The following is a 57,671-nucleotide window of genomic DNA, read 5'->3' as shown; positions in this document are numbered from 1 at the left end:
GATCAAGTACTGCCCGGCGGGGGGTTGTTCGGGGGTGACAGAGGGGATCGTTGGGTTGTCGGGCTGGTTCAGAGACGTGGATAACCGGTGGATGCCCCAGTGCATCGGGTGCCAGGTGCCGCGCACAGACGGCCGGGGCCCAATTCCCCGTATGGGGCGAGCGCCCGCGCGTCAAACCAGCAGATATATGCGTACGTGCGCCCCCGGGTGGGCGGAGTGGAACGGAAGCCGGCGCCGCTCGTGGTCTGCGGCTGTATCATTTCGGATGCATGTTCGATATGACGAAACCTGGACGTTACGTTGACCGGTTTCCTGCGCCTTTAGGGTGGTGCATGTGGCGCAATGGTTCGAGTCGTTTCAGAGTCCGGCCGCGGTGGAGGCGAACGGACACGGCGGTGTGCCTGCGCGGGGCGTGGGTGCGCCGTCCCCACTGGGTGCGCTGCGCTCGGCGGCGGCCCGGATCGGTACGACGCTGGACGAGGGCACCACGTACGCGGAACTGACCCGGGAGGTCGCCGGGCAGGTGGGGGTCGCGGCGGCGGTCCTGCCTGTGCGGGGCGGGGCAGGCTCGGAGTACGAGGCCGTCTGCGGGAATCCGGCGGTGCTGCCCGGCGTCGAGTGGGCGGCGGCCGTGGCGCGGGATACGGCGGGACTGGGGGAGAACGGGGTCGTGCAAGCGGCGACCGGCGCTTCCGGGCCCGCGCTGTGCGTGCCGCTCGCCGTCAATGAGCACTGCTACGGCGTGTTGGTGTGCGCCCGCGAGGGGGCGCCGTTCACGCACGCCGAGGAGGAGCTGGTGGCGTTCCTTGCCGAGCGGGCTTCCTCGAACATCCGACACGCTCGGGAGTACGACGCGCTGAGCGGCATCGTCGGCAGGCTGCAACGGGCCCTGCTCGCCGAACCCGGCCGGCCGCACCCGAACCTGGATGTCGCCATCCGCTATCTGCCCGTCGGGCAGCGGGCCCTGGTCGGCGGTGACTGGTGCGAGACCGTCCGGCTGCACTTCGGCCGTACGCTCCTCGTCGTCGGCGATGTCATGGGCCACGGCCTGGAGGCCGCCGTCGATATGGCGGCCTACCGCTCCACCCTGCGGTACATCGCCTCTGCGGACCTGCCTCCGCATCGCGTGCTGCGCCAGCTCGACGACATCGCCTCCCGGGAGCCGGACCGCCGCCCGGCCACCTGCCTCATCGCGCGCGTGGATCCGGTCCGGGGGCTGGTGACCGTGGCCAGTGCCGGCCATCTGCCACCGGCCGTAATCGACGGGAGCGGCCGGGTTGCCCTGCTTCCGGTGCCGGTCGGCCCACCCCTGGGCACCGGCCTCGGCGGCTACCAGCCGGCGACCTACCGACTGGATCCCGCCCAGGCGCTGATGCTGTTCACGGACGGGCTCGTGGAGCGCCGCGGCGAGGACATCGACGAGTCCCTGGACCGGCTGGCAGGTCTGAACTTCTCGGCCGCCGCAGGTGTCGAGGACGTCCTCGACACGGTGCTCGCCCGCCTCGACGCCCGGAATGCCGAGGACGATGTCGCGGTACTGGCCGCTCGCCTCCAGGACCGCTCCGCGCTCGCACCCGACATGCAGCGCTGAGCCGCGCGAGAAGGCAGACCGTGCGACACCTGCGGCGTCGCCCCCTCGCTCAGTGGCCGTAGGGCGGCTCGAAACAGCCGGTCTCCGGGTACGGGCCGTTGGTCTCCACCTCGTAGTTGGACTTCTGCACGAAGGCGGTGACGCAGGCGTCGGCGTGAACGCGCAGGCCGACGAGGGCACCCTCGGGGGTGACGTAGCCGCCGTTTTCGTAGCGCGAGAACATTTCCCGGACGGTGAGCGTTCCGCCGAGCCGCTTGCCGTCCTGCGTCACGCGTTCCTCCTCATAGCCGAGCCGGAGCAGCGCCGCTCGCACCGTCGTGGGGTCCCACTTCCCCTGCTCCCACAGCCGCTTGAGCACCGCCCTGATGCGCTCGGCCTCCCGCCCGGCGTCCTTCGCGTGGGCGGCGGACATGTCGCCCGAGCGGCGGTAGGCGTTGTTCTCGTTGTGGTGCGGGGCGCCGTCGCCGGCCCCCGGCTCCACGTACGGGGAGGCTCCGGCGGCATGGGACGAGGCGCTGGGCGTGCCTCCGGCCGTTGAGTCCGCGGCGCGCAGCTCACCGCAGGCGGTGAGGGTCAGCGCGGCTGCCAGGACGAGGCCGGCACCGGCAAGAGGCGTACGACGGGCGGACGTTGAGGTGGGCATGGGGCGATTCTGCCCTCGGCGATGGTGAACGAGCGCGCGGACACCGGCACTTCTATGGGTCACCTCCGGTCCGCCGGCCGCTCGGCCCGTTCGTCGCTCCGGGGCGGGCGGCTCACGGCAAGGCCCAGAGCCATCGCCGTGTACGCGCACACCACAGTGAGACCGGCCCACCACGGAAGCGGGAAGTATCCGGCAGAGGGCGCGTGGTGGGCGACGACCTGCGGATACTCGAAGCGATGACCTAGGCAGGCGAGTTGATCAGCGCGGAGCCCGACGGGTTGCGTTCCAGGGCCGGTTGGCGCGGTCGGGCTGGACCGGCAATTCCGGCAGTGGGGCAGGGGCGAGTAGCCCGGCCTCGGTCCCGGGCCTCGGGGCAGGCGGAGCTGACGGCCCGCCACTCCAGCCCAGGGGCCCCGTTGTCGACGGGTGGGCCGAATGGGCCCTATGACCCCGGATGGCAGCTCCGATGAGCGCGTTGGGAGATATCGGATTAGCCTCCGAATTGAGCGCTAAGTGGATCTTTTGATGGCGCGCTCTACCGGATCCAAGGAGGAAAAATGCGCAAGCTTCAGAAGGCCGCTGTCGCGGCCGCCATTATTGGTAGCTTCAGCTTCATAGCCACCGGCACCGCCACCGCCCAGAGCGCGTACGGCATGCATGGCGGCGGAGGTTGCAAGTCCCACGACTTGAATGTCGACGTCCTCGGCCAGGTCGGGCTGCTCAACGGCCTGCTGGGCAATGCCATCAACGGCGAGGGCAACGCGGGCGGGCAACACAACCACGTCGGCTCCAGCTGCGGCCACGGCGGCTGAGCAGCAGCGAATCCGTCACGTAGCTCACCGAAATGGATCTCGGCGCCGGGCCACAACAGGCCCGGCGCCGGGCCTTGTTTCCGATGTACTCAGCTGTACTCAGCCCCGGCTTCCGTTCGGCTCGCGGGTGAAGTCGTTCCACGTGTTCGTGCGGGCCACGTCAGCCCGGGGCGGGCAGCGGTCTCGTTGTCCCCCTTGCTCCGTCGACTACCGTCGTAGTCGCCTCGACGAGGCCCCGGTCGGCCGACCGCCCCCCGCCCGAGCATCGACAGGAGCTTCCTGTGACGTACGACGTAGCCGCTCTTCGTACGCAGTTCCCGGCCCTGAGCGCCGGGTTCGCGTATTTCGACGGGCCAGGCGGCACACAGACCCCGCGCCCTGTCATCCAGGCCATAGCCGATGCGCTGGGGCAGCCGCTGTCGAACCGGGGCGGTGCCACGCCGGGGGAGCGCAATGCCGAGACCATCGTCTCCGAGAGCCGCCTGGCCATGGCGGACCTCCTGGGCGCGGAACCGTCCGGGACAGTCTTCGGCCGCAGCGCCACACAGCTCACCTACGATTTCTCCCGCACCCTCGCCAAGACGTGGTCGCCCGGCGACGAGGTGATCGTCACCCGCCTGGACCACGACTCCAACATCCGCCCGTGGATCCAGGCCGCCGAGCAGGTGGGCGCCACTGTTCGGTGGGCCGACTTCGATCCCGCGACCGGCGAGCTGACCGTCGACGACATCCGCGCCGTGCTCTCCGAGCGGACCCGGCTCGTCGCTGTCACCGCCGCTTCCAACCTGATCGGCACACGACCCGCGATCGCCGCGATCTCCCGTACGGTGCACGAGGCCGGGGCGCTCCTCTACGTCGACGGCGTGCACCACACCGCCCACTCCCTGGTCGACGTCGGGCAGCTCGGCGCGGACTTCTACGTCTGCTCCCCGTACAAGTTCCTCGGCCCGCACCACGGCGTCCTCGCCGCCCGGCCGGAGCTGCTGGAGAGCCTGGACCCGGACAAGCTGCTGCCCTCCACGGACGTGGTCCCGGAACGCTTCGAACTCGGCACGCTGCCCTACGAGTTCCTCGCGGGCACACGCGCCGCGGTCGACTTCCTCGCCGGCCTCGACGCCGGCGCCGCGGGTACCCGCCGCCAGCGGCTGGCCGCAGCGTCGGCGGCGCTGGAAGAGCACGAGGACAACCTGCGGGCGCGGATCGACAAGGGACTGTCCGCCCTGGAGCAGGTCACGGTGCACTCCCGGGCCGCCGACCGCACCCCCACCCTGCTGATGACCTTCGAGGGGCACAGCACGACGGACGCGTACCGCTTTCTGGCCGAACGCGGTGTCCAGGCGCCCTCCGGATCCTTCTACGCCCTCGAAGCGTCCCGTCGGCTCGGCCTCGGAGACACCGGCGGCCTCCGCGTCGGCCTGGCGCCCTACAACAACACGGACGACGTCGACCGGCTCCTGGAGGGCCTGTCGGACTTCCTCCGGTTCCAGGGTGGGGCGCGGTAACGACGATCACCGAGTTCGCCCTCGGCAGGGCATGTCGTACCTCGCGTCATCGCCGCCCACCGAACTCCCACGAGGTAACGGTTACCACCGGTCCGGCCACCGGGGAAGTCCCACATGGTGCGCCACGGAGCCGGGTCGGTCACGGTGGTAACAGAAGAACTCCATGGCCATCGACCCTGTCCCACACGCAGAAGGATCTCAACAGGCTTTACGCCCGCGATGCCCGACCGAGTGGCCGTGCCGGGCTCTTCCGTCCAAGCGCCGTCGACTTTTGTCCATGGAAGGATCCGCCCGCCAGGGGTGAGGGTCGACCCATGAGTGAATTCCGGGTCGGGGACGAGGACTTCAGGGTGCCCGAACCGCGACGGACGCCGAGTGGGCTTGTCGCGCTGGCCCTCGGCGGTTTCGGCATAGGTCTGACCGAGTTCCTCATCGCCGGGCTGCTGCCGCAGGTGGCGTCGAGTTTCGCGGTGTCCGAGGCGGCGGCGGGCCGGCTGATCTCCGGGTACGCGCTGAGTGTCGCGATCGGCGCGATCGTGCTGACCGCGGCGACGGCGCGGCTGCCCCGCAAGTTGGTCCTGGTCGGTCTGGTGGCGCTGTTCGTGATCGGCAACCTGTTGTCCGCTCTCGCCCCGAGCTATCCGGTGATGCTGCTCGGACGGATCGTCGCGGCGTTGTGCCACGGCTCGTTCTTCGGGATCGGCTCGCTGGTCGCCCGCAGTCTGGTCGCGCCTGAGAAGAAGTCCCGCGCGGTGGCGGTCATGTTCGCCGGGCTGACGCTCGCGAACGTGCTGGGCGTGCCGTTCGGCGCGCTGGTCGGTGAGCGCTGGGGCTGGAGAGCGGCCTTCTGGGCGGTCACCGGAATCGGCGTGCTCGCGCTGGCGGGAATCGTCGCCCTCGTCCCCGGCCGGCCGGGCGAGACACAGCCGGGGACGACAGGCCGCCCGACCCCGGTATCGTCCGGCGACTTGCGGACCCAGTTCCGTGCGTTCCGCTCCTGGCAGGTCTGGCTGACCCTGGCGGCCACCGCACTCAGCTATGGCGGCATGTTCGGCGCGTTCACCTACATCGCCTACACGTTCACCGAGGTCGGCGGCTTCTCCCCGGCGGATGTCTCCTGGTTGCTGATGGTGTACGGCGTCGGCCTGGTCGTCGGGAACCTGATCGGCGGGCGCGCGGCCGACCGTGACCGTGACCGGGCCCTGGTACTCGCCCTGCTCGCACTCACCATCACCCTGGCCGTGTTCGGTCTGCTGGCCACCAGCGCCGTCGCGTCGGTGATTCTGGTGTTTCTGATGGGGCTGTCCGGGTTCGCCGGCGTGCCCGGCATGATCACGCGCGTCACCGACTACGCCCACGGGGCGGCACTGGCCGCGAGCGCCAACGTCTCCGCATCCAACGTCGGCAACGCCCTTGGCGCATGGCTCGGGGGACTGGCCATCACCGCGGGCTTCGGCTACACCGCGCCGCTCTACGTCGGCGCCGGTATCGTCCTGGTCTCCGTCATCGTCATGGCCGTTGCTGCACACCAGGCGTCCACTCACGTGCCGAACCAGGACTCCGTCACGCCTGACCGGAGGAACGGGCCCCGGGAACCACTCCGGCCCTAGACTCGGGCCATGGACAGGACCGACCGCGCCAGCCGGGTGATCGCGGCACCGCAGGCGACTGTCTACGGTGCCCTCCTCGACCGGGAGTCCCTTGAGGCCTGGTTGCCTCCGGACGGTATGCGCGGGCGGGTGGAGCGGTGGGACCCCCGGCCCGGTGGTGGGTTCCGGATGGTCCTCACCTACCTCGACGCCACCGACAGCCCGGGCAAGACATCGGATGCGACGGATGTCGTCGACATCGGGTTCGCCGAGCTGGTGCCACCGGAGCGGGTGGTGCAGCGGGCGGTGTTCGAGTCCAACGATCCGTCCTACGCGGGCACCATGACGATGACCTGGCACTGCGCCGCCGTCGATGACGGGACCGAGGTGACCGTGACCGCCACGGGCGTACCACCCGGCATCGACCAAGCGGTACACGAGGTCGGGATCGCCTCCTCGCTGGCCAACCTGGCGTCGTACGTCGAAGGGGAAGCGGCCGGCTGACTGTTACCGGTCCTCGCCGTCGTCACGTGGGCTGCGAGACGTGCTGTGATCCGGTACGAACACTCGGGTGACCAGCTCCCTGCGGCTGCGTACGCCGGTCTTGGCGAAGATCGACTTCAGGTGCCCCTGGACGGTGTGCGGTGAGATGAACAAGCGCGTCGCGATCTCGCCCGTCCCGCAGCCCTGGAGGACCAGGTCGACCAGCTCGCGCTCCCTGGCGGTGAGGCCGTAGGCCGCGGACAGCAGCGGTGCGACGGACGGGGCGGTGGCGGACTGAAGGATGACGGCGATCCTGCCCGGGGCACCGCCCGACACTGGTGAGGCGTGCACCTCGACCCAGACACCGGACTCACCGCGGACCCGCACGCTCGCGTCGCCCGCTCCACCGCGGGCATGCTCGGCGACCGTGAGGAGCGCGTACGGAAGCGGGTCCTCGATCGGCGTGCCACGAAATCCGAGTTCGCCGAGCCAGTGGCTGGCCGGGCCGGTCGCCGACTCGACCTGCCGGTTCTCGTCGAACAGCAGCAGCCCGGGCCAGAGCCCCACGGCACTGCTCCTGCTCCTGGCCCGTACCACCGCGCCCCGGAAGCCACCGCCCAACAGCGAGGCGAGATCGTGGGCGAAAGCCTGCTCGTCCTCGGTGAAATCGGCCGGGGCCTCGCGGAAGAACGCGAAGTTGCCCCAGCAGGCGCCGTCCACGACACAGGACGTGCGCAGTTCGCCGATGACGTTGTTCGGGCGCAGCAGTTCGCGATAGCGCACGCTCTGCTCGGGACGGCCGCCGGTGGCTGCACTGAGGACACCGCTGTGGTGACCGGAACGCGCGAGCGCGACGAACGAGTTGAAGTCGTCGGGCAGGTAGGCGAGCGCGGCGACCTCGGCGTCCGGAGCGTTCGGCATGTCCTCCAGAAAGAAGCCCGTCTCGATGAGTGTCGCCGGATCCATGGTGTGCCAGCAGGCCGCGTCGTGCGGCAGCGCCTTGGCGAGCAGCGCGGACGCCTCGTCCAGGAACGTCGCCAGGTCGACTTGTGCGGCGGTGAGCCGTGCCACCCGCTCGTAGGCGCGTGCCCGGGTGCTGTGGTTCACATCGTCCATCGTGGCACGAACAGGTCTCGGGCAGAACACCAGAAAAGTGGTATAGGCATCGGTTCCATGGGTCCTTAACGTCGTGAGCAGGCAGTTCAGGGGGAAATGAAAGAAGGAGACGCGATGACCGCGATCAACGAAGTGCCGACGCGGGCCCACCATGTCCGATCCGGAGAGGGCCGGTCCCTGTGGGTGGTGGGCGACACGTACACCATCAAGGCGACCGGCGACTCGACGAACGGCGCGTTCGCGCTGATCGAGGCCTGGGTCCCGCCCGGTGGCGGGCCGCCTCCGCATGTGCACGGGCGCGAGGACGAGGCCTTCTACCTGCTCGACGGCGAGCTCGAAGTGCTGACCGGACAGTCGACGACCGCCGCCCGCGCGGGGGACTTCGTCTATCTGCCACGGGGGATCGTGCACGGATTCACCAACCCGGGCGTGACTCCGGCGCGCATGCTCATACTGACCGCGCCCGCCGGGTTCGAGCGATTCTTCGCCGAGGCGGGCGTACCGGCCAGGCCCGGCGAGCAGGCACCCCCGCTCGACCCCGCCGACTTCGCCCGCGTCGCCGAGCTCTCACGGGCCTACGGCGCGCACATCGGGGGCCCCGCAGACGGTCCTCCGTCCGGACAGGAGGCGACATGACCAGCACAGATGTCACACCCACCATCACGGCAGACGCCCTCTTCGCGAAGATCGACGGGCGGGAACTGCGCGCGGTCGCCGATCTCTTCGCCGAGGACGCCACCATGGTCTTCGGCAACGGTGAACCGCTCTCCGGCCGCCAGGCCATCCTGGCCGCCAACGCCGCGTTCATGGACACCATCGCCGGCCTGCGCCACCGCATTCTCGACACCTGGGCCGTCGACGCCACGACCATCGCCCTCACCGACGTGACCTACACCCGGCTCGACGCGGGGGAAGTGACCCTGCCCGCGGTGACCATCTGGCGAGTCGGCGACGACGGACTGATCGCGGACCTCCGAGTCGTGCTCGACCTGGCTCGGGTCTACGCGCCCCCTCAATGACGACGAGATCCTCCGGGAGGGCGCGCGCATAAGGGCATGAGGCGCTGGAGTTCGGTCAGAGGAGAGGGACCGCAACACAGGTGAACGTCGTCTCCGGGAGCTGCGGGCTCGTGAAGCGGGCGTTGACGAGGTACAGGCGGTTGCCGTAGCTGGCGGCCGTGGTGGGAACGTCGAGGCGGGCGTCGGTGATCGTGCGGCTCAGGGTGGCGGTGCCGATGTGGGAGTCGAGGTCGAGAACGCTGACCTGGTTGAGCCGGTTCTGGACGACGTACAGGGTGTGGCCGACAAGCAGGAGGCCGTCGCCGTAGGTGAGCGCGGTCGTACCGCTCAGCGTGATCTCGGTGGCCTCACCGGTCTTCAGCGGTACGCGGTAGAGCTTGCCGCCGTTGACGACGATCAGCCCCGTGCCGTCGGGGGTGGGGACGAGGCCGTTGGCGCTGATTCCCGCAGCCGACTGCACCCACTCGCCGCTGATCGGCAGCTCACGGACGTCTCCCGCTCCGCCCCGCGGCACACCGTAGAGGACGGCGCCGTAGGAGTCGGTGAACCAGGCGCGGTCGCCGAGCAGGGCGACGTCGTTGATGAAGTGGCCGGTCGGGTCGGTGAGTTGGTAAGTGGTCACGAGGTCGCCGGTGCGGGAGTCGACGATCCGTGCGGCACCACCGGTGGATCCGGACGAGAGGTACAGCAGACCGTCGTGGTCCACCTTGAGCCCGTTGGTGATTGTGCCGGTCTCACCTGCATGGACGATCGTGCCCTCGCCGGTGCGCAGGTCGGCTCGGTACACGGCACCGTTGGCGCGGGAGCCGAAGTACGCGTAGGGCTTGGCGCCGATGGTGACTCCCTCGGGGAGGAAGCCGTTCGGGAGCGGGAACTCGGTCGGCCACGTGGAAGCCGGCGCGGCGGACGCGGCGTTCGCAGATCCGGCTCCGGCCGCGGTCGCGAGCGTGGCGAGGGCGGCTCCGCCGAGGACGGCGCGACGCGTGGGGCGGGGGTGGTTACGGGGCATGGTTCAGCGCCTCCGAGGACGGTGGGACCCTGGAGTGCACAGCGAACCAGCCGACTCTGAGAGTCAGATGAGGCAGGTCACTCCTCTTCCCGTTCCGGCAGTGGCGAGTAGCGGGTGGGCCCCGGCGTTCGGCCCTCCGGTGGGTAGTCGCAGTCGAGGCTGGAGATCTCGTAGTCGTCGCCCTCGTTCTGCTCCTGGTCGACGACCACCGCCGCGGTGCACACGCGGCCGTGCTCGTCGGTGAACGTGACGATCTCGCTGTGCGTGGCGGTGCCCGCCTCCTGGGGGTGGAGGCGGGCACCTGTCGGGGCGTGGAATCGCGTGGTCAGACTCCCGTCGAGTCCTTCATGTACGGCGACTCCGCCGTGGGCCCCGGTGCAGCCGCGGGCGGTGGCATGGGGCCGCCTTCGCTGAGGCCGAACCGGCCGTGGAGCTTGCGGAGGAAGCCGGGCGCGTACCAGGCCGAGCGGCCGAGCAGGCGCATGGCGGCGGGGACGAGGACGCCGCGCACGGCGACGGCGTCGATGAGGATGGCCAGTCCGCTGCCGAGGCCGAACATCTGCATGAAGCTGATCTTGGAGGTGCCGAAGGCGAAGAAGCTCACGGCGAGCAGACAGGCCGCCGCGGTCACGATGCGTCCCGTATGCCCGAGACCGTCGGCGACGGCGGACTCGTTGTCGTGGCCCGCGTCGTGGAGTTCCTTGATCCGGCTGGTGACGAACACCTCGTAGTCCATCGAGAGGCCGAAGGCGATGCAGAACATCAGCACGGTCATCGACACCTCCATCGGCTGCGCGGTGAAGCCGAACAGGGAGGAGAGGTTGCCGTCCTGGAACATCCAGGTCATGACGCCGAGGGTCGCTCCCAGGCTGATCACGTTGAGGAGCAGCGCCCGCAGCGGTTGCACGACGCTGCCGGTGAACAGGAAGAGCAGGACGAAGGTGGTGAGGGCGACCAGGGCAACGGCGATCGGGAGCCGACTGCTGATGGAGTCCTTGGAGTCGACCAGCTCGGCGTCGACTCCGCCCACCAGGGGCTGTGATCCGGCGGGCGGGGTGACCGCCCGCACCTCGTCGACCAGGCTCTGCGCCGCGTCCGACCGCGGTGCCAGGTCGCTCACCACACTGACCTGCTGTGCGTCGGGCCGGCCGAGGGCGGCGTTGCCCGCACCGGCCGCCGTCGACCCTCCGTCGGCGTAGGTTCCTCCGCTGGTCTCGACGCGGACGACGCCTTCGAGCCCGGACAGTTCGACGGCGTACGTGCTCAACGGGGCCTCGGCGACAGGCTGGTCGATGACGACATGGAGGGCCGCTTCGTCGTTGCCGTTGAAGTTCTCCCGCAGTGCCGTGGAGACCTGGCGGCTCTCCGCGCCCTCGGGCAGGACCCGTTCGTCCGGCGTGCCGAAGGTGATGCCCAGCAGGGGGCTCGCCGCCACCAGCAGGACCGCGAGCACGGGCAGCGCGGTGAGCGCGGGCCGCCGCATGACGGTGCGGGCCAGCCGCCCCCACAGGGAGGCCCGAGCACCGACGTGTCCCCGCTTCACCCACGGAATCCGCCCGCTGTTGACCCGGTGCCCCAGGACGACGAACAGGGCCGGCATCACGAACAGGGTGCTGACGGCTGCGATGGCGACGACACCGACGCCGGCATAGCCGAACGAGCTGAGGAAGTACTGCGGGAACACCAGGAGCGCCGCGAGCGCGGCGGCCACCGTCGCTGCGGAGAACGCGACGGTGCGGCCCGCGGTGTTCACCGTCTGCCTCACGGCGTCGTCCACGCTCAACCCCGCCGCGAGCTGCTCCCGGAAGCGGCTGATCATCAGCAGGGCGTAGTCGATGCCGAGGCCGAGACCCAGAGCCGTGGTGAGGTTGGTCGCGGAGATTGATACGTCGGTGACGTCGGCGAGGAGGGAGAGCTGGGCGAACGAGCCCAGGATGGCGATGATCGCGATGGCCAGCGGCAGCAGGGCCGCGACCACACTGCCGAAGACGAACAGGAGCAGCACGAGTGTCAGCGGTATGGCGATGGTCTCGGCCAGGACGAGGTCTTCGGTCACCTGCGTCGACATGTCGCTGCCCACGGCGGCGCCGCCTCCGGCTCGGACCGTGAGTGCGTTCTCGTACGTCCCGCTGTACGAGGCGATGACGTCCTGTGCGTTCTTCTGAAGTTCTGTCTCGTCGCCCTGCACATGGGCGAGGACGATGGCCTCGCGCCCGTCCCGGGAGCGGAGGTCGGCGCTGCCCGTGTCCCAGTACGAGACGACGTTCGCGAGGTTCTTCTCTCCCTTGAGGTCGACCACCAGATCCTGGCCGCTCTGCCGTGCGGCCGGGGTGTCGACCCGGCCGTCAGGGGCACGGACCAGCAGAACCAGGTTCGTCTCTCCGCCGAACTTCTCGTCGATGACCTTCCTGGCGCGGGTGGACTGGGAGGCCGGGTCGTCGAAGCCGCCCCCCAGCAGCTTGCCGAACGCGCCGGCGCCCAGGGCGCCCATGAGGGCCACCGCCACGACGGCGACGACGAGTACCAGCCGTGACCGGCGAATCGTCAGTTCGGCTATGCGTTCAAACACGCACGATCTCCTTTACGTCCTTGCGGTGCAGGTGAAGGTGAAGACGACGTGAAGCAGACCGGTTTGCGTCGCGGCACCGACGTTAGGGGAGACGGCACGGGCTTTGGCAGTGCCAGATTTACCTGACAGTGTTCAAATTACTGATACATCGCCGGAGTTGGCGTCGTACGGTCGCCCCATGCCCGTAGACGAACGCGCAACGGCCCCGCCCTCCCTGCGTCAGCGACGCCGGGCCGCCGCCACCCGGGAGATCGTGGACGCCGCCGAGCTCCACATCACTGAACATGGCCCCGCGGCCCTGTCCCTGCGAGCGGTCGCCCGCAGCCTCGGAATGACCGTGCAGGCGCTCTACCACTACTTTCCGAGCCGGGACGCACTCGTCACGGAACTCATCGTCGAGGCGTACGACGACCTGGCCGCAGCCGTGCAGACGGCCCTCGACACCGTGGCGGACGACACGGATCTGCCGCGCCTGGTGGTCGCGGCCGAGGGTTACCGCCGGTGGGCCGTCGCCCATCCCGAACGGTTCCAGCTTCTCTACGGAACACCGCTGCGGGACTACGCGGCACCCGTCGAGGGCCCGACCACCCAGGCGATGCGCCGGATGAGCGCGATCTTCCAGCACGAGCTCTTCGGCGGGTTCACCGCGGAGCAACTCGCCGCGGCCGACACCCCCGCGCTCTCGTCCCCGCTCCGGGCACATCTGGCACACCTGTCACCGGACGATCCGGGAGCTCTGCCGCCTCCCGCGACCGCTCTCCTGCTGAGCGCGTGGGGACACATGCACGGCCTCGTCGTCCTGGAGGTGTTCGGGCACACTTCCTTCATCGGCGACCATCAGGCCGAGATCTTCCGCATGGGCATGCGGACCATGCTCACCGACATCCACAGCAGGATCCCCGCACACGTGAGCCGTTAGCGGTCTGCCGACCGCCAACGGCACAGCGCGGACCGGGAGGTGGCGTTCGCGTCAGTCGCTCACCTGCACCACCGCCGTCGACCCGGCCCGCACCGTCGGCGTCGCGTACGTGTACGTCACGCCGCCGACCGTCTTGGTGCGCACGTGCTGCGGGACACCGTTGACGGTGATCTTCTTGTGGACCCCGGGGAAGCGGGCCTCCCAGCGGTAGGTGCCCTTGCGGGCGTTGTTCGTCAGCGTGATCTTCGTCGCGCCGTCGTGCCGTACGGTGACCGTGCTCGTGCCGATGGGTACGTCCGCTGCCTGGAGCCACTTCATGCCGGACGGCAGCCGGGACTGCGTGGTCACCTTGTGGTTCGCCGCGTCCGGTGCGATGCCCATCAGGCCCTCGACGGTCTGGCTGACCAGGGTGAACGACACCTCGGGGTAGTCACCGTTGGGGCCCTGGCTGGAGTTGATGTGCTGGAGCTCCCGCTGCTCGTAGATCTTCTTCATCCACGTCCAGGCGGTGTCGTTGCGGTTGTTCTTGAAGAACATGTCGGGCAGGTACGTCGTCGACTCGATGTTGGGCGACCCCTCAGGACCCAGCTCCTGCACCTGGATGTAGTCGAGATAGGCGTCGTTGCGCGGGCCGGGATCGAGAATCTGCTTCATCGGTACGAAGACGCTGTTCTCCTTGCCCCAGCCGGTGACCGGGGTGCCGGACGTGGTGTACGCGCGGACCATGTCGGCGCCGCTTCCGGTGCCGCTCCACTCGTCGTTGTAGTACGCCTTGAGATCGGCGGCACGCTTGTCGTACGTCCTGGCCAACGCGGTGTCGCCCTTGCCGCGTGCGAGTGTGGCCAGCGCCAGATACGCCTGGTACTGCGCGGCGATGCCGTCCCCGGCCTCGGCGAGGCCGTCGCCGTCCTGCTCGTTGTAGCTGGCGGCGCCGGCGAAGATGCCGTTGCCCGTGCCCTCGGCGACCTCGACCTTGCCGTTGGGCTTGGCGGAGTTGTGCAGGTCGATGAACTCCTCGGTGGCGTGCCGGTAGAAGTCCCACAGCACCGGGTCGTCCACGTATCTGCGGTCGCCGGTCCACAGGTACGCCTGGGCTGCCTTCTCGACGAGTTCGAAGACGGCCGGCACTTCGCGGACGAAGTTGTCCGGGCTCTTGTAGTCGATGCTCAGGTAGGTCTTGGCGTCGAAGTTGAGGGCCCACACCGGGAAGTACTTGTGCTCGGCGGTGGCCGACGACGCGTACGAGCGGAGCATCGTCCTGTTCTCGGTGTCGAGGCCGAGGAGGTGGGCGCCGGCGAGCTGGTGGGTCATGTCGCGGGAGTAGTAGGCGCTGCGGTTGGCGTATCCGGCCCAGTAGGAGGGCCCGTACGAGGCGGTGCCGGTGCCGCCGGTCTGGTACTCGTCGACGTTGATCGGACCGACTGTGCCGGGCAGCTGCACCCAGCTGTTGGCCTTCTTCTTGGCCCAGCGGAACATCTCCACGACCTCGGGGTCGGACGAGGTGACCGTCGGGTCGGCGGGTGCGGCGGGGGAGATCATCAGGTCGTCGACGTTGACCCAGCGGCTGCCGGAGCCGATCACGATCTGTAGCCGGTCTCCGGCCTTCAGCTCGACGCGGCTGACGGTGTAACGGGCGTACGCGTCGCGCTGCGGCAGGACGATCGTGTCGACGGTCTCGCCGTTGCGCCGGACCGTGTACGTGCCGCCGGTGCCGGAGCTCCCGATCCACGCGGAGAAGTCGTAACTGCCGTGCCGGGGCGCTACGAGGGTCAGCTCGGCGCTCTTGCCGGCTCCGGCGTCGAGGTAGAGGAAGCGGGCACCGCCGTGGGAGTTGCCGGTGCCGACCCCGGTGCCGGGACCGAAGGTCCAGCCCGTGCCGCCGTTCTCGAAGCCCGGGTCGGGGATGGTGAGTTGGGGACGGGCGGCGCCGTCTGCCGCCGCCGTAGCCGACAGTGCGGGGGCCATCGGCACGATCACGGCAACAGCGGCGAGCAGCATGAGCCTTGAGCGCTTCATCGTGTCTCCCGGGTCTTCGGTCACGGCGAGCGGACGGGCGGCCGAGTGGTGGCGGCAAGCTAACAGGGGCCGAAGAGACGGTTCAATGGTCATGCACAAGAAACATGGAAGACACGCAGACTCACTGCTATTTTGCTTGGACGATTGAGCTGAAAGTTTTCGTCCAAACATTGCAAGTCAGGGCGGAGGGAACCGTATGAAGGTCGGCATCACCGAGGTCGCGGTCCGGGCGCAGGTGAGTGAGGCCACGGTCAGTCGCGTCATCAACCGGCGTCAGGGTGTGTCGCGCAGGACCCGCGAGGCGGTCGAGGAGGCGATGGCCGACCTGGGGTACGAGCGGCAGACGCGGGGCCAACTCGTCGCGGTCATCACGGAGTTGGTGTCCAACCCGTTCTTCGCCGACGTCTGCGAACGGATCGAGTCCACGCTCGCCCCGCACGGCCTGAAGACGGTCCTGTGCCCCTGCTTCCCCGGCGGAGTGCAGGAGCTGGACTTCGTGACCTCCCTCGCCGACCGGGGCATCGCCGCCGTCGTCTTCCTCTCCGCCAGCAACACGATCGAGGGCGCGGACCCGGCGGCGTACGAGCTTCTGCGCTCCCGCAGGATCCCGTTCGTCGGGGTCAACGGCGAGTTCGAGGGCGGGGGAGAGGCGCCGGTGTTCTCCACCGACGACCTGCTGGCCGCCGAACTCGCCGTCGACCATCTCCACCGGCTGGGTCACCGCCGCATCGGTATGGCTTCGGGCCCGGTCGGCAACCGCCCGGCCGACCGCCGCGTGAGCGGTTTCATCTCCTCGCTCGCTCGGCGCGGGGTGGCGGATCCGGAGCAGTGGGTGGTCCGGCAGTCCTACACCGTCGAGGGCGGCCAGTCCGCCGCGATCTCGCTCCTCGGCCGCGGTGCCACAGCCGTCGTCGCCGCCAGCGACTACATGGCACTTGGCGCGATCCGCGGCGCACGCCGTCAGGGGTACGACGTCCCGGGCGATGTGTCGGTCGTCGGCTACGACGGCGCCATGATCATGGACTTCGTCGACCCCCCGCTCACCACGGTCCGCCAGCCGGCCGACCGCCTGGCCTCGGAGGTGGCCCGCAGCATCCTCGCGCTGGTCGGTAACCGTGACGTCCCCGTCGGCGAGCTCCTCTTCGACCCCGAACTGGTGATCCGCGCGAGTACGGCGGCGCCGAGGGCAGAGTGAGACTCGTCCACACCATTGACCTAGACATCGGATCTATAGACACTCTGCTCGGGGATCTGGTCGGGAAGCCGGGGGCAACTCCCTCTATTCATTGGGTGTTTCGTGATTCTTGGACGCTCCGGAGGGGCGATGTCAAAGTCTCGGTTCGTGTTTCTCGGGTTGGCACTCGCGTTGTTCGGAGGTGCCGCCGGTCCCGTCGCCGCAGTACCAAGTGCGAGACCGGTCGTGGTCGATGTGGACGACTACGGAGCCGACCCCACAGGCCGGACGGACTCGGCGCCCGCTGTCGCCGCGGCACTGCGGCACGCCAAGAGCGTCGATCGGCCGGTCCGGGTCGTCTTCTCGAAGGGCACCTACCAGCTCTACCCCGAACGGGCCGAGACGCGTGAGCTCTACGTGTCCAACACCGTTGGCGCCGACCAGCGTTACCGGGACAAGAAGATCGGGCTGCTCGTCGAGGACATGCACGACGTCACCATCGACGGCGGCGGAGCCAAGCTCGTCTACCACGGCCTCCAGACGGCGTTCGCGTCGATCCGCTCGACCAATGTGACCTTCACGAACTTCTCCTTCGACTACGCGGCCCCCGAGGTCATCGACGCGACCGTCGCCGCCACCGGCGTCGCCGACGGACACGCCTACCGCGTCCTGAAGATCCCCGCCGGCAGCCCGTACCGAGTGAACGGCACGCACATCACCTGGCTCGGCGAGACCAGTCCGGCCACCGGCCAGCCGTATTGGGAGGGCGTCGACGGCCTCCAGTACACGCAGATCCACGACCCCAAGGCGCAACGGACCCGGCGCGGAGACAACCCTCTGTTCAACGACGTCTCCGCGGTCACGGACCTCGGCGGCCGCCGGATCCGGATCGACTACACCACCGCGGCACCGCCGGCCGACGCCGGACTTGTCTATCAGATGCGCCTCATCGAGCGCACGGAGCCGGGCGCCTTCATCTGGGAGTCCAAGAACGTCACGATGCGCTCGATGAACGCCTACTACCTCCAATCCTTCGGTGTGGTGGGGCAGTTCAGCGAGAACATCTCCATCGACAAGGTGAACTTCGCACCCGATCCGAAGTCCGGCCGGTCGACATCCTCATTCGCGGACTTCGTGCAGATGTCCGGCGTCAAGGGGAAAGTCTCGATCACCAGGAACGTCTTCGACGGCCCGCACGACGACCCGATCAACATCCACGGCACCTACCTGGAGGTCGTCGGGAAACCCGGGCCGTCCACCCTCACCCTCGCCTACAAGCACCCGCAGACCGCCGGATTCCCGCAGTTCGCCCCGGGTGACGAGGTCGAGTTCGCCACCAAGCGCACGATGACCCCGCTGGCCGACGCGCACGCCGTGGTCACCGCGGTCGACGGGCCGAGCGGCATGGATCACGACAAGCCGCTGACCACGATGACCGTCACCTTCGACCGGCCGGTCCCCGCCGGGGTCGAGATCGGCGGCACGGTCGTCGAGAACGTCACGGCCACCCCGTCGGTCGTCATCTCCGGCAACGTTTTCCGCAACGTGCCGACCCGCGGCATTCTGGTCACGACCCGCAAACCCGTCCTCATCACCGGCAACCGGTTCGACGCGATGTCCATGGCCAGCATCTACGTCTCCGCCGACGCCTATCAGTGGTACGAGTCCGGGCCGGTCTCCCACCTCACGATCCGTGGGAACTCGTTCACCCGGCCCAGCGGTCCCGTCATCTTCGTGGAGCCGACCAACCAGGTCATCGACCCCGCGAACCCGGTGCATCACAACATCTCGGTCGAGCACAACTCGTTCGACATCGGTGACGTCACCGTCGTCAACGCCAAGAGCGTCGGCGGGTTCGCCTTCACCGGCAACACCGTCCGGCGGCTGGACGGATCGGACCACCCGCCGTACACCTCCCCACTGTTCGTCTTCCACGGCAGTTCGGACATCCGGATCGCGCGCAACCACTACGACAAGGGCCTGAACACCTCCGTGGTCTCGGACTGAGCCCGTTGCACAAGGCCGCCACCCCAGTCGTCCGGTCGGGTGGCGGCAAGAGACCTGTCGCGTTCGACAGGCCGAAACCATCACTTCTCCGCAGCGGCACGGCTCGCCCACAGCCTTGCCTCACTGATCGCCGTTCGCCGCCCAGCGGCGAAGAGGAGAAGTCACGCGATGTTCCACCTGAACCGGCGCGTTCTCAGCGCTCTTGCGGTGTCCGCCGCCTCCGTTCTCGCTCTGTCCGGCTGCGGCGAGAGTGCCGGCAATTCCTCCACGTCATCGGCGCAGGGCGGCAGCACGGACAGCCTCGTCATGGCTGCCGTGCCCGCCGAGAACTCGACCGACCTCAAAGCGTCCTACCAGTCCGTTATCAAGCTGCTGGAGAAGGAGACCGGCAAGCAGATCACGTTCCAGACCGCCACCAACTACGCGGCCGTTGTCGAAGGACAGCGTTCGGGCAAGGTCCAGATCGCCGCGTACGGGCCGTTCTCCTATGTCCAGGCGAAGAGCTCCGGAGTCACGACCACTCCGATCGCCGCCGGCATCGAGACGAAGGGCGCGAAGCCCGGCTACCAGTCCTACGGCATCGTCAAGTCGGGTTCGCCCGTCAAGGACCTGAAGGGCTTCAAGGGCAAGAAGGTCTGCTTCGTGGACCCGAACTCCACCTCCGGCTACCTCTATCCGCGCGCCGGGCTGCTCGAGGCCGGAATCAACCCGGACAAGGACATCACCGCGGTGATGGCGGGCGGCCACGACGCCTCGGTGCTCGCGGTCAAGAGCGGCCAGTGCGACGTCGGTTTCGCCTACGACACCATGGTCGACAAGCAGCTGATCGAGAAGGGCGAGATCGAGAAGGGCGAGATCACCACGGTGTGGAAGTCCGCGGTCATTCCCGGCTCCCCGGTGGCGATCAGCGACGATCTCGACGCGGACCTGAAGAAGAAGATCACCGACGCGTTCCAGAACAAGGCCAACGTCGACTACCTCAAGGCCCACGGCTACTGCACCGGCAGCAAGTGCGAGGTGGACGACGCCGGTGACTGGGGATTCGCGCCGGTGACCGACTCGCTCTACGACGGTGTCCGCAAGGTCTGCGACATCACCAAGGACAAGCAGTGCGTCGAGTCCTGACGTCAGGCGAGCGATCCCCGGAGGCCGGCCGTGTCCCCGAACCCGTGCTGCGATTCGAAGGGGTGAGCAAGCGGTTCGACTCCGATGTGGTCGCCCTCGACAATGTCTCGCTGAGCGTGCGGGCGGGGGAGATGGTCGTTCTGCTCGGGCTGTCCGGGTCCGGCAAGTCGACGCTTCTGCGTCATGTCGACGGGCTCCAGCGGGCCACCGCCGGAACGGTCACCGTGCTCGGCACCGAGGTGGGCCGGGCCGGTGGCGCCGAACTGCGCAGGCTTCGCCGCCGGATCGGATTCGTCTTCCAGCAGTTCCATCTCGTCGGCAGCCTCACCGTCCTCGAAAACGTCTGCACCGGAGCGCTGGGCCGGCTGCGCGGACCCCGGCTCGGCCTGATCAGCTACCCGAAGCCGGTGCGGCGTGAGGCGCTGCGCCACCTTGAGCGGGTCGGTCTGCTCAGCCAGGCCTTCCAGCGGGCCGACACGCTCTCCGGCGGCCAGCAGCAGCGCGTCGCCGTCGCCCGGGCGCTGATGCAGCGCCCCGAGATCCTGCTCGCCGACGAACCGGTCGCCTCACTCGACCCCGAGTCCTCCGCTCAAGTCATGCGGCTCATCAAAGAGATCGGCGAGGAGGAGCGGCTCACCGTCGTGTGCAGCCTTCACCAGGTCGACCTGGCCCTGTCATGGGGGCACCGGGTGATCGGTCTGCGTGCCGGACGCGTGCTGATGGACAGCCCGGTGGCCGGTCTGACACGCGATGAGGCCATGTCCGTGTACGAGCGTCTGGGCGCCGCGGCTCCAGCCGTACTCGCGGCCGGGGCGGGCTGACGCCATGACCGTACAGACCACGCAAGCACCGAAGACACCGCCGCCGACGCAGCCGGTATCGCTGTCCTCCGCGTCGCGGACCCTGGCCCGGCCCCGCGCGGGCGGGGTCGCCGCACTGCTCGTGATGGCCGCGCTGCTCGGCTTCGCCTGCTGGACCTTCGTCGATCTGCGCATCAACGTGGCCACCTCGACGGACAGCGCCTCGAACGCGGTCGACTTCAGCCGGCGGATGTTCCCGCTCGACTTCCCGCCCCTCGGCGAACTGCTGAAGCTGTGCGGGCAGACGATGGCCATCGTGGTGTGCGCGACCGCGCTGTCGGTTGTGCTCAGCCTCCCGGTGGCGGTGCTGGCGGCCGGCAACACCACCCCGCACCCGACGGCACGATTCGCGGCGCGTGGCGTCATCGTGCTGGCGCGGGCCGTGCCGGACGTGGTGCTGGCGATCGTGTTCTTCCGCATCTTCGGCCTGGGCGCGCTCACCGGCATTCTGGCCATGGGCCTGCACTCGGTCGGCATGGTCGGCAAGATGTACGCCGACGCCGTCGAGCAGATCGACGAGGGGCCGCGGACCGCCGTGCGCGCCACCGGCGCCTCGCGCATCCAGCAGCTGATCTCGGGTGTGCTGCCGCAGGTCCTGCCCGCCCTGGTGGCCAACGCCCTCCATCGGCTCGACATCAACCTCCGCGTCTCCGTGGTGCTGGGATTCGTCGGCGTCAACGGGCTCGGTTTCGCGATCGCGGAGTCCCTCGGCTCCCTGAACTACCAGCGGGGCATGGCACTCGCGCTGGTGGTGCTCGTGCTGTGCGTGCTCGTGGAACTGCTCTCCGGTGCGATCCGGCGGGCGCTGCTGCGGAACACCGACGCGGGAAACCGGCGGGCCGCGCCGGGCTGGGTTCCGGCACCGCGCCTCCGAGCGGAGGGTGTGACGCGTCCGCCGGCGAAAACGGCGGCCCCCGACCCGGCGCGCATCAACCCACCCTGGACCCCCCGCCGCGCCAGGCGTGCCGGGTACGCGGTGACGAGCCTTCTGGCGCTGGCCGCCTGCATCTGGGGTGCTGACCTCTCGGCCGGACAGTTCCTCGGCGCGCTGGGCAACATCGTTCACACGCTCGGTCTGTTCTGGCCGCCCGAGACCGGCGGCATCCTGCCGACCCTGTTGACCGATCTCTTCGTGACCGTGAAGATCGCCTTCGCGGCGACGCTGATCGGCGCGGTGCTCGCCCTGCCCATCGGCGCGCTGGCGGCACGCAACGTGTCGCCCTCGCCCGCTACGGCCACGGCGTTCCGGACATTCGTGGTCCTGGTGCGCGGCATCCCCGAACTCGTCCTCGCCATCGTCTTCGTGGTGATTACCGGCCTCGGCGCGGTCGCGGGCGCTCTGGCGCTCGGTGTCGGCGCCGTCGGACTGCTCGGCAAGCTCGTAGCCGATTCGCTGGAGGAAGTGGATCCCGGCGTCGAGGCGGCCGTACGCGCCACCGGAGCGGCGCGGTGGCAGGTCTTCTGGTCCGCGACGCTGCCGCAGGCCCGGCCGGCCCTGGTCGGTCACGTCCTCTACCAGCTCGACACCAACATCCGCTCGGCGACGCTCCTCGGCATCGTCGGCGCCGGGGGCATCGGATTCGATCTGCTCAATGCCTCCAGAGTCCTCGAGTTCGGTGTCGTCACCACCGTGCTGCTGCTCGTGTTCGGCACCGTGCTCCTCGTGGAGCTGCTGGCGGTCTGGCTGCGCCGGATCGTGCGCTGAAGGCAAAGGGAGCGGAAAAAGCGCCATACAACTGTCGGGACTGTTCACTTCCCGGGTCGGGATCGTTGGCTGGCAACAAGTTGTCCGGACGAGTCCGTAGACCACGGTTGATGGTGTGAGTGCGACCAGGTATCTGGAGATCGCGGACCAGTTGGCTGCCGAACTCGACGGCTGTACCCGCGGTACGCGGGTGGCCAGCGAGGCGGACATCGCGCGCCGCTTCGGCGTCGGCAGGGCAGCCGCCCGCGCAGCGGTACAGGAATTGGAACGCAGGTTCGTGGTGCGCCGGACCCAGGGTTCGGGCACCTTCGTCAACCGCCGGATCGACTACGTCATCTCGCGCAGTGCACCGCCGTCGTGGTCGACCACGATCGCGGCGGCGGGCGCCACGCCACGCGCGCTGGTCAAGTCGGTGCGCAGGACGGGCCTGCCCGCTGATCTCGTGGACCGGTTCGAGCGCCCCTCGGGGTCGCCCGTGCACGAGGTGGTGCGGGAGTTCTACATCGACGACCTCCTCGCGTCGTGGGTGCACGAGTGGATTCCCGTGGACGAGGTGCCCGACCTTGATCTGGCCCTCCACGCCGTCGAGTCGGTCGACATGGTGCTGCGTCAGATGGGGCGGGTACGGCCCGTGCGGGCGTGGTGCCGGGTGAGCATCGACGTTCCTCCGGCCGAGGTGCTGGGGGCGCTGCGGATGGAGAGCAGTCAGCCCGCCTGGCTGGTGGAGAGCGTCAGCCGGGACGAAGTGACCGGCACCGTCCTGATGTGCAGCCGCACCTGGACCCGGGCCGACGCGGTGCGCGTGGTGGTCGAACTCGACGAACAGCCCGTCGCACCGGAGAGAAAGGGGAGAAAAGGTGACGCAAGTGTTGAGTAGGGAGCATCGGTGCGCCCTGCTGGCCGAGGCGGAGCGGGAGGAACTCATCGCGCTGGCCGACGACTGTCTCGCGGACGGCACGCGGATACGTGTCCTGGTGGCACCCGAGGTCGGCTGTGTGACCGCGCAGATCCGCGAGCCCGTCCTGGCCCAGCGGTTCCTCCTCGGCGATGTGCTGGCCTGTCGGGCCGAGGTGGAACTCGCCGGCCACCGCGGCTGGGCCATGCGGCTCGGCGACGATCGCGCCGCAGTGCTGGCCGCCGCCGTGCTCGACGCCGAGGTGCAGTCCGGCAGGCCGCGCGCGGCCGAGATCGACCAGCTGTGCGAGCGCGTGGCGGTCCGCCGGGAACAGCGCGAAGTCCAGGAGTGGGCGGAACTCGCCCCGACCGTCGTCGAGTTCGAGGAGCTGACGTGACCGAGGCGGACACCGTGACCGTGGCAGAACGGTCGCCCGGCCCCCCGGAGACCGCGCAACTGGTGACCGCCGCGAAGCCGACGCCGGCGCAGGCTCAGGGCGTGTTCCGTGCCGTACTCGACGCGCTCGCCCGGCCGGGCTTCGTCACCCGCTATCCCGCGGACGTGCCGGGCACGGTTCCCACCGCCCTGCTGCCGGTCCTCGCGCTCGCCGACCTCGGCACCGGGTTCTGCGTTCTGGAGGACGGTGTGCAGCGCTGGTCGGACGTGGTGAGCGTGGCCACGAACGCTCCCGCGGTCCCCCTGGAGGCCGCCCGACTGGCCGCGGCCGTCCGCCCCGTGACACCGGACGAGATCCGGCGACTGCACCGGGGCAGTGCCGAGGCACCGGAGGACGGCGCGCTGCTGTGCCTCCCGGTGTCCGACCTGCACGGCGGGGCCCGGAACTGGCGGCTGTCGGGTCCCGGCATACCCGGCGAGCTCGTGGTCGCGCCGCACGGACTGCCGGCCGGGATCGTCGAGGCACGGGCCGAAGCGGTCGCGGGATTCCCGGCAGGTGTCGACCTGCTGTTGGCCACGCCGGACGGGCGCGTACTCGGCCTGCCGCGCAGCACGACCCTCGTAGAGGAGGACTACTGATGGGGTACTCGGGAGCACGCGGAGGTCTTGAGGCGATTCTCGCCGCGGAGGACCTGGTCCGCCGCAAGCGTGACCACGCGCCCTCACCATGGGCGTCGACAGAGCAGATCACCAGCCGGTTCCGGCTCGCCGTCGACCGCGTGATGGGTGAGGCCGGGCTCTACGACGAAGCGACCGCCGCCGCCGCGTTCCGCCAGGCCGAAGGGGACACGCTGGAAGCCTCGCACCTGCTGCGGGCCAAGCGGTCCACCCTTCCCCGGCTGGCGATCAGCGAACCCGTCGACCCGGACGAGATGGCGATCCTGCGCCGCATCGTGCCGGCGTTCCGCCAACCGGACGGCCCGCAACTGCTCGGCCGTACCTCCGACTACACCGGGCGTCTCCTGGAGCAGCCGACCGGGCCCCCCGGGCAACTGCCGGAGCGGGAGAGCCGGGACGGCGAGCGGCGCACCGACGAGCAGCGCCGACCGCGCCGGTTCCTCGACCTGCTCAGGAAGCTGGACCTGGTCGAGGAGCAGCCGGCCCACGACGACCCGGAGCCGCACGACATCACCAGGAAGCCCGCCCGGCCCCCCGCCGAGCGCTCCGCCGTGCTGGCGGCCATGGCCCGGTCCGAGACGGGAGCCCTGGTGGCGCTCTGGTACCGGTCGATCCTCGGCCCCGACGGAGACGTCCACGAGATCACCCTCGGTGAGCTTCGGCACGGACGGCTGCCCCTGCGCGTGCGCCATCCGCACACCGGAAACCCGGTCGCCGTCGGCGAATTCCGGGTCACCGAGGCCGAGGCCATCGAGGATCTGGACGGTGCCGACGAGGACCGTACGCGCTTCGACGTCGGCTACGGGCTGTGCTTCGGGCACAACGAGCGCAAGGCGATCGCCATGGCCAACCTGGACATCGCCAACCGCCGGTTCGGCCGCAGCGGGCCGCTGGAGCAACTGCTCCTGATGACCATCGACGGCCTCGACTCCGGTGGCTTCCTGGAGCATCTGAAGCTCCCTCACTACGTCACGTTCCGCTCGATGGTCGAGCGCAAGCAAGCCATGCGGGCCGCCGCCGAGGCGGGCGAGGACCCGCCCGCGCGGATCGCCGAGCCTGCCGGAAAGGACTGCCGATGACGACCACGGCACACACCTCCGCGATCGGCATGCTGGTCGGCGAGGCCGACGCGGGCAGCCCGCCCGCCGGACTCCTCGACGAGAGCGCGAAGCGTGAGATCCGCCGAGCCTCGCTGACCGCGGTCTGCGTCCCCGGCTATCAAGTCCCCTTCGGTTCCCGGGAGATGCCCGTGGCCCGCGGCTGGGGTTCGGGCGGTCTCCAGGTCACACTGGCGGTGATCGGCGCCGACGACACCGTGAAGGTGATCGACCAGGGCGACGACGCCGGAGTGAACGCCACCAACCTGCGCCGGCTGATCGCGCAGACCACGCGCTGCGGCGAGTCGGCCGACACCAGGGAGGCCACCGTGGTGCAGACCCGCCATCGCGTCCCCGAAGAGGCGCTGGGCGCTCAACACGTGCTGGTCTACCAGGTCCCCGTGCCCGAACCGCTGCGCGGAGTGCAGAAATCGGTCGCCGAGTGCGCCCGCATGCACGCCGAGGGCGACTACTCCGCGATGTGGGTCAGTCTCTACGAGGACATCGTCCGCAACGGCATGATCACCGCGAGTACCGGATACCCGGTGCTGGTCGGCGGCCGCTACGTCATGGCGACCAGCCCGATCCCACGCTGGGACGTCCCCCGGCTGCACCGGTCCCAGCACCTCAACCTCTTCGGCGCGGGCCGCGAGAAACGCATCTACGCGGTGCCTCCGCACACCGACGTCCGGCCGCTCACCTTCGACGACGTCCCCTTCGAGGTCGAGCACACACCCGGCGCGATCTGCAAGTTCTGCGGCAGCGACGACGTCTACCTCGTGGACGCCGGCACCGAGGGCAACCTCGCCTGTAGCGACACCGAGTGGTGTGCGCGAGTGCAGGAGCAGGACGCCGACACGGCCGCGCACCGTCGCCGGGCGCCGATGGATCTGCTGCCCGCCCCTCAGGCCCGGGCGCGCCGCTCCACCCCGCCGCCGGAAGCGCGTACGGACGAACGAGCCGAATCCCCGCGCCGGACCTCAACCGCGGGCCCCGAATGGGCCCTGCGGGTCGAAGGCATCGGCAAGGTCCACGGCTCCGGTGGCGCGGCAGCGGTGCCCGGGACGGGACCGGAGCACGGCACCGCCATCAGCCCGGCCACCGGTGCGGTGGTGGCGGCCTGGGACGTCTCCTTCGACGTGGCCCCGGGCGAAGCCCTCGGCGTGATCGGCGAATCCGGCTCCGGCAAGTCGACCGTGCTGCGCTGCGCGGTCGGTGACGAGCCGGCCACGGCAGGCCGGGTTCACCTGGCCACGGTCGACGACGGTATGTCCGACGTACTCGAACTGCCCGCCGCCGTACGACGACGGCTGCGGATCGGCACGATGGCCGTCGTCCACCAGGACCCGGCCGCCGGACTCGACCTGCGCGTCTCCGCAGGCGGCAACATCGCCGAACGCCTCACCGCGGCGGGCCGGCGCGGCTACCACGACATCCGGCGCCGGGCCGCCGAACTCCTCGACCGGGTCGAAGTGCCGCTGGCCCGGATGGACGACCCGGTGCACACCTTCTCGGGAGGGATGCGGCAACGGGTCCAGATCGCCAAGGCGCTCGCCACGGAACCGCCCGTGCTGCTGCTCGACGAACCGACCACGGGCCTCGACGCCTCGGTCGCCGCCGGAGTACTCGACCTGCTGCGCAGCCTGCTCGCCGAGCGCGACGTCGCCGCGGTGGTGGTCAGCCACGACTTCTCCGTCATCGAGGCGCTGACCGACCGCACGCTCGTCATGCAGCTGGGCCGGGTGGTCGAACAGGGCCTGACCGACCAGCTCTTCCACGATCCGCACCATCCCTACACGCAGCGGCTGGTCGCCGCGGCACGGAGGTGAGCCCGGTGGACAACGCCGTTCTGTCGGTGCGCGCACTGCGCAAGTCCTTCACCCTGCACAGCATCGACGGCCGGACCGTACCGTCGCTGCACGGCGTCGATCTCGACGTACACGAGGGGGAGCACGTCGCTCTCGCCGGCCCCAGCGGGGCGGGCAAGTCCTCGCTGCTGCGCTGTGTGTACCGCACATATCTCCCGGACTCCGGTTCGGTGCTGCTGCACACAGCGGCCGGTCCGGTCGAGCTGACCGAACTGCCCGACCGCGAGATGGCGCGGCTGCGCGGCCGGGAGTTCGGCTACGTCTCGCAGTTCCTCGCCGCCCCTCCGCGTACCGGGCCGCTGGAAGTGGTCGCCGCGATCGCCCGGCGGCGCGGACTCGATCGTGCCGAGTCGCGGGATGCCGCGGCCGCCGCACTGCGGCGACTGAACCTGGACGAGGCCCTGTGGGACGTCGACTGCGGTGTCCTCTCCGGCGGTGAGCGCCAGCGGGTGAACCTCGCCGCCGGTACCGTCGAGCCACCCCGGCTGCTGCTGCTCGACGAGCCGGTCTCGGCGCTGGACCCCGCCAACCGAGAGGCCGCACTGGAACTCATCGATTCACTGGCGGGACAGGGCGTCGCGGTCCTGGCCGTCTTCCACGACATGGACGCCATCCGGCGGCTCGCCTCCCGCGTGGTGTTCGTCAGGGATGGCCTGATCGCACGGCAGGGCACGCCTGCCGAGACACTGGAGGAAGCCGCATGAGTATGGGCCTTGCCCAACCCCTCGCACAGGGCTGGACCCTGGGCGCTCCGCCCGCCGACTACGTGCTCGGGCATGTACGTGCCGTGCTCGCGGACCGGGTGCTGGACAACGCGTTGGTGGCGGTCAGGGACGGCAGGATCGCCGCCGTCGAGCCGCATCCGGCCGGCGTGGAAGCCGACGTGGACGGCCAGGGCCTGCTCTGCCTGCCCGGCTTGGTGGATGTACACAGCGACGGACTGGAGAAGGAACGGCTGCCCCGACCGGGAGCCGAACTACCCCTGGAATTCGCCCTGTTGTCGTTCGAGGGCAAGCTGCGCGCGGCCGGCGTCACCACGGCGTTCCACGGCGCGGCGTACGAGCAGAGTCACGGCCGTGGGCTGTTGCGCAGCGTGGAGACCACGGAGCAGATCTGCCGCGTGGTCGAGGGCCGTACGGACGGCATGGTGGACCACCGGATCCTGCACCGGCTCGACGTGCGCTGCCCGGAAGGCCTGGCAGCGCTGCGCCGAAGGCTCGACTCGGTCGACGGCGTCGCCCTCGTCTCGCACGAGGACCACACGCCGGGGCAGGGGCAGTACGCCGACCGCCGCTACTACGAGAAGTACCTCATGGGCACGCGCGGCATGTCGGAGGACGAGGCCCGCGACCATGTCGACCGGCTGATCGAGGACCGGGACGGCCGGCTGGACATCCGGGAGGAGGCGCTCGACTGGCTCGGTGAGCGGGCCACGGCGGGCCGGATCCGGCTGCTCGGCCACGACCCCAGCTCCGCCGAGGAAGTGGCGGCACTGCAAGAGCGCGGCGGTGACGTGGCCGAGTTCCCCACCACCCTCGCCGCGGCCGAGGCCGCCCGCGAGCGGGACATGCCCACGGTGATGGGCGCCCCCAACGTCCTGCGCGGACACTCGCACAACGGCAACGCCTCGGGCCGGGAGCTGGTGTCCCGCGGCCTGGTCGGCGCCCTCGCCTCGGACTACCTGCCGTCGGGCCTGCTGGCGGCGGCGCTGCTGCTCGCCGCGGAAGGCCTGACCACGCTGCCCGCCGCCGTCGGGCTGGTGACCTCCGGGGCCGCCGAGGTGGCCGGATTGCCGGACCGGGGCCGGCTCGCGCCGGGGCAGCGGGCCGACCTGGTGCTGGCCGCGCCGGGCCGTCCCTGGCCGGTCGTCGCCGCTGTGCTCCGGGCCCGTACGACCGATTCCGCCTACGTGTCGCAGGAGACGCGATGAGCACCAAGATCATGTGGCCCGTCCCCGCACCGCAGCTGCCCGCCGGCGTCCATCCCGCGCTGGCCGATGCGACACAGGCGGCCGTGGCTGCCTTCCGGACCGCCCGCGAACGGTACGACCGCGCCCAACTGGCCGAGAAGGTCCAGCTGGGTGCGGACGGAACGCCGACGATGCGACTCGACATCCTGGTGGACACCGCCATCGCCGAGGTCGTCGACGCGCACCGGATCAACCTGCTCAGCGAGGAGCTCGGCAGCATCGACAACGGCTCGGCGGTGACGCTGGTCACCGACCCGGTGGACGGTACGGCGAACGCCGCGGCCGGGGTCCCGCTGTCGGCCTTCGCCGGAGTCGTCGCCGTCGACGGCGCGCCGGTCGAGGCGCTCACCTGCTGGCTGGACACCGGCCGCTGCTGGCACACGGTGGCAGGGCAGCCCTCGGCGTACCGCACCAACGGACGCACGCAGCTCGACGGCGCGGCGGTGAGCCTGCTGCGCCCGCAGAAGCACATCGCCGACGCCTGGTGGCGGGTTGCCGAGCGGGCGGCCCGGATCCGGATCCTGTCGACCAGCTGCCTCGAAGCGGCCCTGGTCGCTGAAGGGTCGACCGACGCGTTCGCCGACGCCGGCTCCGACACCCACAGGATCGTCGACCTCGCCGCCGCCATGGTGACCGTACCCGCGGCCGGCGGAGCGGTGATCGACGTCCACGGACGACCGCTGGAGATCGACACCGACCTCACTCGTCGCTGGTCGGGGGTGGTGGCGGCAACACCCCAACTGGCGGAGGAACTGGCGGACACCATCCGCGGGCAGGGATCCACCACGGAGGAATCATGAGCAGGCTCACCAGCGCACGACTGGCCGAACTCATCGACGGCCTCGCCGGACTTCCCTACGGGGGAGAGGCGGTCGACCAGCGCACCCATGCACTACAGACCGCCCGGTTCGCCGTGGACGCCGGCGCGGACGACGAGCTGGTGGTCGCCGCCGCGCTGCACGACATCGGCAGGGCAGGGCCTGTACGCGCCGAACACCCGGGCCTGCCGCACGAGTTGGCGGGCGCCGCCTTCGCCCGACAGCACCTGAGCGAACGCGCGGCGTGGATCATCGGGCAGCACGTGCCGGCCAAGCGCTACCTCGTGACCATCGATCCCGCCTACCACGCCCTGCTCAGCCCGGCATCGGTCGCCTCGCTCAAGCGTCAGGGCGGCCCCATGGACGAGCAGGAGGTCGCCGACTTCCGAGCACACCCCATGGCCGCCGACGCCGTAGCGCTGCGCCGCTGGGACGACGCCGCCAAGGACCCCAACGGGCCGGTGCTGAGCATGGCCCAGCTGCTGGCGGCCCACGAGCGGTGCGGCGCTGCTCGCTCCACCGCTGTCAGGACACGGTGACAGATGGGGAACAGCTGTGCCACATGATCGTCAACCGGGCCCAGGGCCAGGCAAGTTGCTGCATAGCATCGTGCAAACGCATGGCTGGCGGTTGATGGCAGGGGGGACTTGTGGTCGGGCATGACGTCGGTATTCGGGATGGGCATGTGTGCCTCGATGCCTTTCTGGTCCGTGCGGCCCCGTGCATTCCGACGCTAGATCGCTCCGCGGCTCGGCAAGCGTGCCGATTACACCGATCCAGTGATCGATTTACAGAGTGATGAACCGGATTTTCCCTTGTACATACCGGCCATTACCTCGCCGTGGCGGTCCTTCCTGGCGGCCGACGACCTCGGCCGAATGGATGCAATGCGGCTTATTCATTAGTTCGGTTACCGTCGGAGTCATGACGACCGAGGGTGTGACCAGAGGCGCGACGCTGTTGGGGGAGCCGCTGCCGGTCGAGCTGATGAACACCGTCACCATGGACCGCGGGCGCACCTACGACGCTCTCGACAGCGATGCCGGTGCCACCGCCTGGCTGCGCGCGGTCGCCGACCGATTCCGCACCGAGGCCGGGATCGACGCCGGTGAATTGGACGAGGACGCGGTGCGCCCGGTCGCCGCAACACTGCGCGCGTTGCGCGACGCGCTGCGCAGACTGGCATCGGAGGCGACCCGGGATCCGCGCCCGCCGGCCACCGCCGCGGAGTTCGCGCGACCGGAGGCGATCAGCACGCTGAACGCGCTCGCGCAGGCCTGGACCGAGCTCGTCTGGCCCGCCGACGGGCCACCGTCACGTGTCTACCGGGGCTCCGGAACGGCCCCGGACCTCGCGGTACGGCTCATCGCGCACCAGGCCGTCGACCTCTTCGCCGGACCCGACCTGGAGCGCCTGCACCCCTGCCCGGCACCGAACTGCCCGCTCTTCTTCGTCAAGAATCACGCGCGCCGCGAATGGTGCTCCCCGGTGTGCGGCAACCGTGCGCGTGTAGCCCGGCACTACCACCGCCACCACGCGGCCCTCCTCCCCGGTCTTCGTGGTCGTCAACTCCCCGCGGATGCTGGGCTTCCGGCCGACGGCGCGAGAATGTCCCCGGTACTGGACCGCAGGGGGGAACCGCGATGAGTGACGTGGCGCAGCCGGTGGACCGTACGGTCACGTTGCGGCGTGTGAGCGTCAGGCAGTCGTCGCGGCTCGGTCGGACTCGCTGCGAAGAACGCAGAATTCGTTGCCTTCGGGGTCGGCAAGGACCGCCCAGCCCGAGCCGTCGGGATTTCGGTGATCGGTGACGAAGGTGGCACCGAGGCCCAGGAGCCGTTCCACCTCCTGCTCACGCGAGGTCTCTGGGCGCAAGCAGAGGTGGATCCGATTCTTGATCGTCTTGGTCTCGGGTACCTGGTTGAAGTACAGCACCGGGCCCTCCGCCAGCATTACCTGAGTCTCCAGGGCACCTGGCTCGTCCTCCGGATGCAGCGGACGACCGGTGACCCTGCTCCAGAACAGAGCCAGCTCGTAGGCATCCGCACAGTCGATCGCCACGTTCTGCAATACCGAAACCATGCGCCCGAGTCTTCCCCACTTCCACCCCCGGCGGCGACGTGGCTCAGGAGACGCGGGCCACTCCCGAGTAGATGCCGCTGGCTTCCGGTTCCGAGGTCGGCGTCGGCTGGACCCACTCCGTTGCCGTCACCAGACCGGGCGGAACGAGATCCAGGCCCTCGAAGAAGCGCTCCACTTCCGGTCGGGTACGGAAGCCGAGCTGGATGCCGCCCTTGGCGTACTCGGCGGTGACCTGTGCGGCGAGTTCCGGAAACAGGTCGGACGCGGCGTGTGACAGCACCAGATAGCTGCCCGTCGGAAGCGTGTCGACCAGGGCACGGACTATGCCGTGGGCGTCCTGCTCATCGGTGATGAAGTGCATCAGCGCGATGAGCGACAGTGCGATCGGGCGGTCGAAGTCCAGGACGTGTCGGGCGTGCTGGACGATGTCCTCGGGCCGGCGCACATCGGCCTGGATGTAGTCGGTGGCTCCCTCGGGGCGGCTGACCAGCAGTGCCTCGGCGTGGCGCAGCACGATCGGGTCGTTGTCGGTGTAGACGACGCTCGCCGACGGCACGATGTTCTGGACGATCTGGTGGAGATTGGGCGCGGTGGGAATGCCCGTGCCGATGTCCAGGAACTGATCGATGCCCTGCCCGGCGAGCCAGGCTGCCGCCCGGTGCATGAACTGACGGTTCTGCCGAGCGGCGTCCCTGGCCTCGGGCGGCAGTTTCTCCCCGACTGCCTCGTCGACCGGGTAGTTGTCCTTGCCGCCGAGCAGCCAGTCGTACACCCGCGCAGGGTGCGCCCTGCTGGTGTCGATCGGCAGAGACGGCTGTGGGTTGGTCGTCATGGCAGCTCCATCGCGCCCGTGAACGGTACAGACCGAGAACGCGATGATCGTACTCGGGTGTGTCATGTGCCTTGTACCAGGGGCGACTTGAAGAGCCCGGCGCCGTCCCTATCCTGCCGCGATGCGAAGCCTGATCGTGCGCGCTTCAGGTCGGAGTGCGTACTCGGGCCACACATCCGGTCCGCAGGCTCGCGAGCCGAGTCCGTGCTGGGCCGCGTCGATGATCAAGTGACTCGTCGTCGAATCGGGAAGCTCAAAGGGGTGTTCGGCTTGCGCGATCTGCTGGGGGGTGTGGCGGCTGAGGGTGAAGCCGGGGCGCCGCCCGTGTGTGTCGGGGATGGCCACGATCCGCAGCACCTCGGTGTCGCCACTCGCCAGCGTCAGCCGGCGTAGTCGGGAGCGGTGCCCGGTCTCCTGGGGGCGCGCGTAGTTGACCGAGAGATCGCGGACGGTGGAGGAGAAACGGAGGGTGCGTGCCGCTCGGAGGCTGTCGGGGTAGGACTCGAGCGGGCCCAGGCCGAACCAGTCGGCACCGTCGACGGGAGCCTCGCCGTCGGGCAGCTCGAAGCGAATCCCGATCCGTGGCCACACCGTCCGCCAGCCGAGTGAAGGCTCGATCTCCACGCGCAGTTCCAGTTCGCCGTCCTCGAGCGACCAGATGGACTCCACCGTCACCGACAGGGCGGAGTCCGCGGCGGAGACCTTGTCGACGGTGCGCAGGGCGCCCGCGGCGTGCTCCACTGTGATGCGCCGCGTGGTCAGCCGGTGGAGGCCGTCGCGACGCCACAAGTCGGCGTTGGACACTCCGGCGATGCTGGCGTCGCTGTCCTCGACTCCGTCGGACGGGCTCTCGTCGTTGTCGGTCGGCGCGCGGAACAGTTCCAGCCGTGGGCCGGTCACCGCGCGGCCGTTGAGGCGGACGAGGGAGCCGTCGATGAAGTCGGCGATTCCGAGCGTCAGCGTTCCGTCGTCCGGCCGCCAGTCGGTCCGTGACCGGACAGCAGGGACAGGGCGACGTGTCGAGCAGTCCAGCTGGGCTGTCGCGATCACATGCCCCTCACCTGCCCAAGCGGTTCCCGTCGCCAGCACCGCCTCGACCGTGAGCCATGTTTCGGCGTCCGGGGACACCGTGACCTGTGGCAGCGTCACCCGCCCCGACTCGCCCGCCGTGGCGACGGGGACCTCCAACTCCCCGGAGTCCACGGGCGTTCCGTCGTGCTCGACGCGCCAGCGGAAGCGCAGGTCCGATGTGTCGGCCGAGTGCCGCAGGTTCGTGAACTCGACCTTGTCGCCGTCGAAGGTGAAGCGGACCGGCTGCACCACCGCCTTGTACTCGTGGAGGCTGGGCGTCGGGACGTCGTCGCTCAACAGCATGCCGTCCATCACGAAGTTGCCGTCGTGCACGACCTCTCCGAAGTCGCCGCCATAGGCGTAGTACGGCGTCCCGTCCGGGGCCGTGGCCAGGATGCCGTGGTCGCGCCACTCCCAGACGAACCCGCCGTGCAGCCGCGGGTACTCATGCACCAGTGCCTCGTACTGGTCGAACGCTCCCGGACCGTTTCCCATCGCGTGGGCGTATTCGCAGAGCAGGAACGGCTTGGTGCGCTGCCGGGCGCTCTGTGCCGGAGTGCAGTTCAGCAGCGTGGTGCGGATGGCGTCGGAACCGATCCGCTCGGTCTCCGCCACCGACGCGTACATGCGTGAGTAGATGTCGGTGTACTCGCCGGTGTAGTCACCTTCGTAGTGCACGGGGCGTCCGGCGTCGCGCGCGTGCACCCACGCCGACATGGCGGCGAGGTTGCTGCCGGTGCCCGCCTCGTTGCCGAGCGACCAGATCACGATGCTGGGATGGTTCTTGTCGCGCTCGACGGTGCGCTGGATGCGGTCCAGATACGCCTCGCGCCATGCCGGGTCGTCGCTCGGATTGCCGACCCAGTCCACCTTGTTGAAGCCGTGCGTCTCCAGATCGCATTCGAGGACGACCCAGAAGCCGAGTTCGTCGGCGAGGTCGAGCAGCCGTGGATGCGGCGGATAGTGGCTGGTGCGGATGGCGTTGACGTTGAACCGCTTCATGCGGGCCAGGTCTGCACGGGCGTGTTCCTCGTCGAAGACACGGCCGCGCTCCGGGTGGGCCTCGTGGCGGTTCACCCCGTGGAACACGACACGGCGCCCGTTGACCAGGAACCGGCCACCGCGGATCTCGACCGTACGGAAGCCCACCCGCAGGGCGACGCTCTCCGCGGCCGAGGACACGGTGGCGTCGTACAGACGGGGCTGTTCGGCCGACCAGGGCTCCACGCCTACGACGTCGAGGGGGGCCACGTCGGTCGATGCGGCCCAGACCTGCTCGATGCCGAGTTCGGGGATGCGCAGCGTGACCGGGAACGCCGCCGCGTCGGCGGTGACCTCCAGGTCGATGCGCCCGTGCCCGTTGTCGAAACCGGTCCGCAGCCAGACGTCGTCAAGGCCCCCGGCAGGCCGGGCGAACAGGGTGACATCGCGGAAGATGCCCGGCAGCCACCACTGGTCCTGGTCCTCGACGTAACTGGCCGCCGACCACTGGTGCACCCGCACGGCGATGACGTTGTCGCCCGGCCGCACCGCGGACGTCACGTCGAATTCGTGGGCCAGCCGGCTGCCACTGGCGCTGCCGATCTCGGCTCCGTTCACCCACACCTTGAAGAGCGACTCGACCCCGTCGAACCGCAGCACCACACGGTCGGCGTCCGACCAGCCGGAGGGGAGGTCGAAGTGACGGCGATAGTCGCCGGTGGGGTTCTCGTCCGGGACATGGGGCGGGTCGATCGGGAACGGGAACTGGATGTTCGTATAGATCGGCCTGCCGTGGGCTCCGTCGCCCTCGAGCACCCAGTGCGAGGGCACCGGGATGCTGTCCCAACCCTGGTCGTCGAAGCCTTCGGTCGCGAAGTCCTCGGCCACCGATGCCGTGGGGGACAGACGAAAGCGCCAGGGCCCGTTGAGCGAAAGGGAGGGGGCGTCGGAGTGCAGCCACGAGCGGGCCGGGCGCAGAGCGCCACGTCCAGGTGCGGTGTCCTCGACATACGCGGAAAGCTTGGAGGGCAAGAGGTCACAACTCTTTCTTGGTAGCAGGTGGGGCATCCGAGCGCCTGTTGCGGCCGGTCAGCGGACCACGACGGTGCGGATCTCCCAGGGGCCGAGGGCGAGTTCGAGCCCGTCGTCCACCGGCGCCTCGGACAGGTGCCGGCCGAGCAGGTCGACCGTGGTGGCCTCGGTGAAGTCGCCGGTCACGCGGACGGTCGACGGCGTGTCGCTCATCGCGGCCAACCGGACCTCGGTGCCTTCACCGCGAGCGTTGTCGTAGACACGGCGGATGCTTGAGACGAGGACGTCTTTGCCGTCGACCCGCATACGACTCGAAGCTGGGGGCAGGTGGCTTGCGGCGGGCGCGGTCCCGCGGGTGACGAGCACGTCGTTGCGGAACTCCTCGGCGAGAGCGACCGCGTTCGCCCCCTGCCAGCCGGCCGCCGAGGGCAGCACGGCGAACCGGTTCTCGATGCGCATGCCGAGATCCTGCGCGCCCGGTGCGGGGATTTCGCTCGCCGCGGGCTCGTCACGGAGAGGATGGATGTTGACGCTGATCGAGCCGATGGCGCGCAGCAGGGTGATGGCGAGCGCGGAGCCGTCGTCGACGAGCTCGTACTCGCTGGAGTGGTCGAGCAGCACGGTGGCCGGGCCGGCCGACACGAAGGAACTCGCGGGGAAAGTGGGGAGCGGGTACTCGCCCCAGCCGCCCTCGGCGGTCAGTCCACGCTCGGTGACGGCGAACTGCCCGGCCGACGCGGATGTGTCCACGGGCTCGGGCAGCGGCACATGGAACCGCAGCCGGTGGTCGGCGCACTGGTTGAGGAACGCGGTGGAGACACGGACGAAGGGCTCGCCCGCGCGCACCTCCACGAGCATCTCCACCGGCGTCGGGACGGTGTCGCCGCTGCGCCGGTCCCGGTCGGAGGAGAGCGCCGCGGGCCACTCGTAGACGCGTGTGACGCGCAATCTGGCACGCAGCGGACCGTTCTCGACGAGTTCTACGGTGACCTGTGTCGGCCGCGACACCAGCACATCCCCACCCGGGGGAGCGTAGTTGTAGCTGTCGCCGCGGTCACCTCCGTCGACGAGGCGGCCGACTCCGCGCAGGACGGTGCCGTCCGCCCCGGTCACGTTCAGGGTGCCGTCATCGGCGACCACGACCTCGATCAGCCCGTTCGAGAGAGCGTCGGCCGTCGGCGTCACCGCTGCCCGCGCGGGTGCGGACGTCGCTGGGGCGGTCGGCTCGTCGCTCGTCGCGACCCGGAAACCGGCCAGCCCTGCGGCGGGGACGTGCACGGGCACCAGCGCGGTGGCCCGGGCTTCCGCCAGCGTTCGTACCTGCCACTCGCCCGGATAATCGGCAGCCGCGGCGGCGACCTCGCTGCGCAGCATCAGCAGGTCGAACGCTCCGCCGGCCGGTACCTCGGCGAGGTGGAACACGAGCGAGTTCGGGGTGAGTTCGTAGTGGTCGATCAGCAGGCCGAACAGCTCGCGGCGGTGGATACGGCGCAGCACTCGTTCGAGCTGCGAGGCGTCCATGCGCTCGTCGCTGAGGACGGTCGGGGCCTCGGAGACCAACTGCACGGGATGCGCGGATCCGTCGGAGGCGGTCGCCATCAGCGCGGTGCCCTGCGGTGGCGCCACGACATCCACTTCGACCAGCGCCGTGCGCGCCGACGGCAGCGGGTTGGCGACCAGGTAGCCGTCGCTCGGCACCAGGGCGGCGGGCTCGGCCAGAGCCGTGTCCCGGACGGCACGGGCCGTCTGCGCGGCTTCGGCGAGCCGTGCCGCGACCTGGTCGCAGGTCTCGTCGGTGCCGGAGCCGACCACCGAATCATGGGCCGTCGACTCGATGATCTTGTGCCAGGCGAGGGCGAGGAACGCCGAGTCGTCGCGCCGGGACCACAGGGCGTTCATGCGCTCGGCGTGGTCGATGGTGCGCTCGGCGGCGGCCATCCGCTGCTTGAGTCCGAGCCGTACGGACAGCACGCCCGGGAGGATGTTGCCGCGCACATGGCTGCGCAGTTCACCGGTGACGACGGCGCCCACCTCGTCACGCACGTGCTTGCGGATGTACTCGTCGAGCGTCGCGACGGTGATGGCACGCTCGTCGCCGGCCGCGCGGCGCAGCCAGGACGTCAGCTCCGGGTCGGGCGCGTTGTGGTCGGTGCCCGCCATGGCCAGCACCGGATCGCCACCCCACCGCTCGGCCGTCATCCGGGCGTACTCGCCGAGCGCCCGGCCGATCCGGTCGGGCACCAGCAGGACGTCGAGGCCGTTGTCGTAGCCGTCGAAGAGGAACTCGGTACGCACTTCGGAGCCGTCGGGAGCGCGCCAGCGGAAGGCGTGACCGTCGACGGAACCGGGCACCCCGCGCCACAGCGCCGCATGCTCGATCCCCGCACGCGCCAGGATCTGCGGCATCTGCGCGATGTGCCCGAACATGTCCGGCAGATAGCCGACGGGCATCGCGCCGCCGAGGCTCTCCGCGGCCGTCCACCCCATCTGGAGATTGCGCACGATGGTCTCACCGGAGCAGAGGAACTCGTCGAGCAGGATCAGCCACGGCCCGATGGCGAGCCGGCCCTCGCCGACCAGAGCGGCCAGACGATCGCGGTTCTCCGGCCGCATCTCCAGGTAGTCCTCGACCGCGGCCATCTGCCCGTCGACGGTGAACCGGAAGTCCGGGTGCGTCTCGGCGGTCTCCAGCACGGTGTCGAGGGCGGAGACGAGCCGGTGCCGGAAGACCTGGAAGGGCTCGTACCACTCCCGGTCCCAGTGGAAGTGGGGCACGAAGACGGCGGAGTTCTGCATGGGGGGAAGGACCTTCTGTGCAGGGGGTGGGCGTTACTTGAGGGAGCCTGCGGCGAGCCCGGTGCGCCAGAACCGCTGGAGGAGGATGAAGACGATGATCACGGGCACGATCGACACCAGCGAGCCGGCGATCACGGACTCCTGGAGGAGCGGGGAGCGGGCGGTCTGCCCGTTCCAGGTGAAGAGGCCGAGCGTGATCGGGAAGAGGGACTCCTTCTGGAGCATCACCATCGGGAGGAAGAAGTTGTTCCAGATGCCGACGAACTGGAACAGGAAGATGGTCACCAGCGCCGGCGACATCAGCTTGAACGACACCGAGAAGAACGTGCGGAACTCGCCGGCACCGTCGAGGCGCGCGGACTCGATGAGTTCCTGGGGCACGGCGGCGTTCGCGAAGATCCTCGCGAGGTAGACGCCGAACGGGCTGACGATGCTGGGCAGGAAGACCGCGAAGTAGGTGTTGACCAGTCCGACTTCGGAGAACAGCAGGAACAGCGGCAGCGCCAGCGCGGTGCTGGGGACCAGCACACCGCCGAGAATGACCGAGAACAGGAACTCCCGGCCGCGGAAGCGGAACTTGGCGAGCGCGTAGCCGCACAACGCCGAGATCAGGGTGCCGACAGCCGCGCCCAGCACCGCGTAGACGACCGTGTTCAGGATCCATCGGGCGAAGATGCCGTTGTTGAAGGTGAACAGGGTGTGCAGGTTGTCGAACAGCTGGAAGTTCGAGAACGTCAGGCCGTTGGTGGAGGCGAGATCGCCCTGCGGCTTCGTCGCCGCGACGATCAGGAAGTACAGCGGCAGCAGGAAGTAGATCGCCAGCACGAGCATCAGGGCCATGACGGCCGTACGGCTCACGCGGCCTTCCTGGACAGGGGGTCGCTTGTTCACAGTCCCGCCCTCTTGGAGGTCAGTCGCATGAACCCGAAGCTCAAGACGAAGGTGATGACGGCGATGACCACCGAAATGGCCGCGGCCTGCTGGTAGTTGTTCCCGACGGCCACGGTGTACGCCAGCATGTTCGGGGTGAACGTGCTGGAGATGTTCGAGGAGATCTGGCGCAGCACCGCCGGCTCGGAGTACAGCTGAAGCGTGCCGATGATGGAGAACACCGTGGTCATGACGATGGACGGGGCGATGATCGGGACCTTGATGCGCCAGGCGATGGTCCAGTTGCCGGCCCCGTCGATCCTCGCGGCCTCGTAGAGCTCCTGCGGGATGGACTGAAGCGCCGAGAACATGATCAGCATGTTGTAACCGGTCCACAGCCAGGTCGAGACGTTCGCCGCCGACCAGAGCACGGCACCCGGGCCCAGGAAGTCGGGGTGCAGACCGATGCCGTTCAACAGGTCTACGACCGGGCTGAGTTGCGGCGAGTAGAGATACGACCACATGATCGCGGCGATGACGCCGGGCACCGCGTACGGCATGAACGCCGTGATGCGGAAGAACCCCTTGAGCTTCAGCAGGGGAGCGTCCAGCAGCAGTGCCATGACCAGCGCGACGAACAGCATGACGGGCACCTGGACGATGCCGAACAGGCCGATACGGCCGATGCTGGACCAGAACTCGTTGTTCTGAAACACCTCCACGTACTGCTCGAAACCGCCGAAGGTCGTGTACGAGGTGCCGTACTGCCCGCCGGAGCGGCGCACCACGCGGAAGCTCTGCCAGAGCGCGTAGCCGATGGGTACCAGGTAGAACAGCACGAACGGCAGGAAGAAGGGCGTCAGGAACGCGACGATGGTGCCGGCCCGAGGGCCGCCGACGTCCAGACGCGGACGGCGGCGACCCCGGGGCGGTGGTGACACCGCGTCGGTCGGACGGGTGGCGATGTCGGTCATGCTGCGGTCACTTGCCCGCTGTGGCCGGGATCGCCAGGTCCTGCATCGACTTCAGCGCGGAGGACTGGGCAGCCGCGAGCGCGTCGGTCAGCTTGCCGTCACCGCCCGCCGCCTTGGCCATCGCGTCCTGGAGCGCCAGGTTCACCGTCTTCTGGGTGGGACCCCAGGCGAAGTCGGTGTCGATCTTCTTGGACGACTCGGCGAAGACGTCGAAGATCTTCTCGTTGTTGTAGTACGGCACACCCTTGGACAGCGCAGGAAGCTTCAGCCCGTCGTTGGACGCCGGGTACAGGCCGCCCAGCTCGTTCGACATCGCGAGCGCCTCGGGGTCGGTGTTCAGCCACGTGTTGAACTCGGCCGCCTCGTACAGGTGCTTGCCGCCCTTCATGAACGCGACGGTCGAGCCGCCCCAGTCACCGGAGTTGCCGTTCGCACCCCAGGTCGGCATCGGGACGATCGACCACTTGCCGGCCTGGTCGGGCAGGTTGTCCCGGATGCCGCTGTAGCCCCAGGCGGCCCCGACCTGGGTGGCCATCTGGTCGTTCTGGTAGGCGGCGAACATCTGCGTCGATCCGTTGGCGAGGTCGGTGCGCACGAGCTTGTCGTCGATCAGCTTCTGCCAGTAGTCGGCGACCTGCTTGCTCTGGTCCGACTCCACGGTGACGTGCCACTTGTCGTCGGAGTAGCTGTACATCTGCGCGTTGTTCTGCCAGAGGAGCCCGTTGAACCACTCGGCGTTGTTCGGGTCGAAGAACGTGATGGTGAGTTTCGGGTTCGCCTTGTGCAGCTTCTCGGCGGCGGTCGCGTACTCGTCCCAGGTCGTCGGAATCGGGACGTCGTACTTCTTGAAGATGTCGGTGCGGACGTACAGGGCCATCGGACCCGTGTCCTGGGGAAGGGCGAACACCCCGGTGCCGCCGAAGCTGGCCTGCGACCAGGTCCACGGAACGAACTTCGACTCGGCGTCGGCGGCCGTCTTGCAGGCCGTGGCGTCCACGAAGGCGTCCTGGGAGCGCAGGGTGGGCAGCTGGTCGTAGCCGACCTGGGCGAGGTCCGGCGCCTTATCGGCCTTCAGGGCGTTGCCGATCGCGCCGTACTGGTCGTTGGAGATGTTCTTCGTCTCGACCTGGATGTCGGGATGTTCCTTGTTCCACAGGTCGACGACCTTGTCCATGCCGTTGACGGTGTTCCAGTACTGGAGGGTGACCTTGCCCTTCGAGGGCTCGCAGGAGGCGGCGGACGCGTTGTCGGACGACGAGTCGGACGACGAGCACCCGGCGAGGACGACCACGCCGGCGGCCGCGGCTGCGATGACGAGACGAGTACGTGTGATTGTGCTGCTCATGTCTTCCGTTCCAGATAACGACTAGCGACGGTGCTAGGCGGGTCGACGTTGACACCTGGAGGCGGATGCCTTCTGGTTGGAATGAGGGGCCGTGAGCGGTAACGTGAGCGCTCACGGGAGCGGTAACGGGAATTGATTGGGAGTGTGGGCTTCCATACGCCGGAGTGTCAAGGCTCCGTCGCCCCCCGGCATACTCGGTGTCCCTGCGGCGCACGCGCGTCGGCAATTTCGCGGAGGTGAGTGATGGCGTCGTCGGGGACCGGACCCCGCAGGGTGACGATCGACGATGTGGCCCGGAGCGCCGGAGTGTCCCGGCAGACCGTGTCGCGGGCCCTCAACGACAAGGGCGAGATCGGTGTCACCACCAAGCAGCGCGTGCTGGACGCCGCCCTTGCGTTGGGATACCGGCCGAGCCGGTTCGCCCGGGGACTGGTCCGACAGGACACGATCAGCGTCGGACTGGTGATCCCCGATCTGCTCAACCCGTTCTTCACCGAGGTCGCGGCCGCCGCGCTGGACGCGGCGCGGGGGCACGGCTGGCACGTGGTCGTGTACGACACCGGAGACCGCATCGAGGAAGAGCGGGGCACGCTTGAGGTGATCGCCTCGCAGGTGGATGCCGTGGTGGGTTACCTGAGTCAGTCCGAGGACGAGATCGACAAGCTGACCCGGGGGCTCCCCGTGGTGCTCATCGACCGGGGCGACCGCACCGAGCGGTTCAGCTCGATCCGCATCGACGGCAAGGACGGCGTCCATGCCGCGATCAGGCATCTGGCCGAGGCGGGGCACCGGCGCATCGGCATGCTCGATCACGCGGAACGGTCCCAGCCGAGCATCCGGCACGACTGGTTCGACGCCGCGATGTCGGCCTGTGGACTGGACGCCGGCTCCGTGAGCCGCGCGGACCAGAGCGTCCCGGGCGGGGAGAGCGCACTCCAGGAGCTCCTCGCCCGCCACCCCGACGTGACCGCAGTGTTCACGTTCAACGACATCATCGCCATAGGAGCACTGCGCGCCGCGCGCCGGCTCGGGCTTCGGATCCCCGCAGACCTTGCCGTGATCGGCTTCGACGGCCTCCAGCTCGGCGAACTCGTCGAACCGCCGCTGTCCACCGTGGCCCTGGACACGCGTGGGCTCGGGGCGCTCGCCGTCGAACAGGCGGCCCGGCTGCTGACCGGAAGCGGTCCGCTCGGTAGCGACGAACTGGTGGTGGGGGCGCAACTGCGGCTGCGTGAATCGGCATAGGCGGCGCTCACCGCTCGCTTCTTGGAAGGGCCGGTGTGGGCCCGGCATGCCAGGCCCACAGGCGAGTCACTGCGGCAGACCGCCCGGGTCGGTTGCCCACTGGGTGTTCGGCTGCTCGGTGAGACGGAAGGTGAGGGAGCCGCCCGATCGTGTCAGACCGGCATCCGTCCAGGACTTCTGATGCGCCCGTCCGTCGAGGCGTACGGCGTCCACGTACACGTGTGTGTCGTCGGCGTCGGGGGCGTTGACGGTGATGTCTCTGCGGCCGGGCCGGTCCACCACCGCGGTGCGGAAGAGCGGGGCTCCCAGCAGCAGGGAGGCGCTGCCCGGGGTCTGCGGATACAGGCCCAGGGCGGAGAAGACGTACCAGGCGGACATGGTGCCCAGGTCGTCATTGCCGGGCAGGCCCGAAGGTCCGGTGCCGTAGACGGTGTCGAGGATCTGGCGCACGGTCGCCTGGGTCTTCCAGGGCTGTCCGAGCGCGTTGTAGAGCCAAGGGGCGTGAATGCCGGGCTCGTTGGTCGGGTCGTAGCGCAGCGGGTCGCCGCCGCGGACCGACCAGGAGCCGTCCGCCTTGTGGAAGAAGCCGTCCAGCCGTGCGGCGGCGACCTCCCGGCCGCCCATCGCGACGGCCAGCCCCTGGACGTCCTGCGGCACCATCCAGGTGTAGGTGGCGCTGGTGCCCTGGGCGAAGCCGAGGTCGCCGGCGGGGTTGAAGGGGGTGACCCAGGAGCCGTCGAGCCGGCGGGCCTGGATGTAGCCGGCACCGGTGGTGGCTTCGGGGTTGAAGACGTTGCGCCAGTAGGCGGCGCGTCCGGTGAAGACCTCGGCCTCCGTCTCCCGTCCGAGCAGCTTCGCCCACTTGGCGAGCGCGGAGTCCGCGACGGCGTCCTCCAGGGTCTCGGCGGCACCGCCCCAGCAGTGGCACACGTCCTGGGCGGCGTACTGCGAGCTCAAGTACTGGGCCAGGTTGGGGCGTTGGCCCACGCACTGGCCGGGGCAGCCGGCGTCCGACAGTCCGTCGGGGTGGGGCACGGTGGCCTGGCGGACAAGCGAGTCGAAGGCCCCCTCGTAGTCGAAGTTGCGCACGCCCATGGCATAGAACGTCGCCAGCGTCGCCGCGGACGGGTCGCCGGTCATGACATGAGTGGCGCCGCTGACGTGTACCCAGCGGTCCCACACCCCGCCGTTCTGCCGCGCGAAGTTGTACAGCGACTGCGCGAAGTCGCCCGCCACGGTGGGCTTCAGCAGGGCGAGCAGTTGGATCTGGGCGCGGTACTGGTCCCAGCCGGAGAAGTTGCTGTACTGCGCCCGCTGTCCACGCGCCAGCCGGTGGACGGCCTGGTCCATGCCCCAGTAGCGGCCGTCGGTGTCGCTGATCAGGTTCGGCTGCATGAGGGAGTGGTAGAGCGCGGTGTAGAACGTCTGGCGGCGGGCCGCGCTGCCGCCCTCGATCCGGACGGTGTTCAGTTCACGGTCCCAGGCCCGCGCCCCGGCCTCGGCCACGTCGGCCACACTCGCGTCCGGCTCGACCTCGTCCCGCAGGTTGGCCTCGGCGCCGGCAAGGCTCACGTACGAGATGCCGAGCCGCATGTGGACATCGTTGTCGGAGCTGGTGTCGAAGCCGACCCAGCCGCCGGAGCCGCGACCCGCGCGGTCCGCGCCGGTCGCGTATCCCTCGCCTCCTGAGGCCATGGCCGAACCGGGGGAGAGCGTGCCGTCCTTCCAGGTGCCGACCGAGGAGAAGGCACGGTCGAAGGAGGCGCTGAAGTGCAGCTTGTAGTAGCTCTTGCGGTTGTTGACCCCGCCGTTGGCGCGGCGCCCGCAGAAGGCGCCGGTGAGTACCCATCCGGTCACCTTGCGGTGGGCGGCGTCGATGTCGACGTGCGCGTCCTCGCTGCCGTTGAGGGAGTTGGAGACGCGGAAGAGCAGGTTGGCCGGCTGGTCGCTCGGGAACGTGAAGTCCGCGACGCCCGCGCGCTTGCTGACCGACAGGTCGGCCGTGGCGCCGGACTTGAGGCCGAGGGTGTAGCGGCCGGGCACGGCCTTCTCGTCGGCGTGCGAGAAGTCGGCGGCGTAGACGGCGTCCTTGGTGTCCGCGGAGGGCGAGGACGTGACGTCGCCGACGAACGGCATGATCGGTACGTCGCCCGCGGCACCGGGATTGCAGCCGGCCCCGTTGACATGGGTCAGGCTCAGACCGCGGATGCGCGTGGTGTCGTACTGGTAGCCGTTGGCCGCTCCCGTGCTGGTCTGGTCGCCCGTGGTGCTCGTCGGGGACCAGGCGATCATCCCGTACGGGAGGGTGGCACCGGGATAGGTGTTGCCGCCGTTCGCGGAGCCGATCAGCGGATCCACGAGCGCGGAGGGCCGCTGGGTCGGCCCCTCGGCCGCCGAGCCGGGGAACGGCGCGGCCACGGCGAGTGCGGTGGCGAGCAGAGCGGTCGCGGATCTGGTGCCGAAGCGTCTTGCCGTGCGCGGTCGATAGGAGCGCATATGTGCAGTCGCCTTTCGCGGAGGGGCACATGAAGAACAGGAAGCAGAGCCTGACGTGGAGCGTCCCGAGGGTAGGAGGACGTCCGGAGTGAGGGGAGCGGCTTGCGCGTCCTGGCGGTGAAGGCGGGGTGAACGGTGTCGCGGGACTACGCACGAGGGCGCATCCGGAGTGCGATACCCCGGATGCGCCCGCTGAGACACCCATCCTGAAGTTACAGACCGTCACGCACCATGGCAGCGACGATCTGCACGTGGCGGTCGGCCGCGGTGTTCGAGAACTCGTTCTCGTAGTTCAGGCCGTAGGGCCAGAAGTGCCCGCCGCCGGTGGACAGCGTGGCGCTCGAACCGTCGAACTGCCTGACGAGCGCCGTGGCCTGCGTGCCACGCCAAGTTCCGCTGGATCCCAGGGAGTTCCAGCCCGAACTGGTGCCCACGCCGATGGTGTGGGCGATCTCGTGCAGCGCGGTCCGCTCAGTCATGTAACTACGGTTGCCGAAGCGGATGGTTCCGTTGATGTTGCCGTCGGCGGTGGGTACGCCCGGGTCGTAGCGGACGGTGATGGTCTTGCCCAGGTCGCTGAGGTTGTTGTAACGGGCCACTGCCGCGTTCATGGCCGTCGTGATGAGGTTGTACGCCGTCAACTGGTCCTGAGTGGGGTTGGCCGCCCGCTCGAGCGTCCAGGTGATGGTGGCCGCCGCCACCTGTTCCTGGGGAACGGGTGCCGTCTGCGGTGCGGCCTGCGCCACGCCGGGGCCCACTAACAGGGCGGCCGCCAGGGCGGCGACGACCAGTTTGCCGCGCCGGGGTATGGCCGTTCGGTCAGTGCGTTCCTGGGTCTGTCGTGAACTCATGTGGGGGGTTCCTCCTTGCCGAGGGTGATGATGCCCATGAGCTTCGGGCTGGTGGCGTTGTCGTAGACGACGTCGCCGCCGGACGTCTTCCAGATCCTGATGCGGAAGGTGTCCGGAGCATCGGTGGCGGTGATGCGGAAGGTGTAGCCCCTGGTGCCGTTGACGGTGCCCGATCCCTGGTGGACGGCGCGCGAGCCGGTCACCACGAGCCAGTCGGAACCGGTCGAGCGGAACGTCAGCCGGGCCGGACCGAAGTCGAAGGAGGCCCTTGCGGTGGGAACGGTGGCTCCCTTCGCGTAGAACGCGGTGAAGGAGAAGGCGGCCTTCCCTGTCAGGTCCGGGTCGGCGGGGGAGGCGCCGGCCGGGGAACTGAAGACGCCGGTGCCGAGGGCCGGTCCCGCGGAGCGGTCGTAGACGATCAGTTCGGGGAGAGTCCTGCTGTCCGAGGCACCCTCGTCGTCGGTGAGGGTGATCACCGGGCGGCGGATGCCCGCCTTGCTGTAGGTGTGTTCGGCCCGGCAGGTGGTGGCGGTGACCGTGCCGGACCGCGGCTCGGTGCCGTCCTTCCAGTCGACCGTGCAGGTGTGGGTGTCGCTCGTGCCCGGGTCGGTGAACCGGGCCGTGACGACCGCCCGCTTGCCGACCGACACCGGGGAGCGCGGTCCCTCGGCGGAGGTGATGACCGGTGCCGCGTTGGCCACCTCGACGATTGCTGTGTCGCTGCTGCGGCCGCCGGTCAGGGTGAGTTCGTAGGTGCCGTCGTCGGTGCAGGTGACCGTCGTTGTCGCCGCACCCGTGTCGGCGAACGTGCAGGGCGCCCCCGCTTCGGCCGTCCACTTCGCGCTGCCCGCACCGGAGAGCGTGCCGTCCAGCGGGATGGCGTCGCCTTCCTGCCCGCCGGCGTCCGGACCGGCGTGCACGATGGTCACCGGGTCGATGCTCGTCAGGGTGGGCACGACCTTCTTGATCAGGCCGTCCGCGTCGAACTCCAGCCTGTCGACGGTCGTTTCGCGGTGTGTGCCGTCACCGCCGGGGATGGCGAACCGGTGGTAGGCGATGTACCAGTCGTCGCTGTTCGGCACCTGGACGACGGAGTGGTGGCCGGGACCCTTGATGCCGAGCGAGAGGTCCTTCTCCAGGATCACGCCGTGCTTGGTCCACGGGCCGGTGGGGGAGGGGCCGGTGGCGTAGGCGACGCGGTAGTTCTCGTCGCGGGTGTCGTTCTCCGACCACATGAAGTAGTAGGTGCTCTTGCGCTTGATGACGAAAGTGCCCTCGTTGTAGCCGCTGGGGGTCATGTCCTCGACGTTCGCGGTGTCGATGGAGGTCATGTCGTCGTTCAGCGGAGCCACGTAGGCGTGGCCGTTGCCCCAGTAGAGGTACGACTTCCCGTCGTCGTCGGTGAACACCGCCGGGTCGATCATCTGCCCGCTCAACTGGCCTGCTTTGAGCAGCGGTTGCCCGAGCGCGTCCTTGAACGGACCGGTCGGCGAGTCGGACACGGCGACACCGATGTTCGCGTCGGCGCAGAAGTAGAAGTAGTACTTGCCGTCCTTCTCGGCGATCGTCGGCGCCCAGGCCCTGCTGTCCGCCCAGGAGACGTCGGGACCGAGGTCGAGGATGACGCCGTGGTCCTTCCAGTGGACCAGGTCGGTGGAGGAGTACGCCTTGAACTGCGTGCCGCTCCAGCCCTCGAAGCCGTCGGTGGTCGGATACATGTAGAAGGTGTCGCCGAAGCGGACGATGTTCGGGTCGGCGTTGAGGCCGGGCAGGACCGGGCTCTTCATGATCAGCGCCGAGACCGTCCAGGTCCGCTTTGTGCCGTCGGACCCGGTCACCTCGTACGTCACCGGCTCGGTGAAGTCGTGGACGCTGCCGGAGGCGGGGCTGATCGCCGCTCCGTGGGCGAGGGTGAACTCCGGTGCGAGGGCGGTGAGGTCGGTGCCCTCCGTCATCGGTAGCGTGATCCTGCCGCTCGCGTTGTCGATGAGCGCGGCGACCTTCAGCGCGGGGTGCGTCGCCTTGGCGATGCCCGCGGTGTTCCCGCTGAGCTCCATGACCTCTGCGGCCGACAGGGCCCGGTCGTAGATGCGGAAGTCGTCGACCTCGCCGCCGAAGTACGGGTCGGCCGAGTACAGGGAGCGGCCGATGTAGCCGCTGTAGTCCTTGTTCGCGTCGTACAGCTCGGACGGCTTGACGGTGGTCGTCGTACGGGCCGCCTCGATGCCGTCGACGTAGAGGACCATCGTGCCGGTCGGGCCGTCGAGGGTCACGGTGACGTGCCGCCACTCGCCGGGCGTGAGCTGCGAACCGGCCGTGAGCTTCGACTCCGCCGTCCAACTCGCCTTGGTGATCGCCGAGTACAGGCTGGAGCCGCCGTTGGAGGGGGTGGCGAAGAGGTACTTGTCGCTGTCGGGCCCGAGCCCGAAAAGCCACTGGAAGCTGTTGCCGCCCTGCCACTTGGCGTACGTCGACACGGTCACGCTGTCGGCGTTCTTCAGCACGCCGTTCGGGATCTTCACGTAGGGGGACGTGTCCGAGTCGCCGGACATCTTGAACGAGCCGCCGTGCACGCCGGTCCCGAAGTCGGGCGTACGGACATAAGTGCCGTGGTAGCCGTGGCCGCTGGAGTCCCGGGCGATGCTGCCGCCCGTCTCGTCGAAGTCGTAGTCCAGCAGCAGGTCGGCCGGAACGTCCGGGCCTTCCTCCGACACGGTGACCTCGGCGCGGACCGGGATCGCGGACCCGTCCGGCAAGCCGCCCGTCACCGTGAAGGTGCCGGCCTGGGTGTACTTCGACTCCGGTACGTCCTCCCAGGTGACCGCTACGGGGCGCTCGACGCCGTCGGCATACCTGGCGATCGCGGTGGCGGGCAGGACAGGGGCGTCACCGATCCGCGTCTTCACGGACACGTCCTCGACGCCCTCGACGAGCTGGTCCGGCTGGTAGGCCCGCAACAGCCGGTCGTACTCGGCCTGGGTGACCGGGAGGACGGTGCCGTGGCGCGGCCTGGCGGGCAGGTCGTAGTCCGCGGACGGGGTCCAGGTGCCGGAATCGAGGTCGGTCGTCTCGAACGGTATGTAGCCGCGGCCGCCGAACTCGTCGAGGAACGCGTACCACTTGTCCTCGGTGTTCGACTTGAAGACCAACGGCCCCTCGGCCGCGCTCATCGCACCCTTGCCGATCCCCTCGGCAACCGCGTCCCAGGACGGGTTCAGGATCGAGTCGCTCTTCTCCTCGAAGATGAACTTGCTGTTGGGAGTCGAGGAGCTGTTGTTCCGCTCGTCCTTCGAAAGGCGGTAGTACGTGCCGTCGTGCTGGATCATCGTCGAGTCGATGACCGAGTAACCGCGGTCGATCCAGACCTTGGGCTCGCTGAAGGTGTGGAAGTCGCGGGTCGTCGCGTACATCATGCGGTTGTACGTGTCGCCCGAGTGCGCCTCGTTGTCGTACAGCTTCGACGCCCAGAAGACGACGTACTCGCCGCGCTGCGCGTCGTAGAACGCCTCCGGTGCCCAGGTGTTGCCCGCGCTGTCGGGGGAGACCTTGACCAGCCGCTGGTTCGTCCAGTGCACCAGGTCGGTGGACTCCCAGACCATGATGGACTTGCTGCCGGTGCGCTGGGCGGCGTCCCAGTCGCCGTTGCCGTAGATCCGTAGGTCGGTGGCGATCCGGTAGAACTTGTCGCCCTCGGGGGAGCGGATGATGAACGGGTCGCGCAGGCCCTTCTCGCCGAGCGTGGAGGTCAGGACCGGCTTGCCGTCGTTCAACTCCCGCCATTTCAGCGGGTCGTTGCCCTTGCTGAGGGCGGCGTAGAGCTGCTCGCCGTCCGAGGTGCCCTCGCCGGTGAAGTAGCTGAACATATAGCCCTTGAGGGCTTGTTTCGCGGGGAGTTCGGGGACGCTCGCGGTGAAGGCGCGGGTCGCCGTCGCCTCGCCCTTCGTGACGGTGGCGGTCAGCTCGACGGTGATTGCGCCGTCGCCGTGCGGGGGTCGGTGGACGACGCCGTCGGCCGAGACCACGTCCGGGTTCGCGGAGGACCAGGCGACCTTGGTGCCGTAGGAACCGGCCGCCGGGAGGGCGAGGTTGCCGCGGACGTCGTCGAGGTTGTGGACGGCGAGGGCCTCGGCGGACTGCTGGGCGGCCGTCTGGTCGTCGAAGGCGGGGAGAACCGTGACGTCGAAGCTCTTGGTGTCCGTCACGGCTCCCTTTTTGAGGGTCGCCGTCAGCGTGGCGTGGGCGTCCGGTTCGCCGGCGGCGGGGCGGGTGACCTTGCCGGTGTCGGACACCACGGAGGTGTTGTCGCTGGCCCAGCCGATCGTGGAACCGCCGGCCGTCCCGGTCCTCGGCAGGTCCAGGTCGGCCGTGAGGGCGGAGGTGTCACCGAGACTCAGCGCCGCCTTGTCGTCGGCGATGCCCTGTGTGGCTACGGGAAGGGCGAGCTGCTCGACCTGGGAGGCGTCCAGCGCACGGTCGTAGATCCGGAAGTCGCGGATCCTGCCCTTGAAGAGCTTGTCGCCGGAGTAGACCGACTTTCCTATGTAGTTGGCGGTCGTGGTGCCGGAGCCGATGGCGCCAGGGGTGATGGTGACGGAGGTGTTGCGGCCGACTTCGACGCCGTCCTCGTACAGCACACCTGTCGAGCCGGTCTGCGTGTAGGTGAGGTGCTTCCACACCGCGCGGGTCAGGTTGTGCGAGTCGGCCGGCCTGGTGGTCTGCTCCGTCGACCAGTTGCCGGTCGCGATCGAGGTGCGCAGGGAGTTGCCGGTGGTGAACAGGTACCCGTTCCCGCTGCTCCCGCTGGAGTTGCCGAAGCCGTAGATGAAGTACGGCGTGGACTGCGCGGAGTCGACCAGCACATCGGTCGAGACGGTGATCGCGTCCAGACCCTTCATCACGTCGTCCGGCACCTTGATGTAGGAGTCGGAGCCGTTGAAGGCGAGCCCCTGCCCGTTGCCCGTCCAGTCGGCGGTCCCGCTCACCGTGCCGTCGCGGCCGTTGCCGGAGGCGTCGGCGACGGTGCTGCCGGAGGCGGCGTCCAGCTTGTACCAGAGGGCCGGCCCCTCGGTGACGTCCGCGGTGTCCGCGGCCTGCGCGGGTGCGGCGAGGCCCAGGAACAGCGACGCGGTCATCAGGCCTGCGAGACGGCCCGCCCTGCGTCTCGCACGGGTGCGCGGACCTGCGATGTACGTCATGTGGTGTTCCCTGCTGAGGCATGGCTGACGGAGGAAGGGAAGGCAAGGGGAGCGAGCCGGGAACGGGCGCTGCGGCCAGGGCGCCTTGTTCGTTTCGGCTGTGTGACGTCGTGTTGCGAGAGTGTCAGCCGGGTTGTGGTGCAGCGTCAAGAGGTTTCGAACAATGTCCGACTGGTCGAACGCGCCGGTGTGTGAGCGTCCAACAGCCCGGAATCCAGAGGCTCAGTGAGATGGCCGGTCGATCTGTGCGCCTTCGGCTTCTCTCTGCATCCAGGCTCGGGTGCCGAAGGAGGCACACGCATGTGACGCCACCTCGGCCGCACCGTGCAGTGCCTCGACGAACCCCTGCGGCGTCAAGTGGCCCTGGACCGCGAGGTGGTGGGTGAGGGCTCCGTGCAGGACGTCACCGGCTCCCAGTGTGTCCGCCACCCGGACGGGAGGCACGTCCACTGTGCCGCTGCCGTCGGGGCCCGCCCAGACGATCGACTGCCCTCCCCGGCTGACCGCCGACCAGGTAACCCCGTGCTCTCGCAGGAACTTCAGGGTGTCGGTGGGTGTGTGCGTGCCGGGTGGGTGGAAGTCGTCCGAGCAGACGGCCACGTCGATCGACGGCAGCAGGCTCCGCATGCCGGGCTTCCAACTGCCGCCGTCGAGGAGGGTCGGCCGACCGACAGCTCGTGCGGCGTGGGCGGCGGCGAGGGCCAACTCCATGTGGTGGCCGTCGAGTTCGACGATGTCGCAGGCTGACACCAACTCGTCGAGACCGTCGGGCGGGACGAGCCGGACCCCTGTCGCATTGGTCGAGGCGACAGCGCGTTCCCCGCTGGAAGCGGTCACGAGGATGGAGGACACGGCGGGCGGGTCGAGCGACGGGGCTGCCAGGTCCGTCACGGTCACGCCCAGCCGGTTCAGGTCCGCTGTGACCGCATGTCCCAGCGGATGGGAGCCGATCGCGGTGAGCAGCCTGGCCGCGCCACCCAGATACGAGAACGTCGCGGCCGCGTTCGCCGCGGGACCGCCCGCAGCGACAACTTGCTCACGAGCCGTCAGCTTCTCGTTGGAACCCGGCACATGGTCCACGAGCTGGATGACGTCCAGAGTGGACAAGCCGACGAACAGGCCTACCTGGCGTCGCTTCACTGCCGGCTCCACTCTCCAGCACCTCCGGTGGGTCGTCGTCCGGATTCAGTCTGGGGCCATGTCCGGGGAAAACGACAACCGGCAGGCGGCGTCAGTGCTGTAGCACCGGTGAGCCGGCGGGCGCGCGTCGTGTCGCGCTGCGGTAGGTGGAGATGCCCAGGGCGAGCATCCAGTAGCTGAGGATCGCGGCGGCTTCCAGCCCACTGGAGACCAGGGTGAGCGTCGCGTAGACCAGTCCGGCGGCGAAGGCCATCGTGCCGACCCATTCATGAGTGTCCCCCGGGGTCCGCTGGTCCGGCCTCTGATTCAGCGTGACCGGGTGCCGCGCCGCCGCCGGTACAGCACCACCGCCAACGTCGCGGCCACCAAGACCCCCAGGAGGAGAGGGACCGGGTGGCGCCGGTACAGCGGCGCGGGTGACGCGTCCAGCGGGATGGCTGCGGTGTCGTTGCCCGGGCTGCGGTCGAACGGGTTGTAGGTGCGGATGGTGCCCTGCGCGCCGGAGACCTGGCGGTCGATGCGGATGTGGAACGCGATGGCGGTCGTACCCCCCTCGTGCCTCACCTCGGAGAAGGGGTCGTGGCCGATGTCGCAGACGAACGTCCCACCGGGCCTCTCCGGCCGCTCACACGCCCACTTGCTCCCGTCGCCCTCGAAGACGTACGGAATGGAGGTGACCGTGGTCCCCTCGGGCGGGACCACCTCGAAGCCGCCCATCGACTCGCTGGATGCCAGCCGCCCGGGTCCGAGGTCGCGCAGTCCGAGCCGTACCTTCACCGTGTCACCGACCCGGCCACGGACGCTCGCCGTCACCGGCTCATAGTCGGCCTGCACGGTGGTCTCGACGCTCACGTTGCCGGTGCCGCCCGTGAGGCCGCGGGCGGCCGCCCCCGCCAGTTCTTTCAGGGCCAGCGGGGCGTCCGTGCCGCGCACGGTGAGGTCGTCTGGGCGCTCGGGCTCGGACGACCAGGTGTAGGAGAGCGTGCCCGCCAGCTGTCCGGGGCCGGCCGTGTAAGTGATCGGGGAGCTGGTGGCGTACGCGGTGTGCGGTGCGGCCTTCGGGCTGAACCCGCACCACGCCGTAGTGGCCTCGGAGTTGAACCAGCAGTTCTCGGGGCGCGACGTCAGCCGTAGACCGTCCCACGCGGTGACATGCAGGGCCACGCCCCGCTCGGAGGTGAAGCGGCCGAGGTTGGCGAACCGTGGGGTCAATGGCACGGAGGCTCCCGGATCGACTCCCTTCACCGTCTCCGTCTTCTTGGGCGTGTGCAGCGTGGGGCCGCCCACCGTCATACGGGTGGTGCCGGTGACGGTGGCCGCGTTGTCGGCCGTGACGGTGTAGGTCACCGTCCCGCTGTCGCCCGGCTCGACACCGTCCACGCCGTGCAGGGTGAAGGGCGCGTTGGCCTCCCCGCCGCCGTTCTGCACGTCGCCGTATACACAGGTGAACTGGACGCTCTTGCCGGTGCAATTGCCGTGACCGCCCTTGCCCGCCGTGGCGACGCCGGTCAGGCCCGACGTGTCCACGACCACCTTGACGTTGCGGGCGGGGCCGCCGTCGCTGCGCACCACGGCGACGGGGACGACGAAGTCGCTGTTCGCGGCTTCGGCGCCTTCGTCGGCGTGGTACATCAGGAAAGTTGCCGGGGCTTCGAGCCGCAACGCCACCTTGCCGGACCCATCTGCCTCGGCGGGCGATGAGAGCAGGCCGAGGACGGCGGCGAGGCCGGCCGCCAGAGCGGCCGGACGTCTGGTGAACGGTATCCGTACGAGCATGCGGGCACTATGCCAGCGTCCACGCGACACCCGTGCCGCCGCCCGGCCCTGTGGTCCGGGTCAGGCATCGGCCTTGTCGAGTTGGTCGGCCAGGTCTGCGAGGTCGGCGGCGTGCAGGTCGAACCGGTCCGAGGAGGTGGGCGGGTCGCCGACGGAACGGGCGACGTAGGCGGTCCGCAGGCCGAGGCGCTGTGCTCCGCGCAGGTCCCAGGCGTGGGCGGCGACCATCAGCAGCCGCTCCGGCGGACGTCCGGAGACGGTGACGGCCAGCTGGTAGACCGCCGGGTCCGGCTTGTAGGTCTGGGCGTCCTCCGCGGACAGGGCCTGGTGCCAGCGCATTCCGGCGTGGGCGTTGAGTCCCAGCAGCGCCGTCCGGCTCGCGTTGGAGAGCCCGATCAGCGGGAACCGTTCGGCGAGTCGGGCGAGCCCTGCCACGGTGTCGGACCACGGCGGAAGCCGGCGACCTGACAGAGCCAGTGCCGCCACGGCGGTCGAATCGTCGACTCCGGCGGCGTCGGCAACGAGCTGGGCAGCCTCCCGATCGAGGGCGTCGCCGACGAGGAACGGCCTGCTGCCGTCGACGATACGACGCTGTTCGCGGTCGACATGCTGCTGCCACAGCAACAGAAGCTGGTCGATCCTGGAAGGGTCGAGCGACGGGTCGAGTTCACGAATGCCCGCGCGGATGCCGGCGGGTTCATCGACCAGTGTCCCCAGCACGTCGAACACGATGGCGTCGATCTCAGGCTCTGACATGGGAGAGGTCTCCTGGACGAATCTGGGGTGTGAGCGGCAAGGCCGGAGTGGGGATTGTCTCGATAGTAAGCGCTCTCTAGGCTTGCGGGCGTGAATTCGGAAGGTGTCGTCGCGGACTCTTATTTCGACTACTGCCCCTGGGATTTCGTGCAGCGGGCCTCTCCCGCGCAGCGCGAGACGCAGGTGGCGTACCAGAAGCGTTTGACGGCCGAGGCCGGTGCCGGCTTCGGGCCGCGGTGCTACGTCTCTTCGGCTGCTGCCGTGTTCGCTGATGTGCTGTGTCTGGGCGCCGATTCCTACATCGCGGGGTATGCCTACGTCACCGGTGAGGTGCGGGCCGGGCGCGACTGTTCGGTCAACCCTTATGCGACGGTGCGGGGACGGGTGACGCTCGGGGACGGGGTGCGTATCGGAGCGCACGCTTCTCTTCTCGGCTTCAACCATGGGTTCGCCCCGGACCGGCCCGTGCACCGGCAGCCGCTCACCAGCAAGGGCATCGTCGTCGGGGATGACGTGTGGATCGGCTCGAACGTCGTCGTCCTGGACGGGGTGACGATCGGCGATCACTGCGTGGTGGGCGCGGGTGCGGTCGTCACGAAGGACCTGGCACCGTGGACGATCGCCGCCGGCAACCCGGCCCGCCCGCTGCGTGATCGTCGCGGACGCGGCGGCTCAGAGGCGGGCACGCCGGAAGGTGACCTGGGCGATGCCGTGGCCCGGTTCGCCGAGCGCGCGCGGGCGCAGGCCGCCGATGTGCTGGCTCGTTGCTGGAGCGACGGCACCGGCCGCTACAGCGATCGGCCGGGCGGGTCGGCGACGGTACGCGCCCACTGTGATGCCGTGGAGATCGCCGATCTGCTGCTGGGCGCGCCGCCGGAGCAGCTGGCCGCCGCCGATCATGCCGAGCGGCTGCGTGCGCTACAGGATCCGGAGAGCGGGCTGGTGCCTGAGCTCGCCCCCGGAGGTGGCCCGGGCCTGCTGCCCGCGCCGGCCGGCGACGGGTGGATCGAGGACGGCGGTGCCGAGTACCACGTGCTGTCGGTGGGCTGTGCGCTGGAGTTGCTGGGATCCCGGTTCGCCCACCCGGTGCAGGTCGTGGACCGCATGACGGCTGGTCAGCTCGTCGCGCGGCTGGAGGCGTTGCCTTGGCGGACGGGTGCGTGGTCGGCGGGTGCGTGGGTGGACTGCTGGGCGACTGGTGCGTATCGCAACCTTGAGCTCGGGGGTGAGGCCTCTGGCAGTTCGGGTGCCCTGGAGGCGCTGTTCGGCTGGCTGGGTACGCGGGTGGATCCGTGGACGGGCATGTGGGGCGCGGCGGCCTCGCCGGCCGAGGGCCGGCTTCAACTGGTCAACGGCTACTACCGGCTGACCCGTGGCTCGTTCGCGCAGTTCGGGCTTCCGGTGCCGTATGCGGAGCGGGTGGTGGACACCGTGCTGGCCCATGCTCGTGATCCGCGGTGGTTCTCGGCGGGCCGTCAGAACGCATGCAATGTGCTGGACGTGGCGCATCCGTTGTGGCTTGCGGGACGTCAGACCCGTCATCGGGAGGGTGAGGTGCGGGCCTGGGCGGGGGAGCAGTTGGCGTCGGCGCTGGGGAGTTGGCGTGACGGGGCCGGTTTCGGCTTCGGCCCGGCGGGAGAGGGCGGCTCAGGTCCCGGCCGGGAGCCGGGGCTCCAGGGCACCGAAATGTGGCTGGCCATCGTCTGGCTGCTGGCCGATCTGGCGGGAGTGGCGGACCGGCTGGGGTATCGGCCGCGGGGTGTGCACCGCCCTGAGCCTGCCCGGTCGCCCATGTTCACCAGGCCCTAGGTGTATTGACCCGCAAGGTTGTTCACGCGGCTGATGGGTGGCTTGCCTTCGAGTGCGGTGTGGCAGCGGTGGTGGTTGTAGGTGTGGAGGAAGCCTGCCAGGGCGTCGGTGCGTTCGGTGTTGCTGGTGTAGGGCCGCAGGAGGCCCATTCGTCGAGCAGGGTGCGGTTGAAGCGTTCGACCTTGCCGTTGGTCTGTGGCCGGTAGGCGCGGGTGAGTTTGCCGGTCGCGCCGAGGTCGGCCAGGGCTTGGCGCCAGGCGAAGCTCTTGCGGTAGGGCCAGGCGTTGTCGGTCAGGACCCGCTCGATGCGGCCGACGCCACAGGCGGTGAAGAAGACAGCGGCCCGATGCAGGAAGTCTGCGCAGGTCGCGGCCTTCTCGTCCGGGTGGATCTCGCTGTGGGCCGGGCGGCTGTGGTCGTCGACGGCGGAGTGGATGTAGTCGAAGCCCATGCGGTTGCGGGTGGCGCGGCCTGCGCGGCGGCCACAAGGCACTGGCGGGCCAGTGCCTTGTGGCCGCCGCCGTCGGGGATCCGGCCGAGCTTCTTGACGTCCACGTGGA

Annotated in this window: 45 protein-coding genes and 1 pseudogene (1 of these 46 cut by a window edge); 25 read left to right on the top strand and 21 right to left on the bottom strand. The window is 69.4% G+C overall.

Features of this window, described 5'->3' with window-relative positions; genetic code table 11:
- Positions 1-334: 334 nt before the first annotated feature.
- The gene (locus KCH87_RS02720) at positions 335-1,591 is read left to right on the top strand and encodes a SpoIIE family protein phosphatase (RefSeq protein WP_308298732.1); all 1,257 of its coding nucleotides are present in this window, start codon (positions 335-337) and stop codon (positions 1,589-1,591) included.
- A gap of 49 nt (positions 1,592-1,640) precedes the next feature.
- Here the strand turns inward: KCH87_RS02720 and KCH87_RS02715 are convergent, their stop codons facing one another.
- On the bottom strand, positions 1,641-2,234 hold the full coding sequence (locus KCH87_RS02715) for a hypothetical protein (RefSeq protein ID WP_210583717.1): 594 nt from the start codon (positions 2,232-2,234) through the stop codon (positions 1,641-1,643).
- A gap of 557 nt (positions 2,235-2,791) precedes the next feature.
- On the opposite strand from KCH87_RS02715, the gene KCH87_RS02710 reads away from it, so the two are divergent.
- The 4 genes from KCH87_RS02710 to KCH87_RS02695 all read left to right on the top strand — a co-directional run bounded on the left by KCH87_RS02710 (position 2,792) and on the right by KCH87_RS02695 (position 6,641).
- Positions 2,792-3,046: a hypothetical protein gene (locus tag KCH87_RS02710; protein WP_210583716.1), complete on the top strand. Its 255-nt coding sequence runs from the start codon at positions 2,792-2,794 to the stop codon at positions 3,044-3,046.
- Between the two features lie 281 nt (positions 3,047-3,327).
- Complete coding sequence (locus tag KCH87_RS02705; protein ID WP_210583715.1) at positions 3,328-4,548, top strand: cysteine desulfurase-like protein; 1,221 nt, start codon at positions 3,328-3,330, stop codon at positions 4,546-4,548.
- A 314-nt stretch (positions 4,549-4,862) separates the two neighbouring features.
- Positions 4,863-6,158: an MFS transporter gene (locus tag KCH87_RS02700; protein WP_210583714.1), complete on the top strand. Its 1,296-nt coding sequence runs from the start codon at positions 4,863-4,865 to the stop codon at positions 6,156-6,158.
- Positions 6,159-6,167: 9 nt separating this feature from the next.
- Positions 6,168-6,641, top strand: a complete 474-nt coding sequence (locus KCH87_RS02695; RefSeq protein WP_210583713.1) for an SRPBCC family protein — start codon at positions 6,168-6,170, stop codon at positions 6,639-6,641.
- Positions 6,642-6,644: 3 nt separating this feature from the next.
- On the opposite strand, the gene KCH87_RS02690 is transcribed toward KCH87_RS02695, so the two are convergent.
- Complete coding sequence (locus KCH87_RS02690; protein ID WP_210583712.1) at positions 6,645-7,727, bottom strand: helix-turn-helix transcriptional regulator; 1,083 nt, start codon at positions 7,725-7,727, stop codon at positions 6,645-6,647.
- A 123-nt stretch (positions 7,728-7,850) separates the two neighbouring features.
- On the opposite strand from KCH87_RS02690, the gene KCH87_RS02685 reads away from it, so the two are divergent.
- Together KCH87_RS02685 and KCH87_RS02680 are read left to right on the top strand one after the other, a co-directional pair.
- Positions 7,851-8,372, top strand: coding sequence for a cupin domain-containing protein (locus KCH87_RS02685; RefSeq protein WP_210583711.1), 522 nt, complete (start codon positions 7,851-7,853; stop codon positions 8,370-8,372).
- Positions 8,369-8,755 carry a nuclear transport factor 2 family protein gene (locus tag KCH87_RS02680; RefSeq protein WP_210583710.1) on the top strand — a complete coding sequence of 129 codons (387 nt, stop codon included), beginning with the start codon at positions 8,369-8,371 and terminating at the stop codon, positions 8,753-8,755. The genes KCH87_RS02685 and KCH87_RS02680 overlap by 4 nt, the downstream gene beginning before the upstream one ends.
- Positions 8,756-8,810: 55 nt before the next feature.
- On the opposite strand, the gene KCH87_RS02675 is transcribed toward KCH87_RS02680, so the two are convergent.
- The 3 genes from KCH87_RS02675 to KCH87_RS02665 all read right to left on the bottom strand — a co-directional run bounded on the left by KCH87_RS02675 (position 8,811) and on the right by KCH87_RS02665 (position 12,333).
- Complete coding sequence (locus tag KCH87_RS02675; RefSeq protein WP_210583708.1) at positions 8,811-9,764, bottom strand: SMP-30/gluconolactonase/LRE family protein; 954 nt, start codon at positions 9,762-9,764, stop codon at positions 8,811-8,813.
- A 77-nt stretch (positions 9,765-9,841) separates the two neighbouring features.
- Complete coding sequence (locus KCH87_RS02670; protein WP_247195561.1) at positions 9,842-9,988, bottom strand: hypothetical protein; 147 nt, start codon at positions 9,986-9,988, stop codon at positions 9,842-9,844.
- Positions 9,989-10,089: 101 nt separating this feature from the next.
- The gene (locus KCH87_RS02665; RefSeq protein ID WP_210583706.1) at positions 10,090-12,333 is read right to left on the bottom strand and encodes an MMPL family transporter; all 2,244 of its coding nucleotides are present in this window, start codon (positions 12,331-12,333) and stop codon (positions 10,090-10,092) included.
- 178 nt (positions 12,334-12,511) lie between these two features.
- On the opposite strand from KCH87_RS02665, the gene KCH87_RS02660 reads away from it, so the two are divergent.
- Positions 12,512-13,252: a TetR/AcrR family transcriptional regulator gene (locus KCH87_RS02660; RefSeq protein ID WP_210583705.1), complete on the top strand. Its 741-nt coding sequence runs from the start codon at positions 12,512-12,514 to the stop codon at positions 13,250-13,252.
- Positions 13,253-13,303: 51 nt separating this feature from the next.
- On the opposite strand, the gene KCH87_RS02655 is transcribed toward KCH87_RS02660, so the two are convergent.
- The gene (locus KCH87_RS02655; RefSeq protein ID WP_247195560.1) at positions 13,304-15,268 is read right to left on the bottom strand and encodes a hypothetical protein; all 1,965 of its coding nucleotides are present in this window, start codon (positions 15,266-15,268) and stop codon (positions 13,304-13,306) included.
- A 196-nt stretch (positions 15,269-15,464) separates the two neighbouring features.
- Between KCH87_RS02655 and KCH87_RS02650 the strand changes: the two genes are divergently transcribed.
- The 15 genes from KCH87_RS02650 (at position 15,465) to KCH87_RS02580 (ending at position 31,507) form a co-directional block, all read left to right on the top strand.
- Positions 15,465-16,463 (top strand): LacI family DNA-binding transcriptional regulator, encoded by a 999-nt coding sequence (locus tag KCH87_RS02650; RefSeq protein ID WP_210583703.1) that lies wholly within the window; start codon positions 15,465-15,467, stop codon positions 16,461-16,463.
- Positions 16,464-16,688: 225 nt separating this feature from the next.
- On the top strand, positions 16,689-18,449 hold the full coding sequence (locus KCH87_RS02645; protein WP_308298731.1) for a glycosyl hydrolase family 28-related protein: 1,761 nt from the start codon (positions 16,689-16,691) through the stop codon (positions 18,447-18,449).
- A 168-nt stretch (positions 18,450-18,617) separates the two neighbouring features.
- Positions 18,618-19,574 (top strand): phosphate/phosphite/phosphonate ABC transporter substrate-binding protein, encoded by a 957-nt coding sequence (locus KCH87_RS02640; RefSeq protein WP_210583699.1) that lies wholly within the window; start codon positions 18,618-18,620, stop codon positions 19,572-19,574.
- Positions 19,559-20,395, top strand: a complete 837-nt coding sequence (gene phnC, locus KCH87_RS02635) for a phosphonate ABC transporter ATP-binding protein (RefSeq protein WP_308298730.1) — start codon at positions 19,559-19,561, stop codon at positions 20,393-20,395. Before KCH87_RS02640 ends, phnC begins: the two co-directional genes overlap by 16 nt.
- 4 nt (positions 20,396-20,399) lie before the next feature.
- Entirely contained in the window at positions 20,400-22,139 is a 1,740-nt protein-coding gene (gene phnE / locus KCH87_RS02630) for a phosphonate ABC transporter, permease protein PhnE (protein ID WP_210583698.1), read from the top strand.
- Positions 22,140-22,254: 115 nt separating this feature from the next.
- Positions 22,255-23,016: a GntR family transcriptional regulator gene (locus tag KCH87_RS02625; RefSeq protein WP_210583695.1), complete on the top strand. Its 762-nt coding sequence runs from the start codon at positions 22,255-22,257 to the stop codon at positions 23,014-23,016.
- On the top strand, positions 23,009-23,431 hold the full coding sequence (gene phnG / locus KCH87_RS02620) for a phosphonate C-P lyase system protein PhnG (protein WP_210583693.1): 423 nt from the start codon (positions 23,009-23,011) through the stop codon (positions 23,429-23,431). The genes KCH87_RS02625 and phnG overlap by 8 nt, the downstream gene beginning before the upstream one ends.
- Positions 23,428-24,069, top strand: coding sequence for a phosphonate C-P lyase system protein PhnH (gene phnH / locus KCH87_RS02615; protein WP_210583691.1), 642 nt, complete (start codon positions 23,428-23,430; stop codon positions 24,067-24,069). Before phnG ends, phnH begins: the two co-directional genes overlap by 4 nt.
- Positions 24,069-25,187, top strand: coding sequence for a carbon-phosphorus lyase complex subunit PhnI (locus KCH87_RS02610; protein ID WP_210583689.1), 1,119 nt, complete (start codon positions 24,069-24,071; stop codon positions 25,185-25,187). The genes phnH and KCH87_RS02610 overlap by 1 nt, the downstream gene beginning before the upstream one ends.
- The gene (locus KCH87_RS02605) at positions 25,184-27,034 is read left to right on the top strand and encodes an alpha-D-ribose 1-methylphosphonate 5-phosphate C-P-lyase PhnJ (protein WP_210583687.1); all 1,851 of its coding nucleotides are present in this window, start codon (positions 25,184-25,186) and stop codon (positions 27,032-27,034) included. The genes KCH87_RS02610 and KCH87_RS02605 overlap by 4 nt, the downstream gene beginning before the upstream one ends.
- A gap of 5 nt (positions 27,035-27,039) precedes the next feature.
- Positions 27,040-27,777 (top strand): ATP-binding cassette domain-containing protein, encoded by a 738-nt coding sequence (locus KCH87_RS02600; protein ID WP_210583685.1) that lies wholly within the window; start codon positions 27,040-27,042, stop codon positions 27,775-27,777.
- Positions 27,774-29,003: an alpha-D-ribose 1-methylphosphonate 5-triphosphate diphosphatase gene (locus KCH87_RS02595; protein WP_210583683.1), complete on the top strand. Its 1,230-nt coding sequence runs from the start codon at positions 27,774-27,776 to the stop codon at positions 29,001-29,003. Before KCH87_RS02600 ends, KCH87_RS02595 begins: the two co-directional genes overlap by 4 nt.
- On the top strand, positions 29,000-29,842 hold the full coding sequence (locus KCH87_RS02590) for an inositol monophosphatase family protein (protein WP_210583681.1): 843 nt from the start codon (positions 29,000-29,002) through the stop codon (positions 29,840-29,842). Before KCH87_RS02595 ends, KCH87_RS02590 begins: the two co-directional genes overlap by 4 nt.
- Positions 29,839-30,399 (top strand): HD domain-containing protein, encoded by a 561-nt coding sequence (locus KCH87_RS02585; RefSeq protein ID WP_210583679.1) that lies wholly within the window; start codon positions 29,839-29,841, stop codon positions 30,397-30,399. The genes KCH87_RS02590 and KCH87_RS02585 overlap by 4 nt, the downstream gene beginning before the upstream one ends.
- Before the next feature lie 385 nt (positions 30,400-30,784).
- The gene (locus KCH87_RS02580; protein ID WP_247195558.1) at positions 30,785-31,507 is read left to right on the top strand and encodes an ABATE domain-containing protein; all 723 of its coding nucleotides are present in this window, start codon (positions 30,785-30,787) and stop codon (positions 31,505-31,507) included.
- 51 nt (positions 31,508-31,558) lie between these two features.
- Here KCH87_RS02580 and KCH87_RS02575 read toward each other — a convergent pair whose 3' ends face one another.
- From KCH87_RS02575 to KCH87_RS02545, 7 genes are all read right to left on the bottom strand, one after another.
- Positions 31,559-31,942: a VOC family protein gene (locus tag KCH87_RS02575; protein ID WP_210583677.1), complete on the bottom strand. Its 384-nt coding sequence runs from the start codon at positions 31,940-31,942 to the stop codon at positions 31,559-31,561.
- A 43-nt stretch (positions 31,943-31,985) separates the two neighbouring features.
- Positions 31,986-32,774 carry an SAM-dependent methyltransferase gene (locus tag KCH87_RS02570; protein ID WP_210583675.1) on the bottom strand — a complete coding sequence of 263 codons (789 nt, stop codon included), beginning with the start codon at positions 32,772-32,774 and terminating at the stop codon, positions 31,986-31,988.
- Positions 32,775-32,882: 108 nt separating this feature from the next.
- On the bottom strand, positions 32,883-35,894 hold the full coding sequence (locus KCH87_RS02565; protein ID WP_210583673.1) for a glycoside hydrolase family 2 TIM barrel-domain containing protein: 3,012 nt from the start codon (positions 35,892-35,894) through the stop codon (positions 32,883-32,885).
- Positions 35,895-35,915: 21 nt separating this feature from the next.
- Positions 35,916-38,654, bottom strand: coding sequence for a glycoside hydrolase family 38 C-terminal domain-containing protein (locus KCH87_RS02560; RefSeq protein WP_210583672.1), 2,739 nt, complete (start codon positions 38,652-38,654; stop codon positions 35,916-35,918).
- Positions 38,655-38,687: 33 nt separating this feature from the next.
- Complete coding sequence (locus tag KCH87_RS02555; protein WP_210584039.1) at positions 38,688-39,494, bottom strand: carbohydrate ABC transporter permease; 807 nt, start codon at positions 39,492-39,494, stop codon at positions 38,688-38,690.
- 47 nt (positions 39,495-39,541) lie between these two features.
- Complete coding sequence (locus KCH87_RS02550; protein WP_210583671.1) at positions 39,542-40,498, bottom strand: carbohydrate ABC transporter permease; 957 nt, start codon at positions 40,496-40,498, stop codon at positions 39,542-39,544.
- A gap of 7 nt (positions 40,499-40,505) precedes the next feature.
- Positions 40,506-41,843 carry an ABC transporter substrate-binding protein gene (locus KCH87_RS02545; RefSeq protein WP_210583670.1) on the bottom strand — a complete coding sequence of 446 codons (1,338 nt, stop codon included), beginning with the start codon at positions 41,841-41,843 and terminating at the stop codon, positions 40,506-40,508.
- 243 nt (positions 41,844-42,086) lie between these two features.
- Here KCH87_RS02545 and KCH87_RS02540 point away from each other — a divergent pair, with 243 nt between their 5' ends.
- A complete protein-coding gene (locus tag KCH87_RS02540; RefSeq protein WP_210583669.1) occupies positions 42,087-43,088 on the top strand; it encodes a LacI family DNA-binding transcriptional regulator in 1,002 nt (333 codons plus the stop codon).
- Between the two features lie 66 nt (positions 43,089-43,154).
- Here KCH87_RS02540 and KCH87_RS02535 read toward each other — a convergent pair whose 3' ends face one another.
- The 7 genes from KCH87_RS02535 to KCH87_RS02505 all read right to left on the bottom strand — a co-directional run bounded on the left by KCH87_RS02535 (position 43,155) and on the right by KCH87_RS02505 (position 55,302).
- Positions 43,155-45,584: a GH92 family glycosyl hydrolase gene (locus tag KCH87_RS02535; RefSeq protein ID WP_210583668.1), complete on the bottom strand. Its 2,430-nt coding sequence runs from the start codon at positions 45,582-45,584 to the stop codon at positions 43,155-43,157.
- Between the two features lie 212 nt (positions 45,585-45,796).
- Positions 45,797-46,435 (bottom strand): hypothetical protein, encoded by a 639-nt coding sequence (locus tag KCH87_RS02530; RefSeq protein ID WP_210583667.1) that lies wholly within the window; start codon positions 46,433-46,435, stop codon positions 45,797-45,799.
- Positions 46,432-51,630: a family 43 glycosylhydrolase gene (locus KCH87_RS02525; protein ID WP_210583666.1), complete on the bottom strand. Its 5,199-nt coding sequence runs from the start codon at positions 51,628-51,630 to the stop codon at positions 46,432-46,434. Before KCH87_RS02525 ends, KCH87_RS02530 begins: the two co-directional genes overlap by 4 nt.
- 222 nt (positions 51,631-51,852) lie before the next feature.
- On the bottom strand, positions 51,853-52,770 hold the full coding sequence (locus tag KCH87_RS02520; RefSeq protein ID WP_210583665.1) for a PfkB family carbohydrate kinase: 918 nt from the start codon (positions 52,768-52,770) through the stop codon (positions 51,853-51,855).
- Between the two features lie 91 nt (positions 52,771-52,861).
- Complete coding sequence (locus tag KCH87_RS02515; RefSeq protein ID WP_374198939.1) at positions 52,862-53,023, bottom strand: hypothetical protein; 162 nt, start codon at positions 53,021-53,023, stop codon at positions 52,862-52,864.
- A gap of 53 nt (positions 53,024-53,076) precedes the next feature.
- Positions 53,077-54,546, bottom strand: a complete 1,470-nt coding sequence (locus KCH87_RS02510) for a hypothetical protein (protein WP_247195557.1) — start codon at positions 54,544-54,546, stop codon at positions 53,077-53,079.
- A gap of 60 nt (positions 54,547-54,606) precedes the next feature.
- Positions 54,607-55,302, bottom strand: coding sequence for a haloacid dehalogenase type II (locus tag KCH87_RS02505; RefSeq protein ID WP_210583663.1), 696 nt, complete (start codon positions 55,300-55,302; stop codon positions 54,607-54,609).
- A gap of 90 nt (positions 55,303-55,392) precedes the next feature.
- On the opposite strand from KCH87_RS02505, the gene KCH87_RS02500 reads away from it, so the two are divergent.
- Positions 55,393-57,111 (top strand): DapH/DapD/GlmU-related protein, encoded by a 1,719-nt coding sequence (locus KCH87_RS02500; protein WP_210583661.1) that lies wholly within the window; start codon positions 55,393-55,395, stop codon positions 57,109-57,111.
- Here the strand turns inward: KCH87_RS02500 and KCH87_RS02495 are convergent.
- Positions 57,108-57,671: pseudogene (locus KCH87_RS02495) on the bottom strand (IS481 family transposase); it runs 358 nt beyond the window's last position. The gene KCH87_RS02500 and the pseudogene KCH87_RS02495 sit on opposite strands and share 4 nt — an antisense overlap.

The sequence above is a fragment of the Streptomyces sp. GESEQ-35 genome (assembly GCF_017948485.1).
Lineage (GTDB): Bacteria > Actinomycetota > Actinomycetes > Streptomycetales > Streptomycetaceae > Streptomyces.
Note: the sequence above shows the minus strand (reverse complement) of the source record. Positions and strands in the feature narration are given on the sequence as shown.

What these genes read in the sequence shown, in the direction of transcription:
- KCH87_RS02715 (WP_210583717.1), bottom strand. Translation starts at nt 2,234, where the DNA reads ATGCCCACCTCAACGTCCGCCCGTCGTACGCCTCTTGCCGGTGCCGGC.
- KCH87_RS02710 (WP_210583716.1), top strand. Translation starts at nt 2,792, where the DNA reads ATGCGCAAGCTTCAGAAGGCCGCTGTCGCGGCCGCCATTATTGGTAGC.
- KCH87_RS02700 (WP_210583714.1), top strand. Translation starts at nt 4,863, where the DNA reads ATGAGTGAATTCCGGGTCGGGGACGAGGACTTCAGGGTGCCCGAACCG.
- KCH87_RS02695 (WP_210583713.1), top strand. Translation starts at nt 6,168, where the DNA reads ATGGACAGGACCGACCGCGCCAGCCGGGTGATCGCGGCACCGCAGGCG.
- KCH87_RS02685 (WP_210583711.1), top strand. Translation starts at nt 7,851, where the DNA reads ATGACCGCGATCAACGAAGTGCCGACGCGGGCCCACCATGTCCGATCC.
- KCH87_RS02680 (WP_210583710.1), top strand. Translation starts at nt 8,369, where the DNA reads ATGACCAGCACAGATGTCACACCCACCATCACGGCAGACGCCCTCTTC.
- KCH87_RS02675 (WP_210583708.1), bottom strand. Translation starts at nt 9,764, where the DNA reads ATGCCCCGTAACCACCCCCGCCCCACGCGTCGCGCCGTCCTCGGCGGA.
- KCH87_RS02660 (WP_210583705.1), top strand. Translation starts at nt 12,512, where the DNA reads ATGCCCGTAGACGAACGCGCAACGGCCCCGCCCTCCCTGCGTCAGCGA.
- KCH87_RS02655 (WP_247195560.1), bottom strand. Translation starts at nt 15,268, where the DNA reads ATGAAGCGCTCAAGGCTCATGCTGCTCGCCGCTGTTGCCGTGATCGTG.
- KCH87_RS02650 (WP_210583703.1), top strand. Translation starts at nt 15,465, where the DNA reads ATGAAGGTCGGCATCACCGAGGTCGCGGTCCGGGCGCAGGTGAGTGAG.
- KCH87_RS02640 (WP_210583699.1), top strand. Translation starts at nt 18,618, where the DNA reads ATGTTCCACCTGAACCGGCGCGTTCTCAGCGCTCTTGCGGTGTCCGCC.
- phnE (WP_210583698.1), top strand. Translation starts at nt 20,400, where the DNA reads ATGACCGTACAGACCACGCAAGCACCGAAGACACCGCCGCCGACGCAG.
- KCH87_RS02610 (WP_210583689.1), top strand. Translation starts at nt 24,069, where the DNA reads ATGGGGTACTCGGGAGCACGCGGAGGTCTTGAGGCGATTCTCGCCGCG.
- KCH87_RS02605 (WP_210583687.1), top strand. Translation starts at nt 25,184, where the DNA reads ATGACGACCACGGCACACACCTCCGCGATCGGCATGCTGGTCGGCGAG.
- KCH87_RS02595 (WP_210583683.1), top strand. Translation starts at nt 27,774, where the DNA reads ATGAGTATGGGCCTTGCCCAACCCCTCGCACAGGGCTGGACCCTGGGC.
- KCH87_RS02590 (WP_210583681.1), top strand. Translation starts at nt 29,000, where the DNA reads ATGAGCACCAAGATCATGTGGCCCGTCCCCGCACCGCAGCTGCCCGCC.
- KCH87_RS02585 (WP_210583679.1), top strand. Translation starts at nt 29,839, where the DNA reads ATGAGCAGGCTCACCAGCGCACGACTGGCCGAACTCATCGACGGCCTC.
- KCH87_RS02580 (WP_247195558.1), top strand. Translation starts at nt 30,785, where the DNA reads ATGACGACCGAGGGTGTGACCAGAGGCGCGACGCTGTTGGGGGAGCCG.
- KCH87_RS02575 (WP_210583677.1), bottom strand. Translation starts at nt 31,942, where the DNA reads ATGGTTTCGGTATTGCAGAACGTGGCGATCGACTGTGCGGATGCCTAC.
- KCH87_RS02570 (WP_210583675.1), bottom strand. Translation starts at nt 32,774, where the DNA reads ATGACGACCAACCCACAGCCGTCTCTGCCGATCGACACCAGCAGGGCG.
- KCH87_RS02565 (WP_210583673.1), bottom strand. Translation starts at nt 35,894, where the DNA reads ATGCCCCACCTGCTACCAAGAAAGAGTTGTGACCTCTTGCCCTCCAAG.
- KCH87_RS02560 (WP_210583672.1), bottom strand. Translation starts at nt 38,654, where the DNA reads ATGCAGAACTCCGCCGTCTTCGTGCCCCACTTCCACTGGGACCGGGAG.
- KCH87_RS02555 (WP_210584039.1), bottom strand. Translation starts at nt 39,494, where the DNA reads ATGGCCCTGATGCTCGTGCTGGCGATCTACTTCCTGCTGCCGCTGTAC.
- KCH87_RS02550 (WP_210583671.1), bottom strand. Translation starts at nt 40,498, where the DNA reads ATGACCGACATCGCCACCCGTCCGACCGACGCGGTGTCACCACCGCCC.
- KCH87_RS02545 (WP_210583670.1), bottom strand. Translation starts at nt 41,843, where the DNA reads ATGAGCAGCACAATCACACGTACTCGTCTCGTCATCGCAGCCGCGGCC.
- KCH87_RS02540 (WP_210583669.1), top strand. Translation starts at nt 42,087, where the DNA reads ATGGCGTCGTCGGGGACCGGACCCCGCAGGGTGACGATCGACGATGTG.
- KCH87_RS02535 (WP_210583668.1), bottom strand. Translation starts at nt 45,584, where the DNA reads ATGCGCTCCTATCGACCGCGCACGGCAAGACGCTTCGGCACCAGATCC.
- KCH87_RS02530 (WP_210583667.1), bottom strand. Translation starts at nt 46,435, where the DNA reads ATGAGTTCACGACAGACCCAGGAACGCACTGACCGAACGGCCATACCC.
- KCH87_RS02525 (WP_210583666.1), bottom strand. Translation starts at nt 51,630, where the DNA reads ATGACGTACATCGCAGGTCCGCGCACCCGTGCGAGACGCAGGGCGGGC.
- KCH87_RS02515 (WP_374198939.1), bottom strand. Translation starts at nt 53,023, where the DNA reads ATGGCCTTCGCCGCCGGACTGGTCTACGCGACGCTCACCCTGGTCTCC.
- KCH87_RS02510 (WP_247195557.1), bottom strand. Translation starts at nt 54,546, where the DNA reads ATGCTCGTACGGATACCGTTCACCAGACGTCCGGCCGCTCTGGCGGCC.
- KCH87_RS02505 (WP_210583663.1), bottom strand. Translation starts at nt 55,302, where the DNA reads ATGTCAGAGCCTGAGATCGACGCCATCGTGTTCGACGTGCTGGGGACA.